General features: G+C 63.9%; 40 protein-coding genes and 1 tRNA gene. 28 read left to right on the forward strand and 13 right to left on the reverse strand.

Annotation, left to right across the window (positions count from 1 at the left end):
- On the forward strand, nucleotides 1–124 hold a 124-nt coding region (locus U0C82_RS16195; protein ID WP_322188517.1), incomplete at its 5' end, for an EF-Tu C-terminal domain-related protein.
- A 259-nt stretch (nucleotides 125–383) separates the two neighbouring features.
- On the opposite strand, the gene U0C82_RS16200 is transcribed toward U0C82_RS16195, so the two are convergent.
- Both U0C82_RS16200 and U0C82_RS16205 read right to left on the reverse strand, forming a co-directional pair.
- The gene (locus tag U0C82_RS16200; protein WP_322188519.1) at nucleotides 384–1,058 is read right to left on the reverse strand and encodes a hypothetical protein; all 675 of its coding nucleotides are present in this window, start codon (nucleotides 1,056–1,058) and stop codon (nucleotides 384–386) included.
- Nucleotides 1,059–1,116: 58 nt separating this feature from the next.
- Nucleotides 1,117–2,031 carry a hypothetical protein gene (locus U0C82_RS16205; protein ID WP_322188521.1) on the reverse strand — a complete coding sequence of 305 codons (915 nt, stop codon included), beginning with the start codon at nucleotides 2,029–2,031 and terminating at the stop codon, nucleotides 1,117–1,119.
- Between the two features lie 262 nt (nucleotides 2,032–2,293).
- Between U0C82_RS16205 and U0C82_RS16210 the strand changes: the two genes are divergently transcribed.
- From U0C82_RS16210 to lpdA, 17 genes are all read left to right on the forward strand, one after another.
- Complete coding sequence (locus U0C82_RS16210) at nucleotides 2,294–2,980, forward strand: glycosyltransferase (protein ID WP_322188523.1); 687 nt, start codon at nucleotides 2,294–2,296, stop codon at nucleotides 2,978–2,980.
- A gap of 42 nt (nucleotides 2,981–3,022) precedes the next feature.
- Entirely contained in the window at nucleotides 3,023–3,859 is an 837-nt protein-coding gene (locus tag U0C82_RS16215; RefSeq protein ID WP_322188525.1) for a 3-deoxy-manno-octulosonate cytidylyltransferase, read from the forward strand.
- A gap of 111 nt (nucleotides 3,860–3,970) precedes the next feature.
- Nucleotides 3,971–4,046, forward strand: a tRNA-Trp gene (locus U0C82_RS16220).
- Nucleotides 4,047–4,206: 160 nt separating this feature from the next.
- Nucleotides 4,207–4,404, forward strand: coding sequence for a preprotein translocase subunit SecE (gene secE, locus U0C82_RS16225; protein ID WP_322188526.1), 198 nt, complete (start codon nucleotides 4,207–4,209; stop codon nucleotides 4,402–4,404).
- A 63-nt stretch (nucleotides 4,405–4,467) separates the two neighbouring features.
- Nucleotides 4,468–4,998: a transcription termination/antitermination protein NusG gene (gene nusG / locus U0C82_RS16230; protein WP_322188527.1), complete on the forward strand. Its 531-nt coding sequence runs from the start codon at nucleotides 4,468–4,470 to the stop codon at nucleotides 4,996–4,998.
- A gap of 145 nt (nucleotides 4,999–5,143) precedes the next feature.
- Nucleotides 5,144–5,572 (forward strand): 50S ribosomal protein L11, encoded by a 429-nt coding sequence (gene rplK / locus U0C82_RS16235; RefSeq protein WP_322188528.1) that lies wholly within the window; start codon nucleotides 5,144–5,146, stop codon nucleotides 5,570–5,572.
- Nucleotides 5,573–5,576: 4 nt separating this feature from the next.
- Nucleotides 5,577–6,287, forward strand: a complete 711-nt coding sequence (gene rplA, locus U0C82_RS16240) for a 50S ribosomal protein L1 (RefSeq protein ID WP_322188529.1) — start codon at nucleotides 5,577–5,579, stop codon at nucleotides 6,285–6,287.
- Between the two features lie 406 nt (nucleotides 6,288–6,693).
- Entirely contained in the window at nucleotides 6,694–7,212 is a 519-nt protein-coding gene (gene rplJ, locus U0C82_RS16245) for a 50S ribosomal protein L10 (protein ID WP_322188530.1), read from the forward strand.
- Nucleotides 7,213–7,266: 54 nt separating this feature from the next.
- The gene (gene rplL / locus U0C82_RS16250; RefSeq protein ID WP_322188531.1) at nucleotides 7,267–7,641 is read left to right on the forward strand and encodes a 50S ribosomal protein L7/L12; all 375 of its coding nucleotides are present in this window, start codon (nucleotides 7,267–7,269) and stop codon (nucleotides 7,639–7,641) included.
- Nucleotides 7,642–7,967: 326 nt separating this feature from the next.
- The gene (gene rpoB, locus U0C82_RS16255; RefSeq protein ID WP_322188533.1) at nucleotides 7,968–12,107 is read left to right on the forward strand and encodes a DNA-directed RNA polymerase subunit beta; all 4,140 of its coding nucleotides are present in this window, start codon (nucleotides 7,968–7,970) and stop codon (nucleotides 12,105–12,107) included.
- 152 nt (nucleotides 12,108–12,259) lie between these two features.
- A complete protein-coding gene (gene rpoC, locus U0C82_RS16260; RefSeq protein WP_322188535.1) occupies nucleotides 12,260–16,456 on the forward strand; it encodes a DNA-directed RNA polymerase subunit beta' in 4,197 nt (1,398 codons plus the stop codon).
- Nucleotides 16,457–16,618: 162 nt separating this feature from the next.
- Complete coding sequence (locus U0C82_RS16265; RefSeq protein ID WP_322188537.1) at nucleotides 16,619–16,903, forward strand: DUF6364 family protein; 285 nt, start codon at nucleotides 16,619–16,621, stop codon at nucleotides 16,901–16,903.
- Entirely contained in the window at nucleotides 16,884–17,303 is a 420-nt protein-coding gene (locus U0C82_RS16270) for a PIN domain-containing protein (RefSeq protein ID WP_322188539.1), read from the forward strand. Before U0C82_RS16265 ends, U0C82_RS16270 begins: the two co-directional genes overlap by 20 nt.
- 18 nt (nucleotides 17,304–17,321) lie before the next feature.
- Nucleotides 17,322–18,242 carry a succinate--CoA ligase subunit alpha gene (gene sucD / locus U0C82_RS16275; RefSeq protein WP_322188540.1) on the forward strand — a complete coding sequence of 307 codons (921 nt, stop codon included), beginning with the start codon at nucleotides 17,322–17,324 and terminating at the stop codon, nucleotides 18,240–18,242.
- Between the two features lie 232 nt (nucleotides 18,243–18,474).
- The gene (locus U0C82_RS16280) at nucleotides 18,475–21,462 is read left to right on the forward strand and encodes a 2-oxoglutarate dehydrogenase E1 component (RefSeq protein ID WP_322188541.1); all 2,988 of its coding nucleotides are present in this window, start codon (nucleotides 18,475–18,477) and stop codon (nucleotides 21,460–21,462) included.
- 62 nt (nucleotides 21,463–21,524) lie between these two features.
- A complete protein-coding gene (gene odhB, locus U0C82_RS16285) occupies nucleotides 21,525–23,183 on the forward strand; it encodes a 2-oxoglutarate dehydrogenase complex dihydrolipoyllysine-residue succinyltransferase (protein WP_322188543.1) in 1,659 nt (552 codons plus the stop codon).
- A gap of 73 nt (nucleotides 23,184–23,256) precedes the next feature.
- A complete protein-coding gene (gene lpdA / locus U0C82_RS16290; protein ID WP_322188545.1) occupies nucleotides 23,257–24,678 on the forward strand; it encodes a dihydrolipoyl dehydrogenase in 1,422 nt (473 codons plus the stop codon).
- Nucleotides 24,679–24,866: 188 nt separating this feature from the next.
- On the opposite strand, the gene U0C82_RS16295 is transcribed toward lpdA, so the two are convergent.
- The 4 genes from U0C82_RS16295 to U0C82_RS16310 all read right to left on the reverse strand — a co-directional run bounded on the left by U0C82_RS16295 (nucleotide 24,867) and on the right by U0C82_RS16310 (nucleotide 28,952).
- Nucleotides 24,867–25,331: a DUF2948 family protein gene (locus U0C82_RS16295; protein WP_322188547.1), complete on the reverse strand. Its 465-nt coding sequence runs from the start codon at nucleotides 25,329–25,331 to the stop codon at nucleotides 24,867–24,869.
- A gap of 109 nt (nucleotides 25,332–25,440) precedes the next feature.
- Nucleotides 25,441–26,424: a glycosyltransferase family 2 protein gene (locus U0C82_RS16300; protein WP_322188549.1), complete on the reverse strand. Its 984-nt coding sequence runs from the start codon at nucleotides 26,422–26,424 to the stop codon at nucleotides 25,441–25,443.
- 106 nt (nucleotides 26,425–26,530) lie between these two features.
- The gene (locus tag U0C82_RS16305; RefSeq protein ID WP_322188551.1) at nucleotides 26,531–27,382 is read right to left on the reverse strand and encodes a universal stress protein; all 852 of its coding nucleotides are present in this window, start codon (nucleotides 27,380–27,382) and stop codon (nucleotides 26,531–26,533) included.
- An 85-nt stretch (nucleotides 27,383–27,467) separates the two neighbouring features.
- Nucleotides 27,468–28,952 (reverse strand): SulP family inorganic anion transporter, encoded by a 1,485-nt coding sequence (locus U0C82_RS16310; RefSeq protein WP_322188552.1) that lies wholly within the window; start codon nucleotides 28,950–28,952, stop codon nucleotides 27,468–27,470.
- A 327-nt stretch (nucleotides 28,953–29,279) separates the two neighbouring features.
- On the opposite strand from U0C82_RS16310, the gene pdeM reads away from it, so the two are divergent.
- Complete coding sequence (gene pdeM / locus U0C82_RS16315) at nucleotides 29,280–29,993, forward strand: ligase-associated DNA damage response endonuclease PdeM (RefSeq protein ID WP_322188553.1); 714 nt, start codon at nucleotides 29,280–29,282, stop codon at nucleotides 29,991–29,993.
- A 128-nt stretch (nucleotides 29,994–30,121) separates the two neighbouring features.
- On the opposite strand, the gene U0C82_RS16320 is transcribed toward pdeM, so the two are convergent.
- Together U0C82_RS16320 and U0C82_RS16325 are read right to left on the reverse strand one after the other, a co-directional pair.
- Nucleotides 30,122–31,009 carry a patatin-like phospholipase family protein gene (locus tag U0C82_RS16320; protein WP_322188555.1) on the reverse strand — a complete coding sequence of 296 codons (888 nt, stop codon included), beginning with the start codon at nucleotides 31,007–31,009 and terminating at the stop codon, nucleotides 30,122–30,124.
- A gap of 161 nt (nucleotides 31,010–31,170) precedes the next feature.
- Entirely contained in the window at nucleotides 31,171–32,355 is a 1,185-nt protein-coding gene (locus tag U0C82_RS16325) for an acetyl-CoA C-acetyltransferase (protein ID WP_322188557.1), read from the reverse strand.
- Between the two features lie 293 nt (nucleotides 32,356–32,648).
- Between U0C82_RS16325 and phaR the strand changes: the two genes are divergently transcribed.
- The gene (gene phaR / locus U0C82_RS16330) at nucleotides 32,649–33,230 is read left to right on the forward strand and encodes a polyhydroxyalkanoate synthesis repressor PhaR (RefSeq protein WP_322188558.1); all 582 of its coding nucleotides are present in this window, start codon (nucleotides 32,649–32,651) and stop codon (nucleotides 33,228–33,230) included.
- A gap of 25 nt (nucleotides 33,231–33,255) precedes the next feature.
- Here phaR and U0C82_RS16335 read toward each other — a convergent pair whose 3' ends face one another.
- The 3 genes from U0C82_RS16335 to U0C82_RS16345 all read right to left on the reverse strand — a co-directional run bounded on the left by U0C82_RS16335 (nucleotide 33,256) and on the right by U0C82_RS16345 (nucleotide 35,661).
- Nucleotides 33,256–34,332 (reverse strand): NAD(P)H-dependent flavin oxidoreductase, encoded by a 1,077-nt coding sequence (locus tag U0C82_RS16335; protein WP_322188560.1) that lies wholly within the window; start codon nucleotides 34,330–34,332, stop codon nucleotides 33,256–33,258.
- 224 nt (nucleotides 34,333–34,556) lie between these two features.
- Nucleotides 34,557–34,736, reverse strand: coding sequence for a 50S ribosomal protein L32 (rpmF, locus tag U0C82_RS16340; RefSeq protein WP_322188562.1), 180 nt, complete (start codon nucleotides 34,734–34,736; stop codon nucleotides 34,557–34,559).
- A gap of 244 nt (nucleotides 34,737–34,980) precedes the next feature.
- The gene (locus U0C82_RS16345) at nucleotides 34,981–35,661 is read right to left on the reverse strand and encodes a biosynthetic peptidoglycan transglycosylase (RefSeq protein WP_322188564.1); all 681 of its coding nucleotides are present in this window, start codon (nucleotides 35,659–35,661) and stop codon (nucleotides 34,981–34,983) included.
- Nucleotides 35,662–35,864: 203 nt separating this feature from the next.
- Between U0C82_RS16345 and U0C82_RS16350 the strand changes: the two genes are divergently transcribed.
- On the forward strand, nucleotides 35,865–36,755 hold the full coding sequence (locus tag U0C82_RS16350) for a polyprenyl synthetase family protein (protein WP_322188566.1): 891 nt from the start codon (nucleotides 35,865–35,867) through the stop codon (nucleotides 36,753–36,755).
- Between the two features lie 102 nt (nucleotides 36,756–36,857).
- Nucleotides 36,858–37,814, forward strand: a complete 957-nt coding sequence (locus U0C82_RS16355) for a bile acid:sodium symporter family protein (protein WP_322188567.1) — start codon at nucleotides 36,858–36,860, stop codon at nucleotides 37,812–37,814.
- Nucleotides 37,815–37,868: 54 nt separating this feature from the next.
- Here U0C82_RS16355 and U0C82_RS16360 read toward each other — a convergent pair whose 3' ends face one another.
- Nucleotides 37,869–38,903 carry a lytic transglycosylase domain-containing protein gene (locus tag U0C82_RS16360; RefSeq protein ID WP_322188569.1) on the reverse strand — a complete coding sequence of 345 codons (1,035 nt, stop codon included), beginning with the start codon at nucleotides 38,901–38,903 and terminating at the stop codon, nucleotides 37,869–37,871.
- Between the two features lie 418 nt (nucleotides 38,904–39,321).
- On the reverse strand, nucleotides 39,322–40,602 hold the full coding sequence (gene ispG, locus U0C82_RS16365; RefSeq protein WP_322188570.1) for a flavodoxin-dependent (E)-4-hydroxy-3-methylbut-2-enyl-diphosphate synthase: 1,281 nt from the start codon (nucleotides 40,600–40,602) through the stop codon (nucleotides 39,322–39,324).
- Between the two features lie 130 nt (nucleotides 40,603–40,732).
- On the opposite strand from ispG, the gene U0C82_RS16370 reads away from it, so the two are divergent.
- The 6 genes from U0C82_RS16370 (at nucleotide 40,733) to serA (ending at nucleotide 47,366) form a co-directional block, all read left to right on the forward strand.
- Nucleotides 40,733–40,915 carry a DUF3309 family protein gene (locus U0C82_RS16370; protein ID WP_322188571.1) on the forward strand — a complete coding sequence of 61 codons (183 nt, stop codon included), beginning with the start codon at nucleotides 40,733–40,735 and terminating at the stop codon, nucleotides 40,913–40,915.
- Between the two features lie 196 nt (nucleotides 40,916–41,111).
- Nucleotides 41,112–41,771 carry an outer-membrane lipoprotein carrier protein LolA gene (locus tag U0C82_RS16375; protein WP_322188574.1) on the forward strand — a complete coding sequence of 220 codons (660 nt, stop codon included), beginning with the start codon at nucleotides 41,112–41,114 and terminating at the stop codon, nucleotides 41,769–41,771.
- A 236-nt stretch (nucleotides 41,772–42,007) separates the two neighbouring features.
- Nucleotides 42,008–43,018: an outer membrane protein gene (locus U0C82_RS16380; RefSeq protein WP_322188576.1), complete on the forward strand. Its 1,011-nt coding sequence runs from the start codon at nucleotides 42,008–42,010 to the stop codon at nucleotides 43,016–43,018.
- A 286-nt stretch (nucleotides 43,019–43,304) separates the two neighbouring features.
- A complete protein-coding gene (locus U0C82_RS16385; protein WP_322188577.1) occupies nucleotides 43,305–44,123 on the forward strand; it encodes an outer membrane protein in 819 nt (272 codons plus the stop codon).
- 181 nt (nucleotides 44,124–44,304) lie between these two features.
- A complete protein-coding gene (locus tag U0C82_RS16390; protein ID WP_322188579.1) occupies nucleotides 44,305–45,480 on the forward strand; it encodes a phosphoserine transaminase in 1,176 nt (391 codons plus the stop codon).
- Nucleotides 45,481–45,761: 281 nt separating this feature from the next.
- Nucleotides 45,762–47,366: a phosphoglycerate dehydrogenase gene (gene serA / locus U0C82_RS16395; RefSeq protein ID WP_322188580.1), complete on the forward strand. Its 1,605-nt coding sequence runs from the start codon at nucleotides 45,762–45,764 to the stop codon at nucleotides 47,364–47,366.
- Nucleotides 47,367–47,641 lie beyond the last annotated feature (275 nt).

The following is a 47,641-nucleotide window of genomic DNA, read 5'->3' on the forward strand; positions in this document are numbered from 1 at the left end:
CGACAATGTGGCGATGGACGTGACGCTGATCGTGCCGATCGCGATGGAAGAGAAGCTGCGCTTCGCAATCCGCGAAGGCGGCCGCACCGTCGGCGCCGGCATCGTGGCTTCGATCGTCGAGTAGACGATCGAAGACCGATCCGAAAGCTGCCGACGGCCCTTGTGGACACGAACGCGAACGGGCCCGAGAGGGCCCGTTTTCGCGTGACGGCGCCGGCATCGTGGCTTCGATCGTCGCGTAGGGCGATCGGAGACCGATCCGTAAGCTGCCGACGGCCTCGAAGAGATGAACGCGAACGGGCCCGAGAGGGCCCGTTTTCGCGTTTCGGCGCGGGAACACAATCGCGGCGCGACTTGTCGCCCACCGGGACGACGCGGCCGGTTCAGGCGGCTTCGGAGCCCGGCCACAGCTTGATCTCGGCTTCCTGCGCGAGATCGGGCTCGGTGGTGAAGAGGTTCGGCCGATCCTTCAATCGCTCGAGAATGAAGCGATCCTCGTCGATCTGCCGCCGGGTGCGGCCGAGATCGTCGTAGGAATGTCCGGTCTTCGACAGCGAGAGACCCGCGACGACGATCTTCGGAACGCCGATGAAAAGACCGTAACAGATCGCCGCGACGCCGTTCGTCACCTTGCCGAGATCTCCGATCGCTTCGACCGAAGCCTCGGACACATGGGTGACGATCGCCTCGCGCTCCCGCCGCTTCAGGCGGGCGACCTTGCCGATATGATCGTAGGGCTTGTTGAGCAGCAGCAGCCGCAACGCGATCTCGGGGGCGGTGTGGATCCAAAGAAGCGCGCGCGTGTCGACGTGCGAATGCTCCTGCCATGATTTCTTCTTGGCGCGAAGCGTGAGATCAGCCCGGCCGAGGCCGAGTTCCGCCGCCGTGCGTCCCGCATTGTTGATGTCGATCCGGGCGAAGGTCGAACGCAGATCGTCCGGGACGGTCGGATCCGGCGCCGAGCCCAGAATCAGCCATGGTCGATCGATCAGGTCGAGCTTGTCGAGCCAGGCCCGATGGCGCTGGCGAAATGCCTCGATGTGCGCTGCGTCCATCATGATGGCGTCCGCACCGTTGCGGCAAGGCGAGGGCATGGTATCGGCATGGGGTTCGGTCTCAAATGTCCGGGAACGTCGAATCGGCCTGCGCGGAAGCGTCCTGGAATATCGAAGAATTCTTCATTTTCCAGCCCTTCGCCATCCAGAACACGGCGTCCTCGTCGAAATCGAAGCTGGACAGGGCGGACGGCATGTCGGCGATCTTCAGATTGCCGCGTTTGGCGAGCCGCGTCATCAGATAGAAGATCACGATCTGGTCGAGATGGTATCGCGGCCGCTTGGGAAGGATCGCGGCGATCGAGGCCGACAGCGCCTGCGCGAAGCCCAGCCCGTCCGGCGTCGGATTGATGCCGAAGGCACCGGCGCGGACGCGCCGCGTATCGCTGGTTTCGTCCCTGCGCTGGATCACGACGATGTCGGCGCCCTCGCGCGCGGCGTCGAAGGTCGGCCAGACGGGACGATTGGCGATCGTATCGATGTCGATGCAGAGGAGCGGCGCCCGCGTCCTCTCGATGACGAGGCTTGCGACCAAGAAGCGCGCGGCGGCGAGATAGACGGTGCGGAAGGGCAAGCCGCGGGCAAGGTCGCACCCATCGATCGTCCAGGTCAGGCGCACGTTCGACAGGGCGGCGGCCAAGTCCGCAAGGCGGTCGAGCGAGGCCTTTGACGGTTTGCAAAGGTGGAGGTGGACGGCCTGGGGCTCGTTCTGGCGTTCCAGCGAGAGGAGGAGGGGGCGTGCGAACGCTTTCAGGTAGCGCTCGTCGCAGGCGGCCAGGATGACGGCGCCGGCATCCTCGCCCGGAAGCCTGCCGGACAGGCTGGCGGCGTAGGCCTGGACGCGGGCGCGCGCGGCCGCGGGATCAGCGATCGCTTTTTCGACCTGACGTGCGATACGCCACCGCCAGAACGACGAATGACGCTTTTCCTTGATGATCTCGATCGGTTCGAGTGTGTCGGCTGTCTCGGTTTCCAAAGCTCGTCACGCATGTTCTGTTGATCGACCGGCCGACACCACGGGGCGCGATCTATTCGGGCGGGTCGTTTCGGAAAGGTGCGGCGCGGCGGCGAATTGGCAAGATCGGTCTTGAAGACAATCGCGCTTTCACGATATATCCGAGCCCTCGGCGAAAGCCCTCGAGGGTCGGGCATCTGATGGCGTTCGACCGCCTCGGCCGGACCGGTTCCGCCTCACGCGACCGCCCTGAGACGAAGACAGAATGAAAGAAGATCCCCCCATGTCACATGATGTTGCCCGCGTCTTTGTCGGTTTCGACACGAAGGAAGTCGTCGCCTATCATGTGCTGGCCCAGAGCATTCTCGAGAAATCGACGATGCCTGTGCAGTTCATGCCGATCGTCTTGTCCAATCTGGAAGGGATCTTCACCCGGGAGCGCAATTCCCTTCAGTCGACCGAGTTTTCCTTCTCGCGCTTCCTGGTGCCCTATCTGAGCGGTTTCGAGGGTTGGAGCCTGTTCATGGACTGCGACATGCTCATGCGCGTCGACATCGCCGAACTGTGGGCGCTGCGCGACGAGGCCTGTTCCGTCATGTGCGTCAAGCACGACTACGTGCCGAAGGTGGAGACCAAGTTCCTCGGCCAGACGCAGACCAAGTACGAGAAGAAGAACTGGTCGAGCGTCATCCTGTTCAACAATGCCAAATGCAAGGCGCTGACGCCGGATTTCGTGAACACGGCGACCGGCCTCGAACTGCACCAGTTCAAATGGCTCGACGGAGACGACAAGATCGGCGCGCTTCCGGCGGAATGGAACTGGCTGGTGAACGAATACGATCACAATCCGGATGCCAAGAACGTCCATTTCACCGATGGCGGTCCCTATTTCGACGAGTACAAGAACGACGATTACGCCGACGAATGGTTCGCCGCGCGCGACCGGACGCTCCACGTCCAGCAGCGATAGGGTTCTGACGGTCCGATCGGGCCGACCGGCGAGGACGACGACATGGCGCAGTGGTTCGCGCGGCCGGACGAATGGCAGCGATATTTCGAAGGCTACCGGCGTATCGTGCTGATCGCCAACAGCGATGCGGTCGAGATCGCGGCCGCCGTGCGCCGGCATGGACGCGATGCGCTCTACGTCTTCTTCAACAAGGTCTACAAGGTCCTCGACGCGCCCTTTGCCGAGAACGCACTGCTGGTCGCGCGCTCGAGCCCGGTCGGCGCCAACATCGTCTACCGCCGCGAGGTCGCGGACATTCTCCGGTTCTTTCCGCCGGATCGGTTCGCGGGCGTTCTCAATCTCGCCTGCGACGACGGCGAACGATTCAGCGGCGCCGAGGAATTCGGCGGGCGGCGCGCGGGCCAATTGCAGCTCGCCGCCTATTTCGATCGCTTCTACCCGCTGAGCCACAAGCCGACGAGCGGCTTCGCCCTGGCCGTATGGCTGGCCGAGACGACAAGCTGCGAGGTTCATCTCGAAGGTTTCACCGCAAAGCGTTCGCTGCAGTGGAAGCTCTTCGCCGACCACGACTGGATCTACGAGCAGACGTGCCTGCGTCTTCTCGCCCGTTCGGGCCGGCTTCAGATGGCGGGGATCGAACCCGTGAACGCCTATGCCGAACTCGGCCGCCGGTTTCCCGACATTTCGGGCTCCGATATCGCCGCCACGGGGCTCGAAGTGCTGGCTAGCCGTGCCGAGAACACGAGCGTTGCGATCGAACGCCTGTTCTCGCTGACGCGCCTGCAGGGACGCCTCGACCGGTTCCTGCGCGACCTGAAGCCGAGGACGCGGAAGGAAAAGGCCATCGAACGTGCCTCGAAGGGCGATCGGTCCGCCTGACCGGAAGCTCCCGCCGATGGAGGATCCACCGGATTTCGATCGCCTTGCCGCGCTCCTTGTCGGATTCGGCTTGCAGTCGGCCTTCCATCGCTCTATGAGGTCAGCCGCGATAGGGGTATAGCTCAGTTGGTAGAGCGGCGGTCTCCAAAACCGCAGGTCGTAGGTTCGAGCCCTACTGCCCCTGCCATCGCCTTTCCCGCATGGCCGGGTCGATTTCCGAACCCCCTTGTGAATCGCGGCCGAGACGTATAAATGAATGCGAAACCTATCACGCGTGGGGTCGATGACGGCCTGCACGCGTTTTGTTCGTGACGGAAACAGTCGATCGAACACCAAGTCGAGTGAGCATGGCCAAAACCAATCCATTCCAGTTTCTTCAGCAGGTGCGTAGCGAAACCGCGAAGGTCACATGGCCATCGCGGCGCGAGACCACGATCTCGACCATCATGGTCTTCATCATGGTGGCCTTCGCGGCCGTGTTCTTCTTCGTCGCAGATCTGGTCCTCGGCTATGCCGTCGGCTTCATCATGAATGCCGGCGCCTGAAATCCAAATCTTGATAATGTTGGCGCTTGAGACAAAAGCGACTGCAGGAGTTTTCGTAATTTAATGGTCGCTCGCTGGTACATCGTTCACGCCTATTCGAACTTCGAGAACAAGGTCGCGGAGTCGATCGAGGAGCAGGCCCGGCAGAAGGGTCTGTCCGACAAGTTCGAGAAGATCCTCGTGCCGAAGGAGAACGTCGTCGAAGTGCGGCGCGGTCGCAAGGTGAACGCCGAGCGCAAGTTCTTCCCCGGTTACGTCCTGGTCAAGGCCGAGCTGACCGACAAGGTGTTCTCGCTGATCAAGAACACGCCGAAGGTCACCGGGTTCCTTGGTCCCGACAACCGGCCGGTGCCGATCACCGAGAAGGAAGCCGAGCAGATCCTGAGTCACATTCAGGAGGGCGTCGATCGTCCGAAGCCGACCGTGATGTTCGACATCGGCGAGCAGGTGCGGGTGTCCGACGGTCCGTTCGCCTCGTTCAACGGCATCGTGCAGGAGGTCGACGACGAACGGTCTCGCCTCAAGGTGGAAGTTTCGATCTTCGGGCGCGCGACGCCGGTGGATCTCGAATTCGGTCAGGTCGAAAAGGTCTGACCGATCGTCGGAGCGCCTTAACGCTCCGGTCGAACGCGGGAGGCGAGCCGGGACTTTTCGAAGCCAGGCCCTGCAAGCCGGACCGCGAACTGCGAACGCCCGCATGCCGAAGCGCAGCGGGCCCTGAAAACAGAAGGCAGAAAGAATGGCTAAGAAAATTGCGGGCCAGCTGAAGCTGCAGGTTCCGGCCGGATCGGCGACCCCGTCGCCCCCGATCGGTCCCGCGCTCGGTCAGCGTGGCATCAATATCATGGAGTTCTGCAAGTCGTTCAACGCGCAGACCCAGGAGCAGGAAAAGGGCTCCCCGATCCCGGTCGTCATCACGTACTACCAGGACAAGTCCTTCACCTTCGCGATGAAGACCCCTCCGGTCAGCTATTTCCTGAAGAAGGCCGCCGGCCTGAAATCGGGTTCGAAGGCTCCGGGGAAGGAATCCGCCGGCAAGATCTCGCGCGACCAGGTGCGTGAGATCGCCGAAAAGAAAATGCAGGATCTGAACGCGAACGATATCGACGCCGCCATGGCGATGGTCGAAGGTTCGGCGCGGTCCATGGGTCTCGAGGTTGCGGGTTAACACGATGGCAAAGATTGGAAAGCGCGTCCGCGCAAACCGCGAAGGTATCGATCGCGAGAAGCTCTACGGTCTCGACGAGGCGGTGGAGATGATCAAGACCCGCGCCGCTTCGACGAAGTTCGACGAGACCGTCGAGATCGCCATGAATCTCGGCGTCGATCCCCGTCATGCGGACCAGATGGTTCGCGGTGTGGTCAATCTCCCGAACGGGACCGGCCGGGATGTTCGCGTCGCCGTGTTCGCGCGTGGCGACAAGGCCGACGAAGCCCGTGCGGCGGGCGCCGACATCGTCGGCGCGGAAGATCTCGTCGAGCAGGTTCAGGGTGGCAAGATCGATTTCGACCGCGCCATCGCGACGCCCGACATGATGGCTCTCGTCGGTCGTCTCGGCAAGGTTCTGGGTCCCCGCGGCCTGATGCCGAACCCGCGCGTCGGAACGGTGACGCCGGACGTGACGGCCGCCGTCAAGGCGTCCAAGGGCGGCGCCGTCGAGTTCCGCGTCGAGAAGGCCGGCATCGTCCATGCCGGCGTCGGCAAGGCGAGCTTCGATTCGGCCAAGATCGCGGAAAACATCCGCGCGTTCGCCGATGCGGTCAACAAGGCGAAGCCAGCCGGCGCGAAGGGCACCTATGTCAAGCGTGTGGCGATCACCTCGACCATGGGCCCGGGTGTCAAGGTCGAGCCCTCGAGCGTCAACACCGGCGCCGGCGCCTGATCGAGGCCGTGGCCTTTCAACGGGCGAGCTTCGCGTCTATATGCGTTGCTCACGCGTGAACAAAATTCCGGGGCGACCCGGATGACAAGGGAGGTGGTTTCGGCCGCCTCCTCAAGTGCCTGTCCGAGATTGTAAGGCGGGCCAGCCGGAAGGTTGGCTCTTAATCGTCCGAAAGCCTTCATGAGACGGGGTGATGTCCGATGTTTCGGGAGCGATCCCGACCCGTCGGTTCGAACCTCTGAATGCCTTGCGCCGTCGTTCGGTTCCGCATGGAGCGTGAACGATTTCGGCCAGGGGGACAGGATCTCCGAACGTCGTTTCGAAGGTCCCCTTCGAAAGCGGCGTAAAGGCAACCGGCTTCCGTCAACCCTCGCATGAGGACCTGAAGCCAAACAGGAGAGAGGCAGTGGAAAGAGCGGAAAAACGCGAATTCGTCACGGCACTCAACCAGACCTTCAAGGATTCTGGTGTCGTCGTCGTGGCCCACTATGCCGGACTCACGGTCGCGAACATGAACGATCTTCGTTCACAAATGCGCGCAGCCGGTGGAACCGTCAAAGTCGCGAAGAACCGCCTTGCCAAGATCGCTCTTCAAGGCACGGACGCTGCAGGCATCTCGGACTTGTTCGAGGGCCAGACCCTGATCGCTTATTCGAGCGATCCGATTGCAGCGGCCAAGGTTTCCAACGAGTACGCCAAGAAGAACGACAAGCTCGTCATTCTCGGTGGTGCCATGGGAACCACAACGCTTGATGCGAACGGTGTGAAGGCTCTGGCCGACCTGCCGTCGCTCGACGAACTGCGCGGAAGGCTCGTGGGCATGATCCAGACCCCGGCCACCCGTATCGCAGCCGTCGTTCAGGCCCCGGCGGCCCAGCTCGCCCGGGTTTTCAACGCGTATGCCACGAAGGACGAAGCGGCGTGAGGTCAAGGTTCCTCGCTGCTCCAACTCAAGTTCGAATCGTAAAGGAAAATTATCATGGCTGATCTTGCAAAGATCGTTGAAGACCTTTCGGCCCTGACCGTCCTCGAGGCGGCTGAACTGTCGAAGATGCTCGAAGAAAAATGGGGCGTGTCCGCAGCAGCTCCCGTCGCCGTCGCCGCTGCCGGCGGTGGTGCGGCCGCTGAGGCTGCCGAAGAGCAGACCGAGTTCACGGTCATGCTCGTCGATGCCGGTTCTTCGAAGATCAACGTCATCAAGGAAGTCCGCGCTCTCACGGGTCTCGGCCTGAAGGAAGCTAAAGACCTCGTCGACAACGCGCCCAAGCCCGTCAAGGAAGGCGTCGACAAGGCCGAGGCCGACAAGGTCAAGGAACAGCTCGAGAAGGCCGGCGCCAAGGTCGAGCTCAAGTAAGTGCGGCTTTTGCTGCGCTGAAACAGATTGTTTCAACGGGGCGGGACGGCGCAATGCCGTCCCGCCTTCCGTGCTGGAAAAGAGGTCTCGCCACGAAGGGCGGTGCTTCGAACGCTGACGGAAGCCCGGCGATCGGCAGGCTTCGACGAAGCGTTTTCAGACGGCTCCCGCGATTGGGAGCCGTGTGAAAACGCAGGGCCTCGGGTGCATTGAGGCTTCGTTTGACGTTCGTCCCGCGCGCATTGCCGGCGCATGGGATTCTCCCGGAAGGGAGATGAGATTGAAAGCCCCCTGGTCAAGGGCGAACCATTACGAGAGGAGCGACGATGTCACAGACGACGACGTTCAGCGGTCGCAGGCGCGTTCGCAAAGTGTTCGGACATATTCCGGAAGTTGCGGAAATGCCGAACCTGATCGAGGTCCAGAAGGCCTCCTACGATCAGTTCCTGATGATCGACGAGCCCGAAGGCGGCCGCACCGATGACGGCCTTCAGGCCGTCTTCAAATCCGTTTTTCCGATTTCCGACTTTTCGGGCCAGGCGATGCTCGAATTCGTCAAATACGAGTTCGAACCGCCGAAGTTCGACGTCGAGGAATGCCGCCAGCGCGATCTCACCTATGCGGTGCCGCTGAAGGTGACGCTGCGCCTCATCGTGTTCGATATCGACGAGGATACGGGCGCGAAGTCCGTCAAGGACATCAAGGAGCAGGACGTCTACATGGGCGACATGCCCGTGATGACCGGCAACGGCACCTTCGTGGTCAACGGCACCGAGCGCGTGATCGTCTCGCAGATGCACCGTTCGCCGGGCGTGTTCTTCGACCATGACAAGGGCAAGACGCATTCGTCGGGCAAGCTGCTGTTCGCCGGCCGCGTGATTCCCTATCGCGGATCCTGGCTCGACATCGAGTTCGACGCCAAGGATGTCGTCCACGCGCGCATCGATCGCCGCCGCAAGATCCCCGTGACGAGCCTTCTGATGGCGCTCGGCATGGATGGCGAGGAGATCCTGTCGACCTTCTACGACTTCGTCGAGTTCCGGAAGGACAAGCAGGGCTGGCGTGCGCCGTTCTCCGTCGAGCGCGTGCGCGGCATGGGCATGGTCACCGACCTGATCGACGCCGATTCGGGCGAAGTGCTGGTCGAGGCCGGCAAGAAGATCACGGCCCGGCAGGCGCGCAAGCTCGCCGAGCAGGGCGTGAAGGCGTTCCGCGTCACCGAGCAGGAGCTCTACGGCAACTATCTCGCCGAGGACATCGTGAATTTCGAAACCGGCGAGGTCTATCTCGAAGCCGGCGACGAGATCGACGAGAAGACCCTTCAGGTCCTGATCGATGCCGGCTACGAGTCCATCTCCGTGCTCGACGTCGATCACGTCAACATCGGTTCCTACATCCGCAACACGCTGGTCGTCGACAAGAACGAGACGCGCCAGGATGCGCTGTTCGACATCTACCGCGTCATGCGTCCCGGCGAGCCGCCGACGATGGAAACCGCGGAGAACATGTTCAATTCGCTGTTCTTCGATTCGGAGCGCTACGATCTCTCGGCCGTCGGCCGCGTGAAGATGAACATGCGCCTCGACGTCAATGCCGAGGATACGGTCCGCACCCTGCGCAAGGAAGACATCCTGGCGGTCGTGAAGACGCTGGTGGACCTTCGCGACGGCCGCGGCGAAATCGACGACATCGACAATCTCGGCAACCGCCGCGTGCGGTCCGTCGGCGAGTTGATGGAAAACCAGTACCGCGTCGGACTGTTGCGCATGGAGCGCGCGATCAAGGAGCGCATGTCGTCGGTCGAGATCGACACCGTCATGCCGCAGGATCTGATCAACGCCAAGCCGGCGGCCGCCGCCGTGCGCGAGTTCTTCGGTTCCTCGCAGCTTTCGCAGTTCATGGATCAGACCAATCCGCTGTCGGAGATCACCCACAAGCGTCGTCTCTCGGCGCTCGGACCCGGCGGTCTGACGCGCGAGCGCGCCGGCTTCGAAGTCCGTGACGTCCATCCGACCCATTACGGCCGCATCTGCCCGATCGAGACGCCGGAAGGCCCGAACATCGGCCTGATCAACTCCTTGGCGACATTTGCCCGCGTCAACAAATACGGCTTCATCGAAAGCCCGTACCGCAAGGTCGTCGACGGCGTCGTGACGCACGAGGTCGTCTATCTGTCGGCCATGGAGGAATCCAAGCATCACGTCGCCCAGGCGAACGCCATCCTGACCGAGGACAACACGTTCCAGAACGAGTTCGTCGTCTGCCGTCACTCGGGCGACGTCTTCATGACGCCGCGCGAGAACGTCGATCTGATGGACGTGTCGCCCAAGCAGCTCGTGTCGGTCGCGGCCGCGCTTATCCCGTTCCTCGAGAACGATGACGCGAACCGCGCGCTCATGGGCTCGAACATGCAGCGTCAGGCCGTGCCGCTGGTGCGCGCCGAGGCGCCGTTCGTCGGGACCGGCATGGAATCGATCGTCGCGCGCGATTCGGGCGCTGCGATCGGTGCGCGCCGCACCGGCGTCGTCGATCAGGTCGATGCGACCCGCATCGTCATCCGGGCGACCGAAGACCTCGAGGCGGGGCGCTCCGGCGTCGACATCTACCGCCTGATGAAGTTCCAGCGTTCGAACCAGAACACCTGCATCAACCAGCGCCCGCTGGTCTCCGTGGGTGACCGGGTCGAGAAGGGCGATATCCTCGCCGACGGTCCCTCGACCGATCTCGGCGATCTCGCTCTCGGCCGGAACGTGCTCGTCGCGTTCATGCCTTGGAACGGCTACAATTACGAGGATTCGATCCTCCTGTCCGAGCGCATCGTCTCCGACGACGTCTTCACCTCGATCCATATCGAGGAGTTCGAGGTCATGGCGCGCGATACCAAGCTTGGACCGGAAGAGATCACGCGCGACATTCCGAACGTTTCGGAAGAAGCGCTTCGTAATCTGGACGAGGCCGGCATCGTTTATATTGGTGCCGAGGTCCAGCCGGGCGACATCCTTGTCGGCAAGATCACGCCTAAGGGCGAAAGCCCGATGACGCCGGAGGAAAAGCTCCTGCGTGCCATCTTCGGCGAGAAGGCCTCCGACGTGCGCGACACGTCGAGCCGCATGCCGCCAGGCACCTACGGCACGGTCGTCGAGGTCCGCGTGTTCAACCGCCACGGCGTCGAGAAGGACGAGCGCGCCATGGCGATCGAGCGCGAGGAGATCGAGCGCCTCGCCAAGGACCGCGACGACGAGCAGGCGATTCTCGACCGCAACGTCTACGGACGTCTGATCGAAATGCTGTCCGGCCGTCAGGCGATCGCGGGCCCCAAGGGGCTGAAGCGCGGCACGGACGTCACTCAGGAGGTGATGGAGGAATATCCCCGTTCCCAGTGGTGGATGTTCGCGGTCGAGGACGAGAAGGTCCAGGGCGAACTCGAGGATCTGCGCCGCGTCTACGACGATGCGAAGAAGACACTCGAAGCCCGCTTCATGGACAAGGTGGAGAAGGTCCAGCGCGGCGACGAGCTGCCCCCGGGCGTCATGAAGCAGGTGAAGGTCTTCGTCGCCGTCAAGCGCAAGATCCAGCCCGGCGACAAGATGGCCGGCCGTCACGGCAACAAGGGCGTGGTCTCGCGCATCGTGCCCGTCGAGGACATGCCGTTCACCGAGGACGGCACCCATGCCGATATCGTGCTGAATCCGCTCGGCGTGCCCTCGCGCATGAATGTCGGTCAGATTCTCGAAACCCATCTCGGCTGGGCATGCGCCGGCATGGGCAAGAAGATCGGCGCGATGCTGGAATCCTTCCACGAAAGCCGCGACGCGCAGCCGCTTCGGGCGGAGATCTCGGCCCTTCTCGGCGACAATGAACGCAACGAGAAGGTCAAGGACTACGACGACGACAGCGTCATCACGCTCGCCAAGCAGATGTCGAAGGGCGTCTCGATCGCGACGCCGGTCTTCGACGGCGCGAACGAGAAGGACATCGTGGAGTGGCTGGAGACGGCCGGGCTCAACGGGTCCGGGCAGGTCACGCTGTATGACGGGCGGACCGGCGAGCCGTTCGACCGTCAGGTGACGGTCGGCTACATCTACATGCTGAAGCTGCACCATCTGGTGGACGACAAGATCCACGCCCGTTCGATCGGACCCTACTCGCTCGTCACCCAGCAGCCGCTGGGCGGCAAGGCGCAGTTCGGCGGACAGCGCTTCGGCGAGATGGAGGTCTGGGCCCTCGAAGCATACGGTGCGGCCTACACGCTGCAGGAGATGCTGACGGTCAAGTCCGACGACGTCGCGGGCCGCACCAAGGTCTACGAGGCGATCGTTCGCGGCGACGACGCGTTCGAATCGGGCATTCCGGAGAGCTTCAACGTTCTCGTCAAGGAAATGCGTTCGTTGGGCCTCGATGTGGATCTTGCGTTGAACCCGGAGAATGCCGGCGGCGTGCAGGAACTTCCGGACGCGGCCGAATAAGGCCGCGCGATACCAAGGCCGCCGTTTGAGGCGGTCAACCCGCTGGCATGTCTGCGAGAAGCAGGCGTGCCAGCGTTCGCGTATCGGATAAATTTCAGCGGTCGCCCGTGCGCATCGCTATTAGAAGGCGAAAGCCTCGAAGGAGAATAGCCATGAACCAAGAGGTCATGAATATCTTCAACCCGCAGGTCGCCGCGCAGACGTTTGATACGATCCGTATCTCGCTGGCGAGCCCTGAAAAAATCATGTCCTGGTCGTTCGGCGAGATCAAGAAGCCGGAAACGATCAACTACCGCACGTTCAAGCCCGAGCGCGACGGTCTCTTCTGCGCGCGCATCTTCGGCCCGATCAAGGACTATGAGTGCCTGTGCGGCAAGTACAAGCGCATGAAGTACAAGGGCATCATCTGCGAGAAGTGCGGCGTCGAGGTTACCCTCTCGCGCGTGCGCCGCGAGCGCATGGGCCATATCGAGCTGGCCGCCCCCGTCGCCCACATCTGGTTCCTGAAGTCCCTGCCGAGCCGCATCGCGACGCTGCTCGACATGACCTTGAAGGACATCGAGCGGGTTCTCTACTTCGAGAACTACATCGTCACCGAGCCGGGCCTGACGACGCTTCAGGAAGCACAACTGCTTTCCGAGGAAGAGTACATGCTCGCCGTCGACGAGTTCGGCGAGGACCAGTTCACGGCGCTGATAGGCGCCGAGGCGATCCAGGAGCTGCTGCGCTCCATGGAGCTTGAGGAGATCGCGACCAAGCTGCGCGAGGAGCTTGCCGCGACGTCTTCGGAGCTGAAGACCAAGAAGCTGATGAAGCGCCTCAAGATCGTCGAGAACTTCATCGAGTCGGGCAACCGGCCCGAATGGATGATCATGACGATCGTTCCCGTGATCCCGCCCGACCTGCGCCCGCTGGTGCCGCTTGATGGTGGCCGCTTCGCCACGTCCGATCTTAACGATCTCTACCGCCGCGTCATCAACCGCAACAACCGCCTGAAGCGCCTGATCGAGCTTCGCGCGCCCGGCATCATCGTGCGCAACGAAAAGCGCATGCTGCAGGAAGCCGTCGACGCCCTGTTCGATAATGGCCGCCGCGGCCGCGTCATCACGGGTGCCAACAAGCGTCCGCTGAAGTCGTTGTCCGACATGCTCAAGGGCAAGCAGGGCCGCTTCCGCCAGAACCTTCTCGGCAAGCGCGTCGACTATTCCGGCCGCTCGGTCATCGTGACCGGTCCGACGCTGAAGCTGCACCAGTGCGGCCTGCCGAAGAAGATGGCGCTCGAGCTGTTCAAGCCGTTCATCTATGCCCGTCTCGACGCCAAGGGTTATTCCTCCACCGTCAAGCAGGCCAAGAAGCTCGTCGAGAAGGAGCGTCCGGAAGTCTGGGATATTCTCGACGAGGTCATTCGCGAGCATCCGGTTCTGCTCAACCGCGCGCCGACGCTTCACCGCCTCGGCATCCAGGCGTTCGAGCCGGTTCTGATCGAGGGCAAGGCGATCCAGCTGCACCCGCTCGTCTGTACCGCGTTCAACGCCGATTTCGACGGCGACCAGATGGCGGTCCACGTGCCGCTCTCCATCGAGGCGCAGCTCGAAGCCCGCGTCCTGATGATGTCGACCAACAACATCCTGCATCCCGCCAACGGCGCGCCGATCATCGTGCCGTCGCAGGACATGGTGCTCGGCCTCTATTATCTCTCGATCATGAACGAGAACGAGCCCGGCGAAGGCATGGTCTTCTCCGACATCGGCGAACTGGAGCATGCGATCTACAACGGATCGGTGACGCTTCACTCGAAGATCAAGGGACGCTTCAAGACGATCGACGCCGACGGCAATCCGGTGTCGCAGATCCACGAGACGACCCCCGGCCGCATGCTGACGGGCGCGCTTCTGCCGAAGAACCATCAGGTTCCCTTCGACGTCTGCAACCAGCTGATGACCAAGAAGATGATCTCGAAGATGATCGACACGGTCTATCGCCACTGCGGCCAGAAGGAGACGGTGATCTTCTGCGACCAGATCATGCAGCTCGGCTTCAAGCATGCCTGCCTCGCCGGCATCTCGTTCGGCAAGGACGACATGCTGATCCCCGAGACCAAGAAGGGCATGATCGAGGAGACGCAGGCGCTCGCGAAGGAATATGAGCAGCAGTACAATGACGGCCTGATCACCCAGGGCGAGAAGTACAACAAGGTCGTCGACGCCTGGGCCAAGTGCACGGACCGGATCGCCGACGAGATGATGGCACGCATCAAGGCGATCGAGTTCAACGAGGACGGTCGTCAGAAGAAGATGAACTCCATCTACATGATGTCGCACTCCGGCGCCCGCGGGTCTCCGACCCAGATGCGCCAGCTGGCGGCCATGCGCGGCCTGATGACCAAGCCCTCGGGCGAGATCATCGAGACGCCGATCATCTCGAACTTCAAGGAAGGCCTGACCGTTCTCGAATACTTCAACTCCACCCACGGCGCCCGCAAGGGCCTCGCGGATACGGCGCTGAAGACCGCGAACTCCGGTTATCTGACGCGTCGTCTCGTCGACGTGGCGCAGGACTGCATCATCACGCAGACCGATTGCGGCACCGAGAACGGCCTGACCATGCAGCCGATCGTGGACGCCGGCCAGGTGGTCGCGTCCATCGGCCAGCGGGTTCTCGGCCGTACGGCACTCGTCGACATCCTCCACCCGCTCACCGGCGACGTGATCGTCGAGGCGGGCCGGATGATCGACGAGCCGGATGTCGAGGTGATCGAGGCGGCTGGCATCCAGTCGATCCTGATCCGTTCGGCGCTGACCTGCGAGATCCGCACCGGTATCTGCGGCGTGTGCTACGGCCGAGATCTGGCACGCGGTACGCCCGTCAACATGGGCGAGGCCGTCGGCGTCATCGCGGCGCAGTCGATCGGCGAGCCGGGCACCCAGCTCACCATGCGTACGTTCCACATGGGCGGAACGGCGCAGGTGGTGGATTCGTCGTTCCTCGAGGCGTCCTACGAGGGCAAGGTGGCGATCCGGAACCGGAACGTCGTCCGCAACTCCGAGGGCAATCTCGTCGCGATGGGCCGCAACATGGCGATCCTCATTCTCGACGAGAAGGGCAAGGAGCGTGCCTCGCACCGGGTCACCTACGGTTCGCGCGTCTATGTGGACGATGGCGACAGCGTGCGCCGCGGCCAGCGTATCGCCGAGTGGGATCCCTATACGCGCCCGGTCCTGACCGAGCTCGAAGGAACGATCGAATTCGAGGACATGGTCGATGGCGTTTCCGTCACCGAGCAGACCGACGAATCGACCGGCATCACCAAGCGTGCGGTCATCGACTGGCGGGCAAGCCCGCGCGGCACCGACCTGAAGCCCGCGATCAAGATCCTCGGCAAGGATGGCGAGATCCTGAAGCTCGCGCGCGGAAACGATGCCCGCTACTTCCAGTCGGTGGACGCGATCCTGTCCGTCGAGCCCGGTCAGAAGGTCTCGGCGGGTGACGTCCTGTCGCGTATTCCGATGGAAAGCGCCAAGACGAAGGACATCACGGGTGGTCTGCCGCGCGTTGCGGAACTGTTCGAGGCCCGCAAGCCGAAGGACAATGCGATCATCGCCGAGATCGACGGCACGGTGAAGTTCGGACGCGACTACAAGAACAAGCGCCGCATCATCGTCGAGCCGGCGGAAGAGGGTGTCGAGCCTGCCGAATATCTGATCCCGAAGGGCAAGCCGTTCCATCTCCAGGAAGGCGACTTCGTGGAAAAGGGCGACTACATCCTCGACGGCAATCCGGCGCCGCACGACATCCTGGCCATCAAGGGCGTGGAGGCTCTGGCGAGCTACCTCGTCAACGAGATCCAGGAAGTCTACCGGTTGCAGGGCGTTCTGATCAACGACAAGCATATCGAGGTCATCGTCCGGCAGATGCTGCAGAAGGTCGAAATCACCGAGTCGGGTGACTCGACCTACATTCCGGGCGACCATGTCGACCGGATCGAGCTGGCCGAGCTGAACGAGAAGCTGGAAGAGAACGGTCGCAAGCCCGCATCCGGCAACCCGGTGCTCCTCGGCATCACCAAGGCCTCGTTGCAGACGCCGTCCTTCATCTCGGCGGCCTCCTTCCAGGAGACCACCCGCGTCCTCACCGAGGCCGCGGTCGCCGGCAAGATGGATACGCTGCAGGGCCTGAAGGAGAACGTCATCGTCGGGCGTCTCATCCCGGCCGGGACCGGCGGAATGATGACGCAGATCCGCCGCATCGCGACCTCGCGCGACGACCTCATCATCGAGGATCGCCGCAAGGCCGCGAACATGGTGGAGAGCGACAATCTCCTGACCCAGATCGACGACGCGGCCGAGTAAGCTGCATCTCGAACAGCGCTGAAGTTGATGAAGGGCTGCCTGAAAGGGCGGCCCTTTTTCTTATGGTGCAGGACGCAGATTGGGCTTTCGAGGATCGTCACGGTTGATCTCTCGGATCACACGGGATATGTGGAGCGCATATCCGGTGTGGACGAAATGGCCATGACGAAGAACATCACCCTCGCGATCGACGAAGAGCTGCTCGACAAGGCGCGCGTTCTTGCCGCCATGCGGCGGACAAGCGTGAATGCGATGGTTCGGGATTTTCTGGAAAAGGAAATTGGTCGGGAGACTAAGCAGGCGAGCCGGGCGGAAATCTGGGGGCGTCTGTTCGATTCGGCAGATCGGTCCTGCGGCGATGGTCGCTTGAGCGATCGGCGATCCGAGCCTCCCTTGGATCGCAGTGCGCTCTATGATGAGGTGCTGCGTGAACGCGGCCTTCTTTGATACCAACATCATTGCGTACGCCGCAGATGTCATGGCGCCCGATCCATCGAAGCGAGACACTGCTCGTCATCTCATGCAGACGCGGGCCGTCGTGACATCGACGCAGGTCATGTTGGAACTCTACAGCGTGATGCGCCGGAAGTTCTCATACCCGGCAGAGACGGCACTCGCCTGGGTTGCGGCATTGCGAGACGATAATGTCGTGGCGTTGTCGCCCGACGATGTCGTCGAAGCTCTGAAGAAGGCGAACCGATACGGCATTTCCCATTGGGATGGGTTGATCCTCATCGCAGCGTCTCGCGCGGGGCTCGATCTCGTTTACACCGAAGACCTCAACCACGGGCAGACCTACGGCGACGTTCGGGTCTGCAATCCTTTTATCGAAGATTTCCTGGCATAAGCAAAGGCTTGAGCATCCATGTCCATTCTCATCGACAAGTCCACGAAGATCATCGTGCAGGGCCTCACCGGCAAGACCGGAACGTTCCACACCGAGCAGGCGCTGGCCTATCACGGCACGCAGATGGTCGCGGGCATCCACCCGAAGAAGGGCGGCGAGAACTGGACGGCCGGTGCGGGCGCTGGGGACAAGTCCGGCACCGAACTGCCGATCTTTGCGAGCGTTGCCGAAGCGAAGGATCGGACCGGCGCGACCGCCTCCGTCATCTACGTGCCGCCCGCAGGCGCTGCCGCCGCCATCGAGGAGGCGATCGATGCAGGTATCGATCTCATCACCTGCATCACCGAAGGTATTCCAGTGTCCGACATGGTGCGGGTGAAGGCCCGGCTCGACGCCTCGAAGTCGCGTCTCATCGGGCCGAACTGCCCGGGTGTCATGACGCCGGACGAGTGCAAGATCGGCATCATGCCCGGCAGCATCTTCTCCAAGGGCTCGGTCGGCGTCGTGTCGCGCTCCGGCACCCTGACCTACGAGGCGGTGTTCCAGACCACCAATGAGGGACTCGGCCAGACGACCGCGGTCGGCATCGGCGGCGACCCGGTCAAGGGCACAGAGTTCATCGACATGCTCGAAATGTTCCTTGCCGACGACGCGACCCAGTCGATCATCATGATCGGCGAGATCGGCGGCTCGGCCGAGGAGGAAGCCGCCCAGTTCCTCGCCGACGAGGCGCGCAAGGGTCGCGCCAAGCCGACGGTCGGCTTTATCGCCGGCCGCACCGCCCCGAAGGGTCGGACGATGGGACACGCCGGTGCGGTCGTCTCCGGCGGCAAGGGCGGCGCGGAGGACAAGATCGCAGCCATGGAGGCGGCCGGGATCCGCGTGTCGCCGTCGCCGGCGCAACTCGGCAGGACCCTCGTCGAACTTTTGAAGGGCTGATCGCAGGATCGCCGGTACGGCATGGGGGAAAGCTGGGGAGCGGCATTGTCTGTGACCCGTTTTCTACCCATTTGCCGAAACGAATGAGCTTTACGGCGTTCTCGAAATGGCACAGGGTTGTACCCGGCCACGACGGATCGCCGTCATGTACAGGTTACGAGACAGGCGGAGCCTCGCTTGTCCTTCACGAGAGTTAGGAGGCGGGGTCCCGCAACCTCGCGATAAGACGCCCATGGCACGCAATGATGACGCCAACGAAGTGTTCGCCGAAACTTCGTTTCTCTACGGCGGCAACGCGGATTACATCGAAAGGCTCTATGCATCCTACGAGGACGATCCCGCGTCCGTGGATGGCGAGTGGGCCGCGTTCTTCAAGGGCCTGAAGGACGAGACGGCCGATGTGCGCAAGAGCGCCTCGGGGCCATCCTGGGAGCGCCAGAACTGGCCGATCGCGGCCAATGGCGAACTCGTCTCCGCACTCGACGGCGACTGGGGTCAGGTCGAGCAGAAGATCGACACCAAGGTGAAGAAGGAGGCCCAGAAGCAGGGCGTCGGCATCACCGAGGAGGCCGCCAACCGTGCCCGTCAGGATTCGGTGTCCGCCCTGATGCTGATCCGTGCCTTCCGCGTGCGCGGCCATCTGCATGCCAAGCTCGACCCGCTCGGCATCGCCAACCAGCCCGACGACGACTATAACGAGCTGTCGCCCAAGACCTACGGCTTCACGGAAGCCGATTACGACCGCAAGATCTACATCGACAACGTTCTCGGCATGAAGTTCGCGACCATCCGCGAAATGCTGGACGTTCTCACGCGCACCTACTGCTCCACCCTCGGCGTCGAATTCATGCACATTTCGAACCCGGTCGAGAAGGGCTGGCTTCAGGAGCGGATCGAAGGACCCGACAAGGGCGTCACCTTCACCAGCGAGGGCAAGAAGGCGATCCTCAACAAGCTGATCGAAGCCGATGGTTTCGAGAAGTTTCTCGACGTCAAGTACAAGGGCACCAAGCGCTTCGGTCTCGACGGCGGCGAGGCGCTGATCCCGGCGCTCGAGCAGATCATCAAGCGCGGCGGCCAGCTGGGCCTGAAGGAGATCGTCCTCGGCATGGCCCATCGCGGCCGCCTCAACGTCCTCTCCCAGGTGATGGCCAAGCCCCACCGCGCGATCTTCCACGAGTTCAAGGGCGGCTCCTACAAGCCCGAGGACGTGGAGGGCTCGGGCGACGTGAAATATCATCTGGGAACGTCGTCCGATCGCAGCTTCGACGACAATCACGTCCACCTGTCACTGACGGCGAACCCATCCCATCTCGAGATCGTCGATCCGGTGGTCATGGGCAAGGCGCGCGCCAAGCAGGACCAGATCGCCGGCTCGAAGCGCACCGAGGCGGTGCCGCTCGAAAGCCGCGCCAAGGTCCTGCCGTTGCTCCTGCACGGCGATGCGGCATTCGCCGGCCAGGGCGTCGTGCCGGAATGCTTCAACCTGTCCGCGCTGCGCGGTCACCGGGTCGCCGGTTCGGTCCACTTCATCATCAACAACCAGATCGGTTTCACGACCAATCCCCGTTTTTCGCGCTCCTCGCCCTATCCCTCGGACGTCGCCAAGATGGTCGAGACGCCGATCTTCCACGTCAATGGCGACGATCCGGAAGCGGTGGTCTACGCCGCGAAGATCGCGATCGAATTCCGGATGAAGTTCCACAAGCCGGTCGTCATCGACATGTTCTGTTATCGCCGGTACGGCCATAACGAGGGCGACGAGCCTGCGTTCACGCAGCCCAAGATGTACAAGGTGATCCGCGAGCACCCGACGACGCTCGAGATCTATTCCAAGAAACTGGTGGCCGAAGGTCTGATCAGCCAGCAGGAGGTCGACGACCGGATCGCCGAGTGGCGCAAGACGCTCGACGACGAGTTCGAGGGCAGTTCGTCCTACTCGCCGAACAAGGCCGACTGGCTGGACGGTGCATGGTCCGGCCTTCGTCGCGCCGAGGAAGAGGACGAGCCGCGCCGCGGCGCCACCGGCGTGCCGCTCGCCACCTTGAAGGATATCGGCACCAAGCTCTGTGCGGTGCCGGAGGGCTTCAACGTCCACCGCACCATCCAGCGCTTCCTCGACAACCGGTCCAAGATGATCGAGAGCGGCGAGAACATCGACTGGGCGACGGGCGAGGCCCTGGCGTTCGGATCGCTGGTCGCCGAAGGCCATCCGGTCCGTCTTTCCGGCCAGGATTCGGAGCGCGGCACCTTCTCCCAGCGCCATTCGGTCCTGTACGATCAGGAAACCGAGGATCGGTTCATTCCCCTCGGCCACATCTCGCAAGGCCAGGCGATCTACGAGGTCGTCAATTCGATGCTCTCGGAGGAAGCGGTGCTCGGCTTCGAGTATGGCTATTCGCTTTCCGAGCCGAACGCCCTGACCCTCTGGGAAGCGCAGTTCGGTGATTTCGCCAATGGCGCCCAGGTCGTCATCGACCAGTTCATCTCGTCGGGCGAGCGCAAGTGGCTGCGCATGTCGGGTCTCGTCCTGCTGCTGCCGCATGGCTACGAGGGCCAGGGGCCCGAGCATTCCTCCGCGCGCCTCGAACGCTTCCTGCAGCTCTGCGCCGAAGACAATATGCAGGTCGCCAACGTCACCACGCCGGCGAACTATTTCCACATCCTGCGGCGCCAGCTGAAGCGCGACTTCCGCAAGCCGCTGATCCTGATGACGCCGAAATCGCTGCTCAGGAACAAGCGCGCGGTCTCGACGCTCGACGAAATGGCGGGCGATACGAGCTTCCACCGTCTTCTGTGGGACGATGCGGAACGGATCGAGGGTTCCGAAACGACGCTCGTGTCCGACGACAAGATCCGCCGCGTCGTGATGTGCTCGGGCAAGGTCTATTTCGACCTCTACGAGGAGCGCGAGAAGCGCGGCATCGACGATGTCTACCTGTTGCGGCTCGAACAGCTCTATCCGTTCCCGGCAAAGGCGCTGATCAAGGAACTTTCCCGCTTCAAGCAGGCCGAAATGGTCTGGTGCCAGGAAGAGCCCAAGAACATGGGCGCATGGTCCTTCATCGACCCCTATCTGGAATGGGTGCTCGAACATATCGGCGTCGCCAAGACGCGTGTGCGCTATGCCGGCAGGGCGGCTGCCGCATCGCCGGCCGCCGGCACCATGTCGATCCACGTCAAGCAGCTCGAAGCCTTCCTCGAAGAGGCGCTCGGATAAGATCCGACCCCCCCCTACGTTTCACCGATCCGAACCTATCAAGACGCCGAAAGACCTTTACCATGAGCACCGAAATCAAAGTTCCGACCCTCGGCGAATCCGTCTCCGAAGCCACCATCGGCCAGTGGTTCAAGAAGGTCGGCGACCATGTCGAGCAGGACGAGACGCTGGTCGAGCTCGAGACCGACAAGGTGACCGTCGAGGTTCCGGCGCCCGCCGCCGGCGTCCTTCAGGAGATCGTCGTCAAGGAAGGCGAGACCGTCGAGGTGGGAGCCCTGATCGGTACGATCGGCGAAGGGGAAGGCGCCGGGGACACCGCGTCCTCCGAGGCCACCGAACGGCCCTCCGGCAAGGCGAACGAGGCTGCTGCATCGTCCGGTTCGGGCGGATATGGCGATGAAAGCCAGTCGGACACGCAGGATTCGGAACAGGGTGGATCGAAGAGTGAAGCGAAGGGCGGCGCAAGCCTGACGAAGGTCGTCGTCCCCTCCGCCGGCGAATCGGTCACCGAAGCGACCGTCGGCACGATCTTCAAGAAGGTCGGCGACACGGTCGCGGTGGACGAGGCTCTCCTGGAGCTCGAAACCGACAAGGCCGCGCAGGAAGTGCCGTCGCCGGTAGCCGGCGTCATCCGCGAATTGGCCGTTTCCGAAGGCGATGAGGTCAAGGTCGGCGCCCTTCTGATGAAGATCGAGGACGGCGCGTCCGGCGGATCGAGCCGTGACGGCAGCGGCTCGGCCGTCGCCAACCGCTCGCCGGAGGGCGCGAACCAGAACTCGGATGCGCCGGCCCGCGGCGACAAGGGTGGCGAGGCCGAGGGATCGAGCCGCCCGCCGGCACCGTCCGCCCGCAAGATGATGGCCGAGAACGACATGTCCGCCGATAAGGTGACGGGATCGGGACGCGACGGCCAGATCCTGAAGGGCGACGTTCTGGAAGCGGTTTCGCGTGCGGCGCCCTCGAGCCCGCAGGAGACGCCGAAGGCGGCGCCGCAGCGGGCAGCGTCCGCGCCGGACGAGAGCGCGCGCGAAGAGCGCGTGAAGATGACAAGGCTTCGCCAGACCATCGCCAAGCGCCTGAAAAGCGCCCAGGATACGGCCGCGATGCTGACCACCTTCAACGAGGTGGACATGACCGCGACCATGGAGATGCGCAAGAAGTACAAGGATCTCTTCGACAAGAAGCATGGCGTGAAGCTCGGCTTCATGGGCTTCTTCACGAAGGCCGTCTGCCATGCGCTCAAGGAGATTCCGGCGGTCAACGCCGAGATCGACGGCAACGAGATCGTCTACAAGAACTTCTGCAATATCGGCATGGCCGTCGGCACCGATAAGGGGCTCGTCGTCCCGGTCATCAAGGATGCCGACCGGATGACGATCGCCGAGGTCGAGAAGGAGCTCGGGCGCCTGGCGCGGCTCGCGCGCGACGGCAAGCTCGGCGTCTCGGACATGCAGGGCGGCACCTTCACCATCACCAATGGCGGCGTCTACGGCTCCCTGATGTCGACGCCGATCCTCAATGCGCCCCAGTCCGGCATTCTGGGGATGCACAAGATCCAGGAGCGTCCGATGGCGATCGGCGGGCAGGTGGTCATCCGTCCGATGATGTATCTGGCCCTCAGCTACGATCACCGGATCGTCGACGGCAAGGAAGCGGTCACTTTCCTCGTCCGCGTCAAGGAAAGCCTCGAGGACCCCGAGCGCCTGATCCTGGATCTCTGATCCGGCGTCCATCGAGCCTCACGCCGAGCCGACCGGGCCCGGCGCCCATCTCGCACTGTCCGAAAGCATTTTCATGGCTGACACCCCAACCTACGATCTCGTCGTCATCGGCTCCGGCCCTGGCGGTTATGTCTGCGCCATCAAGGCGGCGCAGCTGGGCATGAAGGTCGCCTGCGTGGAAAAGCGCAAGACCTACGGCGGCACCTGCCTCAATGTCGGCTGCATTCCCTCCAAGGCCCTGCTGCACGCCTCCGAGCGCTTCCACGAGGCCGGTCATCACTATGCCGAGCTCGGCATCAAGGTGTCGCCGGAACTCGATCTGCCGGCGATGATGAGCCACAAGGACAAGACGGTGAAGTCGAACGTCGACGGCATCGCCTACCTGTTCAAGAAGAACAAGGTCGACGGGTATATCGGTACCGGCTCGATCGAGGCGCAGGGCTCGGTGAAGGTCGAGAAAGACGACGGTTCGAGCGAGACCCTGTCCGCCAGGAACATCGTCATCGCCACGGGTTCGGAAGTCTCCGGCATTCCAGGTGTCGACCTCACCTTCGATGCCGATACGATCGTATCGTCCGACTGGGCGATCGCGCTCGAACGCGTGCCCGAGACGATGATCATCGTCGGCGGCGGCGTCATCGGCCTCGAGCTCGGCTCGGTCTGGTCGCGCCTCGGCGCGAAGGTCACCGTGGTCGAATATCTCGACAAGGTGCTCGGCCCCATGGACGGCGAACTGTCGACTTCGTTCCAGAAGCTGCTCGTCAAGCAGGGCATCACGTTCAAGCTGGGCGCCAAGGTCACGGGCGTGGAGAAGCACGAGGGCGGCGGTGCCTCGGTGACCTTCGAGCCGGCGAAGGGTGGCGACAGCGAGACGCTTGAGGCCGACGTGGTTCTCGTCGCCACGGGACGTCGGGCGTTCACCCAGAATCTGGGGCTCGAGAACGCCGGCGTGAAGACCGATGATCGGGGCCGCGTCGAGATCGACGAGCACTTCAAGACCAGTGTCGACGGCATCTATGCGATCGGCGACGTGGTGCGCGGCGCGATGCTGGCCCACAAGGCGGAGGACGAAGGCGTGGCGCTCGCCGAGCAGCTGGCCGGACAGTCCGCCCACGTCAATTACGACGCGATTCCCTCGGTGGTCTACACAGCGCCCGAGGTCGCCTCCGTCGGCAAGACCGAGGAGGAGCTGAAGAAGGCCGGCATCGAATACAAGGTCGGCAAGTTCCCCTTCATGGCCAATGGCCGTGCGCGTGCGATGCTGGCGACCGACGGCTTCGTGAAGATGCTGGTCGATGCGAAGACCGACAAGCTTCTCGGTTGCCATATTCTGGGTGCGCAGGCCGGCGACCTCATCGTCGAGGCGGGGCTCATCATGGAGTTCGGCGGATCGGCTGAGGATATCGCGCTGACGAGCCATGCCCATCCCTCGCTCTCCGAAGCCATGCGCGAGGCTGCCATGGCCGCAGCCTATGGCAAGCCGATCCATATCTGATCGGGTGAAAGGAAACCCCGTCGACGTCCGGCGCGGGTTCTCAGCATGGCCAAGCTTTGCGGGCATTCGGGCCCGCACCCGCTCGGTGCCGTGTCGAAGCTGATGGGCAGGGCGCCCAGACAAGCATCCCAAAACGCAAGAAGGCCGCTTTCGAGCGGCCTTCTTGCGTTTCCGTCATATGTCCGTCGTCACGAGGCGGAGCGCTTGTGATCCGGCCTGGAATCGGTCGACCATGCGCCGCCCGCATCCGCGAGCTGCGCTTCGATCACCTCCACTTCCAGCCGGATCGTCGCACCGCCGGCGAAGATCAGGTCGATCCTGCCCGAAGGCGCCTCGGTCTCTTCGAAACGGATCGCCAGGAGCACGAGGATCTGATCGTCATTCGAATGGTCGAGGCCCTGCCGGCGAACGTTCGTTACCCGGTCGAAGTGCAGGGCCGAGCGCCTGCGCTCGTATCGGGGCGCCGAAAAGACGCTGAGCCTTCGCGTGGCGGCCGATTCCCAGGCAAACCGGTTCATTTCGACCGCGAACTGCAGCTCCTTCGCGCGAAAATGACAGTCGCCGAGGCGGACGATCGCATCCTGGCAATGGGCGGACACGATGTCGAGATCGTCACGATCAACGGCGAGAAGGCGGAGGCGGTCGTTGGGCATCGCTGCGACAGGATCTCTTATCGATGAGGAACGCCCCATTCATGCGGGGACCCTTTCGATATAGGACGTCCGTCCCGCGTTCAAAGGCTCGGCGGTGCGCGAAGCGCGGTCAGTTCTTTTCCGGTTGCCGATATTGTTCGGCCACCCGTCCGAACTCCGCCATGAAGCGCCCGACCGCCACCTGCACATGATAAAGGCCGATGGCCGGGGACCGGGTCCGGACGGCCAGCAGGATCGAGCGGAGCGGCGAGGCGCTGAGAAGAGCGATATTGCGGACATGGCGTTTCAGCCCGCCCTGGGCGCCCGTCCCATGGCGACGCTCGATGATCGAGGAGATGGCGCCGTTGCGCACGGAGCGCGCGTTGATCCAGGACGCCTCGGTCCGGCGCGCGGGCATGGTCTCCATCACGGGCGCGTTCTCACACCAGGCAAAGGTGAAGCCGCGATCCTTCGCGCGTGTGTAGAAGTCCGCATCGCCGCCGCCGATGAAGTTGAACGCCGGATCGAGCCATTCGGGGCCCATCGCCTGCAACACCCGGCGGCGGATGGCGACATTGCCCGACGAAAACAGGATCGGAACGGGGCCGCTGCTTTTGTAGTGCGGCGTGAAGACCGGATGCCTGGCCCAGCGCCGGCTCGCGGCCACGTCCTCGAAGACGGGCGTTTGCGGCGCGCCGACCAGATCCGCACGATATGTTTCGCTCGCCTCGATGAGGCGGTCCAGCCAGTGCTTCGTCGCAAGCTCGTCATCGTCGATGATGAGAAGGTGGGAAAAGTCCGCATAGTGGGCAAGCGCCGTCTGGATGCCGGCATTGTACGCCGAGCAATTGCCGCGATCGTGGGCGATCAGCGCGATGCCCGCCTGGGCGGGGTTCTCCTCGAACCAGGCCCTTGCGGCCTTCGCCCCTGCCAGGCTCTCATCGTCATTCTCCATCACGATGATCGCGAAGGACCGGGCCGTCTCCTGCGCTTTCAGGGAATCGAGGGTCCGCACCAAATGATCGGGCCGGCGAAACGTCGGCAGGATGATGACGGCCTCGATCGGCCGTTCGCTCGCCGTCACATGCTGGATCGTGATGTTCGGTTTCGTCATTGTCACGCCGTTCGGTCGGGTGGGTCGCCTGGCGCAAAGGTTAGGCGCGATTGGTGAACAATCTTGCCGCGCCGTCGCGCATCGGCCAAGCAGCGTGAACGAAGCCTTAGCGGAAGAGCAGAACCGGACGCCTGCAGGCACGCACGATCTCGCTCGTCGTGGATCCGACGAGAAAGCGGCGAAGGCTCGAATGTCCGGAGGCGCCGACGATGACGAGATCGATAGCCTCGCGCTCGCATTCGGCGACGACCGCATCGTCGGGATCGCCGGTCAGCAGTTTCGCGCGGGCGTCGAAGCCTTCGGCCTTCAGGGTCTTGCACACCCGGTCGAGTTCGGCGTCGGACGACTTGCCGGTCGCCTTCGCGACTTCGATCCGCGTCCCCTTCAACAGGGGGGAGACGCGCAGCCAGTCGAGCGCCTTCGAAATGCTCGGGCCGCCATCATAGGCGACGAGCACGCGTTCGATCGGGCGGAACGCGCGCGCGGCGATCAGCACCGGCACGCTCGTGCGGCGCATCACGCGTTCGAGATTGGACCCGAGATGGAGCTTGGCGAAATTCGCCGCATCGCCGCGTTTTCCGAGCACGACGAGATCGCAACCCGTCTCGCGCCTCTCGATCTCTTCGAGGAGATCGCCCAGGACGAGGTCGTGCGAAACGGTTTCGACGCCGTCGGCGGCGAGCTTTGCGGCCGCATCCGACAGGACGAGGCGGCCCCGCTTGCGGGCGAGCCTGGCATGCTGCTCGTCGTGCGCGGCCAGCTCCTTGAGAAGTTCCTCGCGCTCGCCGAGGTCGAGGCTACCCGACATGTCCGAGGGCGCCGAGCCGATATCGCGGCGACCGATGGCATGGATCAGCTCCACCTCGGCCCGCAGGCGCTTGGCGGCGAAGGCGATATTGTCGAGAACGCTCGCGGTGTACTGCGAGCCGTCGATCAGCCCCAGGATTTTCGCCACCATGTTTCCTCTTCAAGCATCGGTCCCGGCGCGCCGTCCGCGCGCCCTTTCGCAGCCTCCGGGGCGAACGGCCCCGAAATCAGTCTAGTCAGTGCGATTGCATGCGGGCAAGGACGTCAGGCTCGTCCGCGACGCCGAGGCGGCCGACGAGGGTGCGGCTTGCCTCGTTCAGGCCGACGATCTCGACCTCGGTGCCCTCGCGCCTGAATTTGAGGACGGCGCGGTCGAGGGCGCCGACGCCCGACAGGTCCCATATGTGGGAACGGGAGACGTCGATCGTCACCTTGTCCACGTCCTCGCGGAAGTCGAAGGCCTTCGCGAAGTCGCCGGTGGATGCGAAGAACAGCTGACCCTGGATCCGGTAGGTGCGGTGGCGCCGATCCTCCGACAGGTCGCTGTCGACCGCGAAGAGCTGCGCGACTTTCGCCGCGAAGAAGATGCCCGACAGAAGCACGCCGGCAACGACGCCGATGGCCAGATTGTGCGTCCAGACGACGGTCACGACGGTGACGAGCATGACGGTCGAGGATCTGCGCGGATGGGTCTTCAGATTGGCGATCGAATCCCACGAGAACGTCCCGATCGAGACCATGATCATGATCGCGACGAGCGCGGCCATCGGAATGATCGCGACGAGATCGCCGAGAACCACGATGAGGAAAAGCAGTGCAACGCCGGCGAAGAAGCAGGAGAGGCGGGTTCGCCCACCGGACTTCACGTTGATCACCGACTGGCCGATCATCGCGCAGCCCGCCATGCCGCCGAAGAATCCGGTGACGGTGTTGGCGATGCCCTGGCCGAGGCATTCGCGGTTCTTGTCCGAGCCGGTGTCCGTCAGATCGTCGACGACCTGCGCCGTCATCAGGGATTCCAGGAGACCGACGACGGCGATGCCGAGGGAATAGGGCAGGATGATCTGCAGGGTTTCGAGCGTCGGCGGCACGTCCGGGAGAAGGAAGATCGGCAGCGAATCCGGCAGGGCCCCCATGTCGCCCACCGTCCGCAGGTCGAACTCGAAGAAGACGGCGAGCGCCGTCACCACGAGGATCGCCACGAGCGGCGACGGGATCGCCGTGGTGAGGCGGGGCAGGAGATAGATGATGGCAAGGCCCAGCGCGACCATGACGTAGGTCAGGGACGGCACGCCGACGAGCTCGGGAATCTGCGCCATGAAGATCAGGATGGCGAGCGCGTTGACGAAGCCGGTCATCACGGACCGGGAGACGAAGCGCATGGCGTCGCCGAGCTTCAGGAAGCCGGCGACGAGCTGCAGCAGACCGGCCAGCACGGTGGCGGCGAAGAGATATTGCAGCCCGTGATCGGCGACGAGCGTGACCATCAGGACGGCGGTCGCGGCCGTTGCCGCGGAAATCATGCCGGGGCGTCCCCCGAAGATCGCCGTCAGACAGGCGATCGAGAAGGACGCGTAGAGGCCGACCTTCGGGTCGACACCGGCGATGATGGAGAACGCGATCGCCTCAGGGATGAGGGCGAGGGCCACCACGAGACCGGACAGGAGATCGCCGCGAACATTGCCGAGCCATTCGGCTCTCAGAGTGTGGGTCGAGACCATGGGCTCCAGACGATCGGTTGTTGGCGTCGCACGGCAGGCTCGCTCGGTGGGCCCGAAGGGCAGGCGCCGGACGCAGGACGGATGCGGGCGAAGGGCCCGCGAGGGTGCGACGAAGACATTGACCGGGGAGAAGCGCCCGGCATCGCCGCCTGTTCAAAGGGCACAGGTTGATATTGCGGCGCACTCTTGGCCCACGGGCCGCGCGGAATCAACCCGCGACCATCGGACTCGCCATCGGCCGCGCGCATCGGCTTGCCTTCGCGCGGTTTGCCCGGCAAAAGAACGGAACGGGAAGATCCTGAAGAAACCGAATGGCGGCGGTGATCGATGAACGCTTTGGCGCGGCGCATGCGGCAGGATGATTGCGAGCGGCTGGATACCGAAATCGCCGGGGAGGGCGTCCAGCTCGATCCGGCCGGTGTCATGCTACTGCCCGACCAGCGCACGCTGATCGTCTCCGACCTGCACATCGAAAAGGGCGCGGCCTTTGCCCGCCGCGGCATGATGCTGCCGCCCTACGACACGGCGATGACGCTGACCTTGCTGGAGCGGGTCCTCGCACGCTGCGACGCGCGCCGTATCATCTGCCTTGGGGATTCATTCCACGATCGGTCCGGCGCCGAACGGATGCCGGACATCTACCGGCAAAAGCTCGTCGCGCTGATGGCGGGCAAGGATTGGGTCTGGATCAGCGGCAATCACGATCCCGAACCGCCCGCCGGTCTGGGGGGGGACACTTGCGAGACCCTGGCGCTCGGCCATCTGGTCCTGCGCCACGAGCCGTCGGCCGCGCCGTCCCGCGGCGAGATCGCCGGACACCTGCACCCGGTCGCCAAGGTGCGGGGCGCCGGACGGACTTTGCGGGGCAGTTGCTTCGTGGGGGACGGTACACGCCTCATTCTTCCGTCCTTCGGAGTCACGACCGGCGGGCTCAACGTTCTCGATCGCGCCTTTTCCGGCATGTTCGCCCGAAAGACCGCGACGGCCTTCGTGACCGGCATGCGCAAGATCTATCCGATCGGCTTTGGATCGCTCTGCTGACATTTGGAGCCTCGTGCGTCAGGTCACGCGCGAGTCTGGAGCCATCTCGGTGCTGTCACGCATCGGGCTTCCGGAAATCGGTCCCGTTTGTCCCGACGGTGCTCCGGTCGGCGCCGGTGCCCGTCCGATCATCGGCCGGACAGGAGTCCGGCCTCTTCGCCCGCCAGGAACAGTTCCGCGTCCTTTCGGCCGGCTTCCCAAGTCTCGTGCAGCTTGCCCCGATCGGTGAAATCGATCTTGTCGGCCGGAACGGCCTCGGACGGCTGGACGTAGAGCCGCCGTCCGGTCTGGGGCAGGTTGCGGAAACGACGCGTCAGAAGGATCAGCGTGCGTCCTTCGTCCGGTTCGGGGATGGGGGCCTTGGACGTCATGCCCCCGTCGATCACCTTCTGGCCTTCCCATCCCTCGACGTTGAACACCGGCGGGATGACCGCGGCCGCGCAGAGGAGATCGGCCAGCTTGCCGTTTCGCGCCGCCTCCCGCGCATCGACGAAGCTCGAATCGGCACCCAGCCTTTTCGGCCATTCGACATCGGGCGTCGAGCGGATCGACAGATCGAGCATATAGGCGGCCATCATCGGGAAGGTCGACCATTTCGGGAAGGTCTCGGACGGCGGATGGGCGATCAGGACCTGGAACTGCGGCCCGTCGACGATCGTCTGAACGGCATCCTCGTCGAACACCTCCGTCACCACCTCGCGGTAGATGCGCTGGTGCGGCGTGAGCCCGTCTTCGTCCACCTCCTCCGAGGAGGTGCTGACATTGTGGTCTCGGTCGGCGAATGCATCGCCCATGGTCGTCAGCAGCTTGTCCTCGCGCCGTGCGATGAAGCAGGCCGCGGCGAGCGCGCCGCCCGACGCCCCGGCAACGCGCTTGGGTTCGAGGCCCAGGGGCCTGCGGACGATCTCGCAGAATCCGCCATGCCAGAAGCAGCGCGTGCCGCCACCGGAGAAGACGAGCTGCTCGAACGGCTGGAGCCGAGTGCTGTCGGCGATGGAGGGGGCGTGCTCGGCCAAGGGATCTGCTCCGAACTCTCGGGGGTGCTCGATGAAAAACCCCCGCCCGAGGGCGAGGGGTCGAAAGGTTCAGGGCTTGGGTCTGAGGCAGGCGCGTGCACGCTGCGATGCGCAGCGTACGAGACCTGCGGTCCCGTGCCTCCCGATCGCTGTCCGGCCCATCACATGGCCTCGACGCACATGGCAACGCCCATGCCGCCGCCGACGCAGAGTGTCGCAAGGCCCTTCTTCGCGCCGCGGCGCTGCATCTCGAAGATCAGCGTATTGAAGATGCGCGCACCCGAGGCGCCAACGGGATGACCGATCGCGATCGATCCGCCATTGACGTTGACGATCTCCGGATCCCAGCCGAGTTCCTTGTTAACGGCGCAGGCCTGCGCGGCGAAGGCTTCGTTGGCCTCGACCAGGTCGAGGTCGCCGATCTTCCAGCCGGCTTTTTCGAGGGCGCGGCGCGAGGACGGAATAGGTCCGGTGCCCATGATGGCCGGATCGACACCGGCGGTCGCCCACGAGACGATGCGAACCAGCGGCGTGATCCCGCGACGCTGAGCCTCGGTTTCGGTCATCAGCACGACGGCGGCGCCGCCGTCGTTGATACCGGAGGCGTTGGCGGCCGTGACGCTGCCCTCCTTGTCGAAGGCCGGGCGCAGCTTGCTGATCTTGTCAGCCGTCACGCCGTACTTGATGTACTCGTCGTCCTCGACGACCGTGTCTTCCTTTCGGCCCTTGACCGTGAAGGGAACGATCTCGTCCTTGAAGCGGCCGGCCTTCTGCGCCGCCTCTGCCCTGTTCTGCGAGGTGGTGGCGAACTCGTCCTGCATCTCGCGGGTGATCTGGAACTGGCTCGCGACGTTCTCGGCGGTGTTGCCCATATGGTAGCCATTGAAGGCGTCCAGCAGGCCGTCCTTCAGCATGGTGTCGACCAGCTTGATGTCACCCATCTTCTGGCCGGAGCGCAGATATTGCGCATGCGGCGCCTGCGACATGGATTCCTGGCCGCCGGCGACGATGATCTTGGCGTCGCCCATGGCGATCTGCTGCATGCCGATGGCGATGGTGCGAAGGCCGGAACCGCACAGCTGGTTGAGACCCCAAGCGGTGGTCTCCTTCGGGCAGCCTGCGGCCATGGCGGCCTGACGCGCCGGGTTCTGGCCCTGCGCCGCCGTCAGGATCTGGCCCATGATCACCTCGTCGACCTCGCCGGGATCGACCTTGGCGCGCGCCAGGGCTTCCTTGATCGCGGTCGCGCCGAGTTCGTGCGCCGGGACGCTCGACAATCCGCCGAGAAACGAGCCGACGGCGGTGCGTGCTGCGCCGGCGATGACGATCGATTCGGTATGACTCATGTGTTCACTCCCTCAAGTTTTCCCCAGCGCCTTGCCGGACCGTGCCCATCGGCCGCCGGTGAAAGATCGCTTTACCATCCAAATTGAGCGTTCGGGCCGCCAAGTCAAATGATCGCCGTGGGAGCGCGCGCCGGCCCGATGCATGGACCGAAGACGTCGGTCAAGCAGCAGGGAACGGTGGGACTGAATTCGGTTTGGAAACGCTTGAGAAATATGCCACTCCTGATGCAGCGCAGCGAATTTGCATTTCCAATGTGCGTCGCAACTGAAATTGTCTTTGGGGATACGAAGGCATGGCCAAGAATTCTGACGGAACGATCATCAAGAAATACGCCAATCGTCGGCTCTACAACACCGGCACGAGCCAGTATGTGACTCTCGAAAACCTGGCGACGATGATCAAGAAAAACGAAGAGTTCACCGTCCAGGACGCCAAGACCGGCGACGACATCACCCATGCGGTGTTGACGCAGATCATCTTCGAGCAGGAGAGCAAGACGGGCCAGGCCCTGATGCCGACGGCATTCCTGCGCCAGCTTATCGGCTTTTACGGCGACCAGATGCAGATGGTGGTGCCGAGCTATCTCGAGCAGTCCATGTCGGCGCTGGCACGCGAGCAGGTTCGCTTCCGCGAGACAATGACGAGTGCGGTCGGCAAGACGCCGATGGAAATGATGGAAGCGCAGGTGCGCACCAACACCGAGATGTTCCGCAAGGCGATGGCGATGTTCAATCCCTTCGTGCCGGGTGTTGCCGACAGCCAATCCCCGGACGAGGCCGCGCCGTCGGACGACAGCAAGAAGGAGCTCGACGCCATGCGCGACCAGCTTGCTTCCATGCAGGCAAAGATCGATCGGTTGACCGAGAAGGATTGACGCAAGCCCTCTCGTCCTCGCGCAATCAGGCCAGGAACGCGTCGATCTGGCCTGCGATGCCGGCGACGATCTCGCCGGCCGGCCGGGCTTCGGCCAACCTTGCCGACTGGCCGGCCCAGGCCTGCATCCGTCCGATATCGCCCTTGTCCGCCGCCTCCTTGCGCATCGCGGCGGTGAGGCCGCGCTGGACGGGATAGGGCGCGGGATCGGGTATCTCGCCGGCCTCGATCGCCTCGACATAGGGCGTTCGGATCGCCCTGCCGGTCCGTCCGGAAAAACCGCGCGTCAGGGCCGTATCCTCGGCCTCGAGGCCGGCCAGCGCATGCGCCCAGGCAGCGTTCGTGCCGGCCTCCGGCGCACGCAGGAAGCCGGTTCCGATCTGGACGGCGGACGCGCCGAGGACGAGGGCGGCGATCGCCGTGCGACCATCGGCGATGCCGCCTGCCGCCACCACCGGACAGCGCACCGAATCCGCGATGGCGGGAAGGAGTGCGAGCATGCCGGTCGTCTGGCGCTCCGCGCAGCTTGCGTCGAACGCACCCCTGTGTCCGCCGGCTTCCCCCGACTGTGCGACGATCACGTCGGCTCCGGCACGTTCGGCAAGTCGCGCCTCGCGGACGCTCGTGACGGTGGCGAACCAGAGCATGCCGTGGGCCTTGACGTCCGCGATCACCTCTTCGGACGGCAAGCCCATCACGGTGGAAAACGCGGTCGGCCGCGCATCGACGATCGCGCGCACCTGATCGGCGAAATCCTGCAGCGGTGCGTCGCCGGCGCTCGGCGGAACCTCCGGCCCCCATGCCGAGAGCGCGGCGCGCAGCGCCGATTCGCGGGTTTCGTCGCGTTCGGGCTCGGGATCCGGCACCCAGAGGTTCATCAGGAAGGGACCGTCGGAGCCTTCGCGGAATGTCCTTGCCCAAGCCGCGATCTCGTCCGGCGTGTAGAGCAGGGCACCGCAGGCGCCCATGCCGCCCGCCCCGGCGACGGCCACCGAGAGCGCCGGCGGGCAGGCGCCCGCCATGGCAGCAAGGCCGACGGGGGTCCGGGCGCCGGTGAGTGCCGTGAACGTCGCAATGCGTCGGGAGATGGCGTCGCGGGTCATGATGCGGGGCGTTCCTCTGCCGGACGTACCGATCGGCGAACGATGCGGGACAAGTCCGTTACATGGTTCGATCGGCGGCCCGGTCCATGGAAAGCGCCGTATCGGGGCGGCCAGTCGCAGACGAACGGCCGCGCCGAATCGGGACACACGAAAACCCGGCCGCCTGGAAAGGCGCCGGGTCGAAAAAGTTCGTTTCGAGATCTGCCGCACGTGGCGGCGAATCCTCAGTCCTTCGGCGTCAGGATCTGGCGACCGCGATACATGCCGGTCTTGAGATCGACGTGATGCGGACGGCGCAGTTCGCCGGAGTTCTTGTCCTCGATGTAGGTCGCTGCCTTCAGCGCATCGGCCGAACGGCGCATGCCGCGCTTGGACGGGGAGGTTTTTCTTTTAGGTACGGCCATTGTAAGCTCCGCTCAATGTCGGTCCCGTGGAGGGGCGAGCCCACCCGTCGTCTCGACCGAGTCTATCGTTCAACTGTTCGCCTTGGTGCCGATGCCGGCATTCGGGCCTCCCGTATCGTCAAAGCCGGTCGCTTCGCAAGCGATATGCGAATGGCTCGGCTTCACCATGACGGGAAATCTTGCGGCCCGCATAGCAAACCCTGCGACGTTTGCAAAGGGGTTGTCGTCCCGAAGCCCTCGCTCGTCATTGGGGTTTCACACAGGCCACATACTCTCCGGAGGCGCGTGCCATGCGTTGAACCCGGTCGGCAAGCGCGTTCATGCGCTTCGTCGGGGCGGCCGGATTGCGGCCCGCGGGGTTGGGAAGCGTGACCGCCAGCAGCGCAGCCTGGCGGGCGGTGAGATCGACCGCGGATCGCCCGAAATAATGCTGGCTGGCCGCCTCGATGCCGTAGACGCCCGTGTCCCACTCCGCGATGTTGAGATAGATTTCGAGAATGCGGGCCTTGGACACGACGAGGTTCAGGTAGAGGGCGAGCGGCAGTTCGATGCCCTTGCGGATGTAGGAGCGTCCGTTCCACAGGAAGAGGTTCTTCGCCGTCTGCATCGGAATGGTCGAGGCGCCGCGCGTCTCCTCGCCATCGAGAAAATCGGTGACGACCGCCTTCATCTCCCCCCAATCGACCCCGTCGTGCCGGCAGAACTGGCCGTCTTCCGACATGATGACGGAGTAGCGCATGACCGGCGCGACGGCCTCGAGGTCGACCCATTCGCGCAGATAGGGCCTGAACGTGAAGTGATCGCGCAGAATCAGTGTCGAAACGGGATGGATCGGCGCAAACGTGTAGATGGGGACCAGAATGAGGGGAATGGCGATCAGCACGGCGGCTGCAACCAGAAGTGCGAGGATGGTCTTGCGCAGCATCGAAGGGACCAAATGTCTTGCGAAAAGGTTCGCCGGCGGTGTTGGCGATCGGACCCGTTCGGTTTAGACGGCGGAAAACCGCAGGGCAATGAGGGCGCTGCGACGGGTTCGCGCCCGCCGGGCGCTCGGGGCTTCCGCCCGGCGCCTCGCGGGACGCCGAGCCGATCTCGACGCCATCTCAAGGAAAGCCGGAAGGAGCCGCGATGTTCGAGCAACGCCTGGCGCAAACCGCGGATCTCGTCGAGGCGAGGCTGGCCGACATCCTGTCGGGACGGTCCCCGGCGCTGGCCGGCGCACCGGAACGGCTTCTCGCCGCCATGCGACACGGCGCGCTCGGCGGCGGCAAGCGGCTCCGGCCGTTTCTTCTGATCGAGAGCGCGGCCCTGTTCGGCGCAGACGAGCGGGACGTTCTCGACCTCGCCTGCGCCCTCGAGGCCATCCACTGCTATTCGCTCGTTCACGACGATCTGCCGGCAATGGACGATGACGACATGCGGCGCGGCCGGCCGACGGTTCACAGGGCCTATGACGAGGCGACGGCGATTCTTGCCGGCGACGCCCTCCTGACCCTCGCCTTCGCACTCGTCGGGCAGCCGAGCGCGATCCCGGCGGAGGCGCGGATCGCCCTCTGCGTGCTACTGGCTCAGGATGCGGGCGCGGCCGGCATGGCGGGCGGGCAGGCGCTCGATCTCGCGGCCGAAACCCGAACGCTGCACGAAGGCGAAATCGCCCGGATGCAGGCGATGAAGACCGGTGCCTTGATTGCGTTCGCCTGCGAGGCCGGCGCGATCGCGGGTGCCGCAAAAGCCGCCGACAGGGCGCGGCTCAGGCGATTCGGCGAGACGATCGGTCTCGCCTTCCAGCTTGCGGACGATCTTCTCGACGAAACCGCCGATGCCGCCCAGCTCGGCAAGGCCGCCGGCAAGGACCGCGAGCGGGGCAAGAAGACCCTGCCGTCCCTTCACGGGATCGCCTGGACCCGCGACCGTCTGGCCGGCCTTGTGGGGCAGGCGGAGATGGAACTTGCGCCATTCGGCGAGCGTGCCGAAACCCTGCTGGACGCGGCCCGCTTCATCGCCGCGCGGGACCGGTAGCCCGGCCGTCGCGAACGGAAACGGGCGTCTTATGGTTTGACGGGCTCTGAAGGCAGGGTATGAGGAGCGCGATTTTTCCTCCGGCCTGAACTGGTTTCGTACATGCTTCTCGCTCTCGGGCAATTGTCGACGTTCGTCGGTCGCACCTTCGCGCTCTGGACAATCCTCTTTGCGGCGCTCGGCTTTTTCCTGCCGGACGTTTTCACCTCCTTCGTGCCGTGGATCGTGCCGCTGCTCGGCATCATCATGTTTGGCATGGGGCTGACGATCTCCTTCGACGATCTGAAGGAAGTGGCGCGCCGCCCGTTCGACGTCGCGCTGGCGGTTGTCCTGCAATTCGTGATCATGCCGCTGACGGCGCTGGTTCTCACGCTGATCATACCGATGTCGCCGGAGGTCGCCGCAGGCGTCATTCTCGTGGGCTGCTGCCCGGGGGGAACATCGTCCAACGTGATGACCTATCTCGCCAAGGGCGACGTCGCCCTTTCCGTCGCCTGCACGTCCGTCTCGACGCTGCTCGCGCCGATCCTCACGCCACTTCTCGTCTATCTTCTCGCAAGCCAGTATCTGCCTGTCGATGCCGGCGCGATGTTCGTCTCGATCCTGAAGATCGTCCTCGTTCCGGTGGTGCTCGGCATTGTCTGCCAGCGTTATTTCGGGACCGCGGTGCGCGCTGCGATTTCCGTGTTGCCGCTCGTCAGCGTCGCGGGCATCGTGCTCATCGTCGCCGCCGTCGTCGCGGTGAACCAGGAGCGGATCGCAACGTCCGGCCTGGCAATCCTGATGATCGTCGCGCTGCACAATCTTGCCGGTCTCGTGCTCGGCTACGCCGCAGCGCGGGCTTTCCGACTGCCGGCGCGAAAGGCGAAGACGGTCTCGCTGGAAGTCGGCTTGCAGAATTCGGGCCTCGGCGCCGCGCTTGCGACGGCGCATTTCTCGCCCCTGGCCGCGGTGCCGAGCGCGATCTTTTCGGTCTGGCACAATATTTCAGGGGCGATCGCCGCCAATCTCTTCGCCAGAATGGGCTCCGACGAACGTCCTCGCCGCCGCGCGACTTGAACGGCTGCAGGCGGCGGGCCGCCATGCGCATTCTCTTCCCTTTCGGGGTGAATGTCAGTTCTTCACGACCATGCAGGAGCCGCCGTTCCCGCGCAGGCGCCCGCACAGGGTGTCGGCTTCATTCCGGCTGTCGGCGCCGATCCGCACGGCATAGATGCGGGCCATGCCGGCGGCGCGGGTGCGCACGACCATCGGCTGCTTGGCGCCGATCACCGAACCGAACGAGGAGCGCACGCGCGAGAACATCTTCAGCGCGACAGAGCGGTTCGCATGGCCGGCCACCTGGACACCCCAGGGCTGGCTGATCACCTCGGGCGCCTGCGTCGAGGCAAAGACCGCGCGGGTCTTCATAATCGGCAGGCGCGCGCAGGATTCGATGAAGGAGAACTCCTCGTCGAGCGGGCGCTTCTCGACGTCGCGGCCCGATTCCAGGAACCATTCGATCGGGCGATAGGTGATCGCATTGACATAGTCGATCGTCTCGGACGGCAGGTTGCCGGTCGCACCGCGCGCGATCCAGCCCTTCATCCGGTTGATGCCACCATTGTAGGCCGCCGCGGCCAGTCCCCAATTGCCGAGTTCGTTCTTCAGGTCGCGCAGATAGAGCGCGGAATGCTTGATGGCCTCAACATAATCGTACGGGTCGGCCAGGCCCCGCTCCTTGGCGGTATAGGGCATGAACTGGGCGATTCCCCGCGCGCCCACCGGCGACAGGGCGCCGACGTCGAAGCGGCTTTCCTTCCAGATCAGACGGGCGAAGAAATCGCGGTTCATCATGACGCGGTCCGCGTTCTGCGCGATCAGCGTGCAGATGTCCTGCGGCGTCGGATTGGCCTTGCGAACGCTCTTGGTCGGCTGCACGACCTCGGACGCCGTCTCAGGCACCGCGCCGGGTTCGACGGCCAGCGTGGCGTCTTCCGCGGCCGGCGGGGATCCGGTTGCGGTTTGTGGGGTCGACGGGTTCGACGCGCCGGGATCGGTTTCCTGCCCCGATATTGTCTGCGCGCTCTGAGCGTGACCCGGCGAAACCGCTAGGTGCGACAGGCCCATGGCGAGCCCCAGACCGGCGGCGATTGCGGATGTTCGCACCGGGTACCTCTCGCTTGAAATGAACTTCATAAGTCTCACGACCTGAATGTGCCCAAGCCGGAGGATAACGCAACCCTTCGCGACGCAGTCTGGTCGAACCTCGCCGCCCTTTCCGCGCAATTCCGGCGCGGCGCACGGGGCGTTCGCTCCCGCTGCATATCCAAGCCTTGCGTGGGGGCGGCCCGAATGCGCCGAAGCGACGTTTTGCCACCATCGGCAACGGGTCTGCGTTCGTCAGCCGGATCGTTCGGCGCGCGCTCCGCCAAATGTGCCGCTTTCGACACGTCGCTTGGACCGGACAGTCTCCCGGTTGGCGAAAGCCTCGGCCCCAAGATCCAAATCGATTTTCGGAAAGCGTCGATGCGGCAAACCAAAGAGAGAGCGAGAGCATCGCGCGTCCGAACAGACGCACCATGCTCTAGCCGACGGACGGGGTCTTGTCCCTGCCGGCGCCGAACCGGTTCTCGATATAGTCGGACACCATCAGCTGGAAATCGGCGGCGATGTTGGGCCCGCGCAGCGTCGCCGCTTTCTTGCCGTCGATGAAGATGGGCGCAGCCGGGCTTTCGCCGGTGCCGGGCAGGGATATGCCGATATCGGCGTGCTTCGATTCGCCCGGGCCGTTGACGATGCAGCCCATGACGGCGACGTTAAGGGCCTCGACGCCCGGATATTTCTCGCGCCACACCGGCATGTTCTCGCGGATGTCGCTCTGGATCTTCTCGGCCAGTTCCTGAAACGTGGTGGAGGTCGTGCGGCCGCAGCCGGGGCAGGCCGCGACGATCGGAAGGAACTGACGAAAGCCCATGGTCTGGAGAAGTTCCTGCGCGACCTGAACCTCCCGCGTCCGATCGCCGCCCGGCTCCGGCGTCAGCGAGACGCGGATCGTGTCGCCGATGCCTTCCTGAAGCAGGATGCCCATGGCGGCCGAGGAGGCGACGATGCCCTTCGAGCCCATGCCCGCCTCGGTCAGGCCGAGATGCAGGCAGCGGTTCGTGCGGCGCGACAGGTCGCGGTAGACGGTGATCAGGTCCTGCACGTTCGAGACCTTGGCGGACAGGATGATGCGTTCGCGCGCAAGCCCGATCTCCTCGGCAAGTTCGGCCGACATCAGGGCCGACTGGATGATCGCTTCACGGGTGACCGCCCGGGCCGATTTCGGCTGGGGCAGGTCATTGTTGATGTCCATCAGCCGGGTGAGGAGTTCCTGGTCGAGCGAGCCCCAGTTGACGCCGATGCGCACCGGCTTGTCGTAGCGGATCGCCGTCTCGACGATGGCGCCGAACTGCCGGTCCTTCTTGTCCTTGAAGCCGACATTGCCGGGATTGATCCGGTATTTGGCGAGCGCTTCGGCGCAGGCCGGGTGATCGGCAAGCAGCTTGTGGCCGATATAATGGAAATCGCCGACGAGGGGCACGTCGAGCCCCAGACGTTCCAGCCGCTCGCGCACCCTCGGGACGGCCGCCGCCGCCTCGTCCCGGTCGACCGTGATGCGAACGATCTCCGAGCCGGCCTTCGAAAGCGCCGCGACCTGCGCCACCGTCGCGTCGATATCGGCCGTATCGGTATTGGTCATCGACTGGACGACCACGGGCGCATCCCCGCCGACGAGAACCCCACCGACGTTCACGCCGATCGTTCGGCGCCGGGTGAGGGGGCCTGCCTGCGGGCCTTCGATCGGGAGTGTCTGATCGTCCATGGATGTCGTCTTCTTCAGTTTGCCAACGCAATGGGACGTGGGCCCGGAGATCCGTCTTGTCAATTGACCTTCCGACGATGGCATGCATGTGACGGGAGCAGTGCATGTCATTCGTCGAAAGAGCGTCTCCATGGAAGTCGGTCTCGGACCCATCATCGTCGTCGTCGCATTTCTGGTCATGATCATGGCCGTGCCGATCTGGCCGTGGGCGAGGCCCTTCGGCTATCGCCCGACCATCATTCTCGGCATCGTCTTCATGATGATCGCCGTCTTCGTCGCCATCGGCGGGTTCGGGTCCTTCCAGCAGTTCTGACGTTTCCACGAGAGCGGGCAACGACCCGTTCAGACGCGCTTCATGACGAAAGGGTCATGTCTGGCGTCATCGCAATGCCCCAATGGCACGAACATATAGTCCGCAAACACCCAGTGTCCTCGCCTATCCATGCCGGTGTTCAGACCGGCGGGGACGGCGGGGGCGGGACCAACCGATCACGAAGATGGCAACACCGATGACCCGTTCGACTTTCAGTTCAAAAGCCCGCACCCTTGGCGCGCGCATCACCCTGTCCGTGGCGCTTGCACTCGGCGTCGCGGCTCCGGCGGTGACGCTTGCCACGGCCCCGGCCAGCGCCCAGGGCGGTGCGGCCCAGCAGATCGCGGACCATTTCTCGCAGATTCCTTCCATGCATGGAGATTTCGTCCAGTTCGATCCGAACGGCCGCCAGAGCGAGGGAAAGTTCTATATCGAGCGTCCGGGCAAGGTGCGCTTCGACTACACCTCGTCGCCGCTTCGCGTGATCGCCGACGGCTCGACGGTCGCGATCAACAACCGCAAGCTCAACACCTGGGACACCTATCCCCTGTCCAAGACGCCGCTGAAGCTGCTGCTCGATCGGCGCATCAATCTTGGGGCCGCCAACATTCGCAGCGTCAAGGAAGAGCCCGATCTCACCACCATCGTCATGGGCGACCGGTCGATCTTCGGCGACTCCACCATCACCATGATGTTCGATCCCGCGACGCGCGATCTGAAGCAGTGGACGATCCGCGATCAACAGGGGCGCGACACCACGGTGATGATCTACAACGTCCAGAAGGGCGGCGACATCAAGGATTCCTCGTTCAACATTCCGTATACGGCCATCCAGCAGGGGCAGACCGGCAACTGACGGCCGCTCCCTTCGCAGCGGCAGGTCGCGGTCTTCTTGCGATCGCAGGCGGCCGACCGAGGATTGTGTTCTGCGATCGAAAGTTTCGCGAAGATGAAAGGCGCATATGCGCCCTTCATTGCGAACAAGACGGGTCGTCGAAGTAATCAACTTTTAACCAGTCTCATTTACCTTCCTCGTTAAGGCCAGTGTCTCCACCCGGGGGGCCCAGCGCCGTTGACGCGGGGAAAATCGCAATGAATTCACGTCTGTTGACCACCGTCGCGGCACTTGGCGCCCTGACGACCATCTCGTTCTCGGCCCATGCCGCAGATCTGATCGAGCCGCCTATCTATGTCGAGCCGGCTCCGATCATCCATCCTGAACCCGTTTCCACCTCGGGCTGGTACCTTCGCGGAGACGTCGGCTATCGCTTCGAGGAATCCACGAACGGTCGCTATCGCTACCTCGAGCGGGGCTATGGCCAGTACAATCCGGTGACCAACCACACCGTCTACCGCGATTTCTTCGAGTCCTACAATTACGACGAGATCACGCTCGAGAAGAGCGCCCTGATCAGCGGCGGCGTCGGCTACCGCTTCAACGATTTCGCCCGTATCGACCTGACGGCGGACTATTTCAAGAACGATCTGCGCGGCTCGACGGCCTGCGCCAACGTGCCGTTCGACCAGTGCAGCTATGACGACGAGTCCGAATCCGATGTGTGGGTCCTGATGGCCAACGCCTATGCCGATCTCGGCACCTATGCCGGCATCACGCCTTATGTCGGCGGTGGCCTCGGCTTTGCCCACGTGTCCTACTCGGCGCTCAAGAACAAGTTCGACTGCAAGGGCGATTACCTTGCGGCGTCCAAGAGCGGACATCATGGCGGCAACAGCCTCTGCGGCACGACGCTCACCCATGAAGGCATGTCCAACTGGCGCTTCGCCTACGGCCTGACGGCCGGTGCCAGCTTCGACATCACCTCGAACCTCAAGTTCGACGCCGGCTACAAGTGGACCCACGTCAATGGCGGCGAAGCGTTCGGCTTCGACGCTCTCGACATCGCCGCCGGTGCGTCCGGCGCACAGGGTCACGACAACGGCTTCGACATCCACACGGTGCGCGCCGGTCTTCGCTACGAGTTCGGCGGTTGCTGTGGCGGTGGCTTCGGAAAGGCCCCGGTCCCGGTCGGGCCGGTCTTTGCCGAACCCGCCCCGCTCTACGCGGAGCCGGAGCCGCTCTACAGCGACGTCGTCTACAAGTAAGCGCCATCAGGCACCAGGCCTATCAGGAGCCCCGGTCGGAAACGATCGGGGCTCTTCTTGTTTCTGCGGAGCCGGTTCATCGCGATATTCGACATCCGGCGGGGGGGGGCGGTCCGATCGGTGGCGAGGCGGCGTGCCAGGCGCCGTCGCCCTGCGTGAACATGGATTAACGAAGATGGTTAAGGAACACGGTTAACGAGGCGTTAAGATTTATCCTGCATTGTCCCGTCAGAAGCATCGGTCACGCAGCGATGCACCGCCTTTCATTCATTCGAGGTCGACGGTGATGATGAACACGACGAAATTCGTAACGGTCCTGGCCGCGAGCACTTGCCTTTGGGCGGTCTCGCACGCATCGGCCGCCGACCTGCCGCCGATCTATTCGACGCCGATCTACGAGGCCGCGCCCGAACTGCAGCCGGTGGAGATCGGCAATGGCTGGTATCTGCGCGGCGACGTGGGATATGCGTTCGAGAGCGAGACTGACTCGCAATGGACGGTCGACCGGTGGAATCCCACGTTTAATTCGCGGTTTGCTCAGGGCCAGCATGACGGTGCCGAAATTGATGGCGGCGCCGAGGTTACCGTGGGTGCCGGCTATCGCTTCACGGATTATGTTCGCGCCGATGTCACCGCGACGCGGTTCGAGACGGAAGCCACATTCAATGTCGACGAGTTCGAGGTCGTCCGCAGCGCTGACATCACCGCATGGCAGGTCATGGCCAACGCCTATGTCGACCTCGGCACTTTCGTCGGTCTGACACCCTATGTCGGCGGCGGTGTCGGCTCGACCCATCTGAAGTTCGAAGACAACACCTGTTCCTATGCGGGCGGGGGTTGCGATTTCGGCGGTGCGTTCCGCTACGCTTCCCAGGAGACCGACGATTGGCGCTTCACCTACTCGCTGATGGCCGGTGTCTCGTATGATGTCAGCCAGAATTTGAAACTCGACGTCGGATATCGTTTTTCGGATATCGAGGGCGGTCAGTCATCCTCGGCCACATTCACGGAGCTGGCGTCCCGCGACGAATACCGTCTGAAACATGAAGACGATGGCTTCGAGCGCCATGCGATTTCCGTCGGCCTTCGCTACTCTCTCTGGTAGGCGATGCGCTTCGAAACGAGCATTGCCCATCTGCGCGGGAGAGCGCGGCAAGGCTCCGCCGGTCCGCGAAATCCCGCCCTCTCGAAGAATGCGGCTTGACCCTCCGGCGCGAACGTCATACCACCGTCGGTGGGACACGCCTCCCCAACGAGGCGCGCCTATCTGAGAGGGTAGTCATAAGATGACACAGAATTCCAAGCCGGGCACCCGTCCGGCCAATCCCCGTTTTTCGTCCGGTCCCTGCGCCAAGCGGCCCGGCTGGAGCCTCGAGGCTCTGAAGGATGCGGCCCTCGGCCGATCCCACCGCGCCAAGGTCGGCAAGACCAAGCTCGCCCGCGCGATCGACGAAACCCGCGACCTACTGAACGTTCCCGCCGATTATCGGATCGGCATCGTGCCCGCGTCCGATACGGGCGCGGTCGAGATGGCCATGTGGTCGCTGCTCGGCGAGCGCGGCACGGACGTCGTCGCCTGGGAATCCTTCGGCGCCGGCTGGGTGAGCGATGCGGTCAAGCAGCTGAAGCTTGCCGACGTGCGCACGTTCGAAGCTGCTTACGGCGAGATCGTCGACTTCGCCGAGGTGGATTTCGACCGTGACGTCGTCTTCACCTGGAACGGAACGACATCCGGCGTCAAAATGCCGAACGGCGATGCCATTCCATCGGATCGCAAGGGCCTGACCATCTGCGACGCGACCTCGGCTGCGTTCGCCCAGGATCTGCCCTGGGACAAGCTCGACGTCGTCACCTTCTCCTGGCAGAAGGTGATGGGCGGGGAAGCGGCCCACGGCATGCTGATCCTCGGCCCGCGCGCCGTCGAGCGGCTCGAAAGCTACACCCCCTCCTGGCCGCTGCCGAAGATCTTCCGCATGACCAAGGGCGGCAAGCTGATCGAGGGCATTTTCAAGGGCGAGACCATCAACACGCCGTCCATGCTCTGCGTCGAGGACTATCTGGATGCCCTGGCCTGGGGCAAACGCATTGGTGGGCTCGAAGCTCTGAAAGCGCGGTCCGAAGCCAATCTCCAGGCGGTCGAGACCTATGTGGAAGCCAATGGCTTCCTCGGTTTCCTCGCAGCCGACAAGGCGATCCGCTCCAACACCTCGGTCTGTCTTCAGTTCACCGATCCGGACGTGACGGCGCTGTCCGCCGACGAGCAGGCCGCGTTCGCCAAGGGCGTGGCCAAGCGCCTGGAGGACGAAGGCGTCGCCCTCGACGTGGGCGCCTATCGCGACGCGCCTCCCGGCCTTCGCATCTGGTGCGGCGCGACCGTCGAGACCGCCGATGTCGAAGCCCTGATGCCGTGGGTCGGCTGGGCGTTCGAGGCGCAGAAGGCCTCGCTCAGAATGGCCGCCTGAGGGGGCACCCCATTCTTGCGTTTCGTTATCCTCGGGCTCCGTCCCGAGTATCCAAGCGAACGGACGCTGATCCTGCACTCGATCTATCGTCATCCCGGCCTCCGAGCCGGGATCCATTCCTAGGAACTCACATCTGCTCCCCGCTAACCGGTCGCGTGAACTGAACGGCACGCACGGACAGAGGTATGGACCCCGGCTCGGAGGCCGGGGTGACGACATTCGCAAATTTCAATTTTCGGCGCGCCCACCACGGCAGCGCCCCATTCTCAAGGACCATCATCATGGCACCCCGCGTACTCGTCTCCGACGCCCTGTCCGAAACCGCCGTCCAGATCTTCCGCGATCGCGGCGTCGAGGTCGATTTCCAGCCGGACCTCGGCAAGGACAAGGACAAGCTCCTCGAGATCATCGGCCAGTATGACGGCCTCGCCATTCGCTCCGCGACGAAGGTCACCGACAAGGTCATCGCGGCCGCGACGAAGCTGAAGGTCGTCGGGCGCGCCGGCATCGGCGTCGACAATGTCGACATTCCGGCGGCGTCCAAGAAGGGCGTCATCGTGATGAACACGCCTTTCGGCAACTCCATCACGACGGCGGAGCACGCGGTCGCGTTGATGTTCGCCGTCGCCCGCCAGCTGCCCGCGGCGGACGCATCCACCCAGGCCGGCAAGTGGGAGAAGTCGCGTTTCATGGGCGTCGAGCTGACCGGCAAGACGCTCGGCGTGGTAGGCTGCGGCAATATCGGCTCGATCGTGGCGAGCCGCGGCGTCGGCCTGCGCATGCGCGTCATCGCGTTCGATCCGTTCCTCAGCCAGGAGCGCGCCACCCAGCTCGGCATCGAGAAGGTCGAGCTCGACGAACTGTACGGGCGCTCCGACTTCATCACCCTGCACACGCCGATGACCGACAAGACGCGCGGCATGATCAACAAGGACGCGCTCGCCAAGATGAAGAGCGGCGTGCGCATCGTCAATTGCGCGCGCGGCGGCCTCATCGTCGAAGCCGATCTCGCCGAGGCGATCAAGGCCGGCACGGTGGCCGGCGCCGGCGTCGACGTGTTCGAGACCGAGCCCGCCAAGGACTCCCCGCTCTTCGGTCTCGACAACGTGGTCTGCACCCCGCATCTCGGCGCCTCGACTACGGAAGCGCAGGAGAACGTCGCGCTTCAGGTCGCCGAGCAGATGGCCGACTATCTGATGCGCGGCGCGGTCTCCAACGCGATCAACATGCCGTCGATCACGGCGGAGGAAGCCCCGATCCTCACCCCCTTCGTCAAGCTCGCCGAATGCCTCGGCGCATTCGCCGGCCAGGTGACCGAAGAGGCGATCCACTCGGTCGAGATCCTCTATGACGGTCTCGTCTCGCAGATGAACACCAAGGCGCTGACCTCGGCAACGCTCGCCGGCCTGATGAAGAGCCAGATGGCCGACATCAACATGGTCTCCGCGCCGATCATGGCGAAGGAGCGCGGCATCCAGGTGACCGAAGCCAAGCGCGACAAGTCGGGCGTCTTCGACAGCTTCATCAAGCTGACCATCGTCACGGAAAAGCAGACGCGCACCGTCGCCGGCACCGTCTTCTCCGACGGCAAGCCGCGCTTCATCCAGATCAAGGGCATCAATCTCGACGCCGAGATCGGCGAGCACATGGTCTACACCACCAACAACGACGCACCGGGCATCATCGGCCTTCTCGGCACGGTGTTCGGCAAGGCGGGCGTCAACATCGCCAACTTCCAGCTCGGCCGCAACAAGCGCGGCGGCGACGCCATCGCTCTCCTCTACGTCGATTCGCCGGTGCCCGAAGCCCTTCTCGACGAGGTGCGCGCCTACAAGGAAATCCACCGCGCCATGCCCCTGAAGTTCGACATGCCTTCGGCCGAATAAAACTTTCCTCGATCCGATCGCCTCGCGGCGGGTGTGTGAGTCCGCTCACGCACCCGCCGTTTTGCGTCTGGGCGGTCGGACCGGCGAAGACGACCAAAACGCGTCGTCATCCCGGGCCTGACCCGGGATCCATTCCGCTGGACGTCCGACGAGTGAGGTTTCCCTTTGCCCCCACCGCATAGCTGCACGGGCTCCGGAATGGATCCCGGCTCGGAGGCCGGGATGACGAGAACGCGGAGCTTTTGTCTGACCTGGCCAAGCCCAGTGCCCGGCTA

It is taken from the genome of Fulvimarina uroteuthidis, from assembly GCF_034321785.1.
In the GTDB taxonomy this organism is placed as follows: domain Bacteria; phylum Pseudomonadota; class Alphaproteobacteria; order Rhizobiales; family Rhizobiaceae; genus Fulvimarina; species Fulvimarina uroteuthidis.

Coding starts and splice junctions, on each gene's coding strand:
- U0C82_RS16200 (WP_322188519.1), bottom strand. CDS start 1,058: ATGATGGACGCAGCGCACATCGAGGCATTTCGCCAGCGCCATCGGGCC.
- U0C82_RS16210 (WP_322188523.1), top strand. CDS start 2,294: ATGTCACATGATGTTGCCCGCGTCTTTGTCGGTTTCGACACGAAGGAA.
- U0C82_RS16215 (WP_322188525.1), top strand. CDS start 3,023: ATGGCGCAGTGGTTCGCGCGGCCGGACGAATGGCAGCGATATTTCGAA.
- secE (WP_322188526.1), top strand. CDS start 4,207: ATGGCCAAAACCAATCCATTCCAGTTTCTTCAGCAGGTGCGTAGCGAA.
- nusG (WP_322188527.1), top strand. CDS start 4,468: ATGGTCGCTCGCTGGTACATCGTTCACGCCTATTCGAACTTCGAGAAC.
- rplK (WP_322188528.1), top strand. CDS start 5,144: ATGGCTAAGAAAATTGCGGGCCAGCTGAAGCTGCAGGTTCCGGCCGGA.
- rplA (WP_322188529.1), top strand. CDS start 5,577: ATGGCAAAGATTGGAAAGCGCGTCCGCGCAAACCGCGAAGGTATCGAT.
- rplL (WP_322188531.1), top strand. CDS start 7,267: ATGGCTGATCTTGCAAAGATCGTTGAAGACCTTTCGGCCCTGACCGTC.
- rpoB (WP_322188533.1), top strand. CDS start 7,968: ATGTCACAGACGACGACGTTCAGCGGTCGCAGGCGCGTTCGCAAAGTG.
- rpoC (WP_322188535.1), top strand. CDS start 12,260: ATGAACCAAGAGGTCATGAATATCTTCAACCCGCAGGTCGCCGCGCAG.
- U0C82_RS16265 (WP_322188537.1), top strand. CDS start 16,619: ATGACGAAGAACATCACCCTCGCGATCGACGAAGAGCTGCTCGACAAG.
- sucD (WP_322188540.1), top strand. CDS start 17,322: ATGTCCATTCTCATCGACAAGTCCACGAAGATCATCGTGCAGGGCCTC.
- U0C82_RS16280 (WP_322188541.1), top strand. CDS start 18,475: ATGGCACGCAATGATGACGCCAACGAAGTGTTCGCCGAAACTTCGTTT.
- odhB (WP_322188543.1), top strand. CDS start 21,525: ATGAGCACCGAAATCAAAGTTCCGACCCTCGGCGAATCCGTCTCCGAA.
- lpdA (WP_322188545.1), top strand. CDS start 23,257: ATGGCTGACACCCCAACCTACGATCTCGTCGTCATCGGCTCCGGCCCT.
- U0C82_RS16295 (WP_322188547.1), bottom strand. CDS start 25,331: ATGCCCAACGACCGCCTCCGCCTTCTCGCCGTTGATCGTGACGATCTC.
- U0C82_RS16300 (WP_322188549.1), bottom strand. CDS start 26,424: ATGACGAAACCGAACATCACGATCCAGCATGTGACGGCGAGCGAACGG.
- U0C82_RS16305 (WP_322188551.1), bottom strand. CDS start 27,382: ATGGTGGCGAAAATCCTGGGGCTGATCGACGGCTCGCAGTACACCGCG.
- U0C82_RS16310 (WP_322188552.1), bottom strand. CDS start 28,952: ATGGTCTCGACCCACACTCTGAGAGCCGAATGGCTCGGCAATGTTCGC.
- pdeM (WP_322188553.1), top strand. CDS start 29,280: ATGAACGCTTTGGCGCGGCGCATGCGGCAGGATGATTGCGAGCGGCTG.
- U0C82_RS16325 (WP_322188557.1), bottom strand. CDS start 32,355: ATGAGTCATACCGAATCGATCGTCATCGCCGGCGCAGCACGCACCGCC.
- phaR (WP_322188558.1), top strand. CDS start 32,649: ATGGCCAAGAATTCTGACGGAACGATCATCAAGAAATACGCCAATCGT.
- U0C82_RS16335 (WP_322188560.1), bottom strand. CDS start 34,332: ATGACCCGCGACGCCATCTCCCGACGCATTGCGACGTTCACGGCACTC.
- rpmF (WP_322188562.1), bottom strand. CDS start 34,736: ATGGCCGTACCTAAAAGAAAAACCTCCCCGTCCAAGCGCGGCATGCGC.
- U0C82_RS16345 (WP_322188564.1), bottom strand. CDS start 35,661: ATGCTGCGCAAGACCATCCTCGCACTTCTGGTTGCAGCCGCCGTGCTG.
- U0C82_RS16350 (WP_322188566.1), top strand. CDS start 35,865: ATGTTCGAGCAACGCCTGGCGCAAACCGCGGATCTCGTCGAGGCGAGG.
- U0C82_RS16355 (WP_322188567.1), top strand. CDS start 36,858: ATGCTTCTCGCTCTCGGGCAATTGTCGACGTTCGTCGGTCGCACCTTC.
- ispG (WP_322188570.1), bottom strand. CDS start 40,602: ATGGACGATCAGACACTCCCGATCGAAGGCCCGCAGGCAGGCCCCCTC.
- U0C82_RS16370 (WP_322188571.1), top strand. CDS start 40,733: ATGGAAGTCGGTCTCGGACCCATCATCGTCGTCGTCGCATTTCTGGTC.
- U0C82_RS16375 (WP_322188574.1), top strand. CDS start 41,112: ATGACCCGTTCGACTTTCAGTTCAAAAGCCCGCACCCTTGGCGCGCGC.
- U0C82_RS16380 (WP_322188576.1), top strand. CDS start 42,008: ATGAATTCACGTCTGTTGACCACCGTCGCGGCACTTGGCGCCCTGACG.
- U0C82_RS16385 (WP_322188577.1), top strand. CDS start 43,305: ATGATGAACACGACGAAATTCGTAACGGTCCTGGCCGCGAGCACTTGC.
- U0C82_RS16390 (WP_322188579.1), top strand. CDS start 44,305: ATGACACAGAATTCCAAGCCGGGCACCCGTCCGGCCAATCCCCGTTTT.
- serA (WP_322188580.1), top strand. CDS start 45,762: ATGGCACCCCGCGTACTCGTCTCCGACGCCCTGTCCGAAACCGCCGTC.